The organism is Microbacterium sp. SLBN-111 (assembly GCF_049739645.1).
In the GTDB taxonomy this organism is placed as follows: domain Bacteria; phylum Actinomycetota; class Actinomycetes; order Actinomycetales; family Microbacteriaceae; genus Microbacterium.
Genome location: NZ_JBMGQH010000001.1, coordinates 2220714 through 2277833, shown reverse-complemented (window position 1 = coordinate 2277833; position 57120 = coordinate 2220714). Strand labels below are relative to the sequence as shown.

At 70.6% G+C, this 57120-nt stretch carries 52 protein-coding genes, 1 tRNA gene and 1 pseudogene (2 of these 54 running past the window's edge); 13 read left to right on the top strand and 41 right to left on the bottom strand.

The genetic code is table 11. The features are described from left to right. Positions 1–436: the 3' portion of a hypothetical protein gene (locus RKD05_RS10515; RefSeq protein ID WP_424709897.1), read on the top strand. 524 nt of this gene lie to the left of the window's left edge; only the last 436 of its 960 coding nucleotides appear in the window; its start codon lies off the left edge, out of view; the stop codon is at positions 434–436. Positions 437–622: 186 nt separating this feature from the next. Here the strand turns inward: RKD05_RS10515 and nusG are convergent, their stop codons facing one another. The 6 genes from nusG to gabT all read right to left on the bottom strand — a co-directional run bounded on the left by nusG (position 623) and on the right by gabT (position 6732). Next, positions 623–1741, bottom strand: coding sequence for a transcription termination/antitermination protein NusG (gene nusG / locus RKD05_RS10510; protein WP_424709895.1), 1119 nt, complete (start codon positions 1739–1741; stop codon positions 623–625). 61 nt (positions 1742–1802) lie between these two features. Then, entirely contained in the window at positions 1803–2078 is a 276-nt protein-coding gene (gene secE / locus RKD05_RS10505) for a preprotein translocase subunit SecE (protein WP_022880015.1), read from the bottom strand. Positions 2079–2121: 43 nt separating this feature from the next. Next, positions 2122–2194: transfer RNA gene (locus RKD05_RS10500), tRNA-Trp, on the bottom strand. A gap of 172 nt (positions 2195–2366) precedes the next feature. Then, positions 2367–3728 (bottom strand): NAD-dependent succinate-semialdehyde dehydrogenase, encoded by a 1362-nt coding sequence (locus RKD05_RS10495; protein WP_424709894.1) that lies wholly within the window; start codon positions 3726–3728, stop codon positions 2367–2369. Between the two features lie 81 nt (positions 3729–3809). Continuing rightward, on the bottom strand, positions 3810–5270 hold the full coding sequence (locus RKD05_RS10490) for a flavin monoamine oxidase family protein (protein WP_424709892.1): 1461 nt from the start codon (positions 5268–5270) through the stop codon (positions 3810–3812). Between the two features lie 103 nt (positions 5271–5373). After that, positions 5374–6732 (bottom strand): 4-aminobutyrate--2-oxoglutarate transaminase, encoded by a 1359-nt coding sequence (gene gabT / locus RKD05_RS10485; protein ID WP_424709890.1) that lies wholly within the window; start codon positions 6730–6732, stop codon positions 5374–5376. A 42-nt stretch (positions 6733–6774) separates the two neighbouring features. Here gabT and RKD05_RS10480 point away from each other — a divergent pair, with 42 nt between their 5' ends. Beyond that, complete coding sequence (locus tag RKD05_RS10480) at positions 6775–8349, top strand: PucR family transcriptional regulator (RefSeq protein ID WP_424709888.1); 1575 nt, start codon at positions 6775–6777, stop codon at positions 8347–8349. A gap of 16 nt (positions 8350–8365) precedes the next feature. Here the strand turns inward: RKD05_RS10480 and RKD05_RS10475 are convergent, their stop codons facing one another. From RKD05_RS10475 to RKD05_RS10440, 8 genes are all read right to left on the bottom strand, one after another. Further along, positions 8366–9493, bottom strand: a complete 1128-nt coding sequence (locus RKD05_RS10475; protein ID WP_424709886.1) for a LacI family DNA-binding transcriptional regulator — start codon at positions 9491–9493, stop codon at positions 8366–8368. Continuing rightward, positions 9490–11370, bottom strand: a complete 1881-nt coding sequence (locus tag RKD05_RS10470; protein ID WP_424709885.1) for a glycoside hydrolase family 3 protein — start codon at positions 11368–11370, stop codon at positions 9490–9492. The genes RKD05_RS10475 and RKD05_RS10470 overlap by 4 nt, the downstream gene beginning before the upstream one ends. A gap of 91 nt (positions 11371–11461) precedes the next feature. Beyond that, positions 11462–12361, bottom strand: coding sequence for a carbohydrate ABC transporter permease (locus RKD05_RS10465; protein ID WP_424709883.1), 900 nt, complete (start codon positions 12359–12361; stop codon positions 11462–11464). Between the two features lie 8 nt (positions 12362–12369). Continuing rightward, the gene (locus RKD05_RS10460; RefSeq protein ID WP_424709882.1) at positions 12370–13317 is read right to left on the bottom strand and encodes a carbohydrate ABC transporter permease; all 948 of its coding nucleotides are present in this window, start codon (positions 13315–13317) and stop codon (positions 12370–12372) included. A gap of 4 nt (positions 13318–13321) precedes the next feature. Continuing rightward, positions 13322–14584, bottom strand: a complete 1263-nt coding sequence (locus tag RKD05_RS10455) for a sugar ABC transporter substrate-binding protein (protein ID WP_424709881.1) — start codon at positions 14582–14584, stop codon at positions 13322–13324. A gap of 225 nt (positions 14585–14809) precedes the next feature. Then, positions 14810–15415 (bottom strand): TetR/AcrR family transcriptional regulator, encoded by a 606-nt coding sequence (locus tag RKD05_RS10450; protein ID WP_424709880.1) that lies wholly within the window; start codon positions 15413–15415, stop codon positions 14810–14812. A gap of 66 nt (positions 15416–15481) precedes the next feature. Continuing rightward, positions 15482–17080, bottom strand: a complete 1599-nt coding sequence (locus RKD05_RS10445; protein ID WP_424709879.1) for a glucoamylase family protein — start codon at positions 17078–17080, stop codon at positions 15482–15484. A gap of 207 nt (positions 17081–17287) precedes the next feature. Beyond that, on the bottom strand, positions 17288–18763 hold the full coding sequence (locus tag RKD05_RS10440; RefSeq protein WP_424709878.1) for a helix-turn-helix domain-containing protein: 1476 nt from the start codon (positions 18761–18763) through the stop codon (positions 17288–17290). A 127-nt stretch (positions 18764–18890) separates the two neighbouring features. Between RKD05_RS10440 and aceA the strand changes: the two genes are divergently transcribed. Together aceA and aceB are read left to right on the top strand one after the other, a co-directional pair. Further along, a complete protein-coding gene (gene aceA / locus RKD05_RS10435) occupies positions 18891–20207 on the top strand; it encodes an isocitrate lyase (RefSeq protein ID WP_026095706.1) in 1317 nt (438 codons plus the stop codon). A 94-nt stretch (positions 20208–20301) separates the two neighbouring features. Next, positions 20302–21960: a malate synthase A gene (gene aceB, locus RKD05_RS10430; RefSeq protein WP_424709877.1), complete on the top strand. Its 1659-nt coding sequence runs from the start codon at positions 20302–20304 to the stop codon at positions 21958–21960. Between the two features lie 57 nt (positions 21961–22017). Here aceB and RKD05_RS10425 read toward each other — a convergent pair whose 3' ends face one another. Then, positions 22018–22809 carry a DeoR/GlpR family DNA-binding transcription regulator gene (locus tag RKD05_RS10425; protein WP_424709876.1) on the bottom strand — a complete coding sequence of 264 codons (792 nt, stop codon included), beginning with the start codon at positions 22807–22809 and terminating at the stop codon, positions 22018–22020. Positions 22810–22886: 77 nt separating this feature from the next. On the opposite strand from RKD05_RS10425, the gene RKD05_RS10420 reads away from it, so the two are divergent. Genes RKD05_RS10420 through RKD05_RS10410 form a run of 3 tightly spaced genes read left to right on the top strand, consistent with a single transcriptional unit; the run spans position 22887 to position 25514 of the window. After that, complete coding sequence (locus RKD05_RS10420; RefSeq protein ID WP_424709874.1) at positions 22887–23540, top strand: bifunctional 4-hydroxy-2-oxoglutarate aldolase/2-dehydro-3-deoxy-phosphogluconate aldolase; 654 nt, start codon at positions 22887–22889, stop codon at positions 23538–23540. A gap of 53 nt (positions 23541–23593) precedes the next feature. Beyond that, positions 23594–24886 (top strand): MFS transporter, encoded by a 1293-nt coding sequence (locus RKD05_RS10415; protein WP_424709872.1) that lies wholly within the window; start codon positions 23594–23596, stop codon positions 24884–24886. Between the two features lie 49 nt (positions 24887–24935). Then, positions 24936–25514, top strand: coding sequence for an AAA family ATPase (locus RKD05_RS10410; protein ID WP_424709870.1), 579 nt, complete (start codon positions 24936–24938; stop codon positions 25512–25514). A gap of 18 nt (positions 25515–25532) precedes the next feature. Here RKD05_RS10410 and RKD05_RS10405 read toward each other — a convergent pair whose 3' ends face one another. From RKD05_RS10405 to RKD05_RS10370, 8 genes are all read right to left on the bottom strand, one after another. Beyond that, positions 25533–26882: an AMP-binding protein gene (locus RKD05_RS10405; protein ID WP_424709869.1), complete on the bottom strand. Its 1350-nt coding sequence runs from the start codon at positions 26880–26882 to the stop codon at positions 25533–25535. Next, the gene (locus tag RKD05_RS10400) at positions 26875–27483 is read right to left on the bottom strand and encodes a phosphohydrolase (RefSeq protein WP_424709868.1); all 609 of its coding nucleotides are present in this window, start codon (positions 27481–27483) and stop codon (positions 26875–26877) included. Before RKD05_RS10400 ends, RKD05_RS10405 begins: the two co-directional genes overlap by 8 nt. After that, positions 27476–27823 (bottom strand): hypothetical protein, encoded by a 348-nt coding sequence (locus RKD05_RS10395; RefSeq protein ID WP_424709867.1) that lies wholly within the window; start codon positions 27821–27823, stop codon positions 27476–27478. Before RKD05_RS10395 ends, RKD05_RS10400 begins: the two co-directional genes overlap by 8 nt. 1455 nt (positions 27824–29278) lie before the next feature. Continuing rightward, positions 29279–29929 carry a potassium transporter Kef gene (locus RKD05_RS10390; RefSeq protein WP_424709865.1) on the bottom strand — a complete coding sequence of 217 codons (651 nt, stop codon included), beginning with the start codon at positions 29927–29929 and terminating at the stop codon, positions 29279–29281. Next, positions 29926–31497: an ATPase gene (locus RKD05_RS10385; protein WP_424709863.1), complete on the bottom strand. Its 1572-nt coding sequence runs from the start codon at positions 31495–31497 to the stop codon at positions 29926–29928. The genes RKD05_RS10390 and RKD05_RS10385 overlap by 4 nt, the downstream gene beginning before the upstream one ends. 9 nt (positions 31498–31506) lie before the next feature. After that, positions 31507–32577, bottom strand: coding sequence for an AAA family ATPase (locus RKD05_RS10380; RefSeq protein WP_424709862.1), 1071 nt, complete (start codon positions 32575–32577; stop codon positions 31507–31509). Next, the gene (pnuC, locus tag RKD05_RS10375; protein ID WP_424709860.1) at positions 32570–33178 is read right to left on the bottom strand and encodes a nicotinamide riboside transporter PnuC; all 609 of its coding nucleotides are present in this window, start codon (positions 33176–33178) and stop codon (positions 32570–32572) included. The genes RKD05_RS10380 and pnuC overlap by 8 nt, the downstream gene beginning before the upstream one ends. Positions 33179–33242: 64 nt before the next feature. Next, positions 33243–34538 (bottom strand): chloride channel protein, encoded by a 1296-nt coding sequence (locus RKD05_RS10370; RefSeq protein WP_424709858.1) that lies wholly within the window; start codon positions 34536–34538, stop codon positions 33243–33245. 55 nt (positions 34539–34593) lie between these two features. On the opposite strand from RKD05_RS10370, the gene RKD05_RS10365 reads away from it, so the two are divergent. From RKD05_RS10365 to RKD05_RS10355, 3 genes are all read left to right on the top strand, one after another. Continuing rightward, positions 34594–34917, top strand: coding sequence for a hypothetical protein (locus RKD05_RS10365; protein ID WP_424709857.1), 324 nt, complete (start codon positions 34594–34596; stop codon positions 34915–34917). 75 nt (positions 34918–34992) lie between these two features. After that, positions 34993–36192 (top strand): pyridoxal phosphate-dependent aminotransferase, encoded by a 1200-nt coding sequence (locus RKD05_RS10360; protein WP_424709856.1) that lies wholly within the window; start codon positions 34993–34995, stop codon positions 36190–36192. A gap of 793 nt (positions 36193–36985) precedes the next feature. Continuing rightward, positions 36986–37219, top strand: coding sequence for an endonuclease domain-containing protein (locus tag RKD05_RS10355; protein ID WP_424709854.1), 234 nt, complete (start codon positions 36986–36988; stop codon positions 37217–37219). Between the two features lie 86 nt (positions 37220–37305). On the opposite strand, the gene RKD05_RS10350 is transcribed toward RKD05_RS10355, so the two are convergent. Genes RKD05_RS10350 through RKD05_RS10335 form a run of 4 tightly spaced genes read right to left on the bottom strand, consistent with a single transcriptional unit; the run spans position 37306 to position 40122 of the window. Then, the gene (locus RKD05_RS10350; RefSeq protein WP_424709853.1) at positions 37306–38442 is read right to left on the bottom strand and encodes a UDP-N-acetylmuramate dehydrogenase; all 1137 of its coding nucleotides are present in this window, start codon (positions 38440–38442) and stop codon (positions 37306–37308) included. Further along, positions 38442–38846, bottom strand: coding sequence for a MaoC/PaaZ C-terminal domain-containing protein (locus RKD05_RS10345; protein WP_424709851.1), 405 nt, complete (start codon positions 38844–38846; stop codon positions 38442–38444). Before RKD05_RS10345 ends, RKD05_RS10350 begins: the two co-directional genes overlap by 1 nt. Further along, positions 38843–39292, bottom strand: a complete 450-nt coding sequence (locus tag RKD05_RS10340) for an FAS1-like dehydratase domain-containing protein (protein ID WP_424709850.1) — start codon at positions 39290–39292, stop codon at positions 38843–38845. Before RKD05_RS10340 ends, RKD05_RS10345 begins: the two co-directional genes overlap by 4 nt. A gap of 32 nt (positions 39293–39324) precedes the next feature. Further along, positions 39325–40122, bottom strand: coding sequence for a sulfite exporter TauE/SafE family protein (locus tag RKD05_RS10335; protein ID WP_424709848.1), 798 nt, complete (start codon positions 40120–40122; stop codon positions 39325–39327). Positions 40123–40431: 309 nt separating this feature from the next. Here RKD05_RS10335 and RKD05_RS10330 point away from each other — a divergent pair. Next, a pseudogene (locus RKD05_RS10330) lies at positions 40432–41082 on the top strand (NADPH-dependent F420 reductase); the annotation flags it as partial. Positions 41083–41284: 202 nt separating this feature from the next. On the opposite strand, the gene RKD05_RS10325 reads toward RKD05_RS10330, so the two are convergent. The 7 genes from RKD05_RS10325 to RKD05_RS10295 all read right to left on the bottom strand — a co-directional run bounded on the left by RKD05_RS10325 (position 41285) and on the right by RKD05_RS10295 (position 47532). Continuing rightward, complete coding sequence (locus tag RKD05_RS10325; RefSeq protein ID WP_424709846.1) at positions 41285–42754, bottom strand: hypothetical protein; 1470 nt, start codon at positions 42752–42754, stop codon at positions 41285–41287. Between the two features lie 96 nt (positions 42755–42850). Further along, positions 42851–44011: a cystathionine gamma-synthase gene (locus tag RKD05_RS10320; protein WP_424709844.1), complete on the bottom strand. Its 1161-nt coding sequence runs from the start codon at positions 44009–44011 to the stop codon at positions 42851–42853. Further along, a complete protein-coding gene (locus RKD05_RS10315) occupies positions 44008–45096 on the bottom strand; it encodes a pyridoxal-phosphate dependent enzyme (RefSeq protein ID WP_424709843.1) in 1089 nt (362 codons plus the stop codon). Before RKD05_RS10315 ends, RKD05_RS10320 begins: the two co-directional genes overlap by 4 nt. Before the next feature lie 61 nt (positions 45097–45157). Further along, a complete protein-coding gene (locus RKD05_RS10310) occupies positions 45158–46006 on the bottom strand; it encodes an SDR family oxidoreductase (RefSeq protein WP_424709842.1) in 849 nt (282 codons plus the stop codon). A gap of 83 nt (positions 46007–46089) precedes the next feature. Further along, positions 46090–46407 carry a hypothetical protein gene (locus RKD05_RS10305; RefSeq protein ID WP_424709840.1) on the bottom strand — a complete coding sequence of 106 codons (318 nt, stop codon included), beginning with the start codon at positions 46405–46407 and terminating at the stop codon, positions 46090–46092. Then, a complete protein-coding gene (locus RKD05_RS10300) occupies positions 46407–46985 on the bottom strand; it encodes an Asp23/Gls24 family envelope stress response protein (protein WP_424709839.1) in 579 nt (192 codons plus the stop codon). Before RKD05_RS10300 ends, RKD05_RS10305 begins: the two co-directional genes overlap by 1 nt. A 4-nt stretch (positions 46986–46989) precedes the next feature. Further along, a complete protein-coding gene (locus RKD05_RS10295) occupies positions 46990–47532 on the bottom strand; it encodes an RNA polymerase sigma factor (protein ID WP_063256667.1) in 543 nt (180 codons plus the stop codon). A 227-nt stretch (positions 47533–47759) separates the two neighbouring features. On the opposite strand from RKD05_RS10295, the gene RKD05_RS10290 reads away from it, so the two are divergent. Further along, on the top strand, positions 47760–48602 hold the full coding sequence (locus tag RKD05_RS10290; RefSeq protein ID WP_424709838.1) for an NAD-dependent epimerase/dehydratase family protein: 843 nt from the start codon (positions 47760–47762) through the stop codon (positions 48600–48602). Between the two features lie 81 nt (positions 48603–48683). Continuing rightward, positions 48684–48971: a hypothetical protein gene (locus RKD05_RS10285; protein WP_424709836.1), complete on the top strand. Its 288-nt coding sequence runs from the start codon at positions 48684–48686 to the stop codon at positions 48969–48971. Between the two features lie 362 nt (positions 48972–49333). On the opposite strand, the gene RKD05_RS10280 is transcribed toward RKD05_RS10285, so the two are convergent. The 7 genes from RKD05_RS10280 to RKD05_RS10250 form a co-directional block, all read right to left on the bottom strand. Further along, entirely contained in the window at positions 49334–50371 is a 1038-nt protein-coding gene (locus RKD05_RS10280) for a sensor histidine kinase (RefSeq protein WP_424709835.1), read from the bottom strand. Then, a complete protein-coding gene (locus tag RKD05_RS10275; RefSeq protein ID WP_424709833.1) occupies positions 50368–51042 on the bottom strand; it encodes a response regulator transcription factor in 675 nt (224 codons plus the stop codon). The genes RKD05_RS10280 and RKD05_RS10275 overlap by 4 nt, the downstream gene beginning before the upstream one ends. Before the next feature lie 109 nt (positions 51043–51151). Beyond that, positions 51152–51844, bottom strand: coding sequence for a hypothetical protein (locus RKD05_RS10270; RefSeq protein ID WP_424709831.1), 693 nt, complete (start codon positions 51842–51844; stop codon positions 51152–51154). A gap of 195 nt (positions 51845–52039) precedes the next feature. After that, positions 52040–53326 (bottom strand): PucR family transcriptional regulator, encoded by a 1287-nt coding sequence (locus tag RKD05_RS10265; protein WP_424709829.1) that lies wholly within the window; start codon positions 53324–53326, stop codon positions 52040–52042. After that, positions 53323–54768, bottom strand: coding sequence for a phytoene desaturase family protein (locus RKD05_RS10260; protein ID WP_424709828.1), 1446 nt, complete (start codon positions 54766–54768; stop codon positions 53323–53325). Before RKD05_RS10260 ends, RKD05_RS10265 begins: the two co-directional genes overlap by 4 nt. After that, on the bottom strand, positions 54765–56591 hold the full coding sequence (locus RKD05_RS10255) for a DUF3556 domain-containing protein (protein ID WP_424709827.1): 1827 nt from the start codon (positions 56589–56591) through the stop codon (positions 54765–54767). Before RKD05_RS10255 ends, RKD05_RS10260 begins: the two co-directional genes overlap by 4 nt. A gap of 42 nt (positions 56592–56633) precedes the next feature. Beyond that, positions 56634–57120: the 3' end of a class I adenylate-forming enzyme family protein gene (locus RKD05_RS10250; protein ID WP_424709825.1), read on the bottom strand. 956 nt of this gene lie beyond the right edge of the window; 487 of the gene's 1443 nt are visible here — the last part of the coding sequence; its start codon lies beyond the right edge, outside the window; the stop codon is at positions 56634–56636.

Below are 57120 nucleotides of genomic sequence, written 5' to 3'. Positions count from 1 at the left end.
GAATGGGCGGAATCGGCTGGAGTGGGTCATCGAACGCATTGATGCCCGAGCCGAGTCGGTGGTCGAATCAGTCAGCAGGGCTGTCGCCGAGTGGTGCGGATTTCCACAGCCGGACCTCCAGAGGGAGCATCGCGTGGCAGGGCGTCTGTACCGATCGGACTTCTGCTGGCCGGAACACAATGTCATCGGCGAGGCGGACGGGTGGTCGAAGTACGACCCCGCCGACGCGCGCCTCGCCGCGGAGGCCGTTCGCAACGAGAAGCGACGCGAGGACGCGCTGCGCCGCGCCGGATGGCGTGTCGCGCGATGGGACTACTCGGGCGCACTCCGCGTCGACGGCCTACGCGAAGGGCTCAGTCGGGCCGGCCTTCCCACGGTGACTCGCCCCAACACCGCCGCGCTGCGGAGCGTCGGCGTCAACCGTCGTTCGCTCTGATCCCGGGAAGCGGCGCACCGTAAACGCTCGGGCTCGGCAGAAACGCTCGGACGGGGCGTTTCCGTCGAGTCGGAGCGTTTATGCATCGGGTGGCACGGCTGGCGCGGGCCCCCGGGCCCACCGCACCAACGGCGAACGCCCCGCCGGCGGGAGCCGGGCGGGGCGTTCGGGACGACGCGGAGCGCGTCAGAGCATCTTGGTGACCTGGTCGAACGACAGCTCGACCGGGGTCTCGCGCTCGAAGAGCGACACGAGCACCGTGAGCTTGCCGCTCTCGGGCTTGATCTCGCTGATCGTGCCGGGCAGGCCCGCGAACGAGCCCTCCTTGATCGTGATGGTCTCGCCGGTCTCGAAGTCGACCTCGGCGGGGATGACGCGCTGCGCGACGGGAGCACCCTTCGCGGCGCCGCCCTTGGCCGGAGCGGACTCCTTGACCTCGACCAGGCTCTTCAGCATGTTGAACGCCTCGTCGAAGCGCAGCGGCGTGGGGTTGTGGGCGTTGCCCACGAAGCCGGTGACGCCGGGCGTGTGACGCACGACCGACCAGGTGTCTTCGTTGAGGTCCATGCGCACGAGCACGTAGCCCGGGATGCGCACGCGCGTGACCATCTTGCGCTGGCCGTTCTTGATCTCGACGACGTCCTCCATCGGGACCTCGACCTGGTAGATGTCGTCCTCGACCTCGAGCGTGGACTTGCGCTGCTCGATGTTGGCCTTCACCTTGCGCTCGAAGCCGGCGTAGGAGTGGATGACGTACCACTTGCCGGGGAGCGACCGGAGCTCGGCGCGGAAGGCCTCGTACGGGTCGAGGTCTTCGTCGTCGACGGCGTCCTCGTCCTCCGCCGCGTCGGCGGGAGAGACGGATGCCTCGACCTCGTCGACCACACCGGCGGCGGCGGAGACCTCCTCGACGAAGTCCTCGTCGAGAACGGGCGCGTCGGGCTCGCCGTTGATGTCGGGACCGTCGTAGGGGGTGACCTCGTCGGCGAGTTCGGCGGCCTCTTCGGCGGCTTCCTCGGCGAGGGAGTCGTTGAGCACCTCGGCGGCGGCCTCGGCCTCGCTGGCCTCGTCGATCTCGAGTGCGTCGTTCACGATGGCGTCGGCCTCCGGGTCGGTGATGTCGATGTCGTCGAGCTCGTCGTCGTCATCGTCCTCGTCGTCGACGATGTGGATGGCGCTGTGCTCGGCCGCGTCGGAGGCGCGCTCCTGGGATGCCAGGACGTCGCCCTCCTGCGCCTCGTCGTCCTCGCTGGACTGCTCGGCCGTGGGCGCCCAATCGGCGTCGTCGACATATCTTTCAGACACTGGTGATCTCTTCCGTTCTGGGGCGGCCGCTCGTGGGGCCGCGCGTCCGCCGAAGCGCCGGTCAGGCGCCGGCGGCGCCGGGGATGCCGAACACGGCGGTAGTCAGCCACACGAACAGCACGTCGAGGCCGTACACGAGAGCCATCATCACGACGACGAACCCGAGGACCACGGCCGTGAACTTGACCAGTTCCTGCCGCGTGGGCGTGACGACCTTGCGCAGTTCCGCGATGACCTGACGGATGAAAAGAGCGATCCGCGCGAAGAAGTTGAGCTTCTTCTCGCGGGGCGCGCCGCGTTCTGCGACGATCTCGCCCCTCGCCTCGTCCTGCGTCATCGAACCACCTAGGTCGTTTCTCGTTGCCAGCGTGCGCTGTGCGCAGGGCGGACAGGAATCGAACCTGCAACCTGCGGTTTTGGAGACCGCTGCTCTGCCAATTGAGCTACCGCCCTAAGGCCCGCGGAGGGCCCGGGATGCGAAACCGACACACTTTCGCCAGGAATCTCTCGGGGAGGGATGCCGCCTGTGCGCGGGGCACGGCGAAAGAATGCAGATTTCGACTGCACTCCCCAGTCTATGCCATGTCCCCCGACGTGGCGAACCGCGCCGGGGGACGGGCAGGACTCAGGCCGTGCGGATCAGCTTCTTGTTCACGAACTCATCGGCCGCGAGGAGCCCCATCTCACGCGCCGTGCCGCTGCGCTTCACGCCGCCGAACGGCAGCTCCGGCGAGTCGGCGAGCACGAGGTTCACGTAGACCATCCCGGCCTCGATCCGCTCCGCGATGCGCTCGGCCTGAGCGGCATCCGTCGTGAAGACGTACGAGCCGAGACCGAAGCCGGTGTCGTTCGCGATCGCCACGGCCTCGTCCTCCCCCGACACGCGGTAGACCGTGGCGACGGGGCCGAAGAACTCCTCGCCATAGGCATCCATGTCGCTCGTCACGCCCGTGAGGACCGTGCCGGGGTAGAAGGCGCCGTCACGCGTCCCGCCGACCTCGAGCGTGGCGCCCTGCGCGACCGCGCGCTGCACCTGCTGATCGAGGCGCTCGGCCGCCGCGAGGGACGAGAGCGGCCCGAGCACGGTGTCCTCGGCGAACGGGTCGCCGACCTTCGCCTCGCCGAGCGCCGCGCTGAACTTCGCCAGGAACGCGTCGTAGAGGTCGTCGACCACCAGGAAGCGCTTGGCACCGTTGCAGGACTGGCCGTTGTTGTCCAGGCGTGCGTCGACCGCGGCCTGCACGGCCGCGTCGAGGTCGTCCGTGGACAGGAGGATGAACGGGTCGGATCCGCCGAGCTCCAGCGCGACCTTCTTCAGGTTGCGGCCGGCGACCTCGGCGACGGCGGCACCGGCGCGCTCCGAGCCGGTCACCGAGACGCCCTGCACGCGCGGGTCGGCGATGATCGCGGCAGCCTGGTCGTTGGTGACGCGGATGTTGACGTACGCCCCCTCGGGGAGCCCGGCGTCGCGGTAGATGAGCTGCAGGGCCTCCGCGGACTCGGGGCACTGCGGCGCGTGCTTGAGGAGGATGCTGTTGCCCACCGCGAGGTTCGGGGCGGCGAAACGGGCGACCTGGTAGTACGGGAAGTTCCACGGCATGATGCCCAGCAGCGGGCCGAGGGCCGAGCGTCGGATGACCGCGGTGCCCTCGCCGAGAATGTCGATCGGGGTATCGCCCGTGATCTTGTCGATGTTGTCGGCGTAGTACTCCGTGATGTCGGCCGCGAAGTCGACTTCGCCGAGCGCCGCCTCGAGCGGCTTGCCCATCTCCCGCACGATGATCGCGGCGAGGTCGTCGCGGCGCTCGCGGTGCAGCTGGGCCACGCGGCGCAGGGCCTCGGCGCGCTGCGCCGGTGCGGTCCGCGACCAGACGCGGAAGCCGTCGTGCGCGGCGGCGAGGGCGGCCTCGACGCCCGCGTCGGACAGGGTGTCGTACTCGGCGAGGGTCTCCCCCGTGGCGGGGTTGACGACGGCGTAGTCACTCATGTGGGGCTCCCGTGGTGGTGTCGTGGTCGAAGGGTATGACGCGACGGCCGCGCCCGAGAAGGGACGCGGCCGTCGCAGCGCTCATCCGCGTGCGCGTTCGAGGATCTCGTCGGCCGCGCGGTGGCCCTGACGGATCGCGCCGTCGACGTGCTGGTATCCGGCACCGGCCATGTCGCTGCACGCGAGGTGGATCGGACCGACGGGCTCGCGCAGGTCGGCGCCGTAGCGCTGGAGGCCGCCGAGGTCGAAGCTCGCGGCGTAGGCGCCGCGCGTCCACTCCTCGGTGCCCCAGTCGCTCTCGTAGTAGACGATCGGGTTCTTCGCCTCGGGCCCGTAGTAGTGCGACAGCGACTCGAGGATGCGCTCCTTGCGCTCCTCGGCGCTCAGCCGGAAGAGGTCGTCGGCATTCTGGTCGGACACGAATCCGACCAGCGTCCCGCGCTCGTCGCCGTGGTTGGTGTTGTCGTAGGCCTCGTGCGACAGCTCGTAGGGGCTGAACGCGGTGCCGGAGAGCCCCTGCTCGCGCCAGAACGGGCGGTCGTAGACCGCGTGGACCTTGATGACGAACCCCATCGAGATGTGCTGGTGCATCTGGTGCTGCTTGCGCGGCAGCGGCGGCTCGAACGAGATCCGGGGGTACAGCACCGGGGCGAGCGCGAGGATGGCGTAGCGGGCGCGGACCGTCACGTCGTCGGTGATCACGGTGACGCCCGAGGCGGAGGACTTCGCGGCCTCGACCCGTGCCGTGAGCGCGCGCAGGTCGTCGACCCGGCTCCCCGTCGCGGAATCCGCGGGCCGGTCCGCCGCCACGGCGTCGGGGCCCCAGATGATGCGGCGCACCGGCTGGTTCAGCAGGACGTCGTCGCCGAGCCGCTCGGCGAGCAGCTCGGGCACCTGCTGCAGACCGCCGACGACGCGCTTGTCGAGGATGAAGTCGGCGTCGACGAGGTGCGAATACGATCCCGCGGATGCCGCCATCAACAGCGACTGCAGGAGCGAGAACGTGTGCGTGGGCTTCGTGAGCATCGCCGAGCCGGTGGCGAAGGCGAGGTTGCGGACGGCCTCATCATCGTCGGTCTGCTGGCGGAGCCACGCGTCCCACGAGATCTTGTCCCACTCGGCGGCGTTCGGGTGCTCCCACGGCTTGTCCGGGTCGATCTCGGCCACCATGGCATCCAGGCGCGCGGTGATCTCGTCGATGACGCGCTCGGTCTCGGGTGCGACCGGGAACATCTCCCCCGTGAAGCGCTTGGCGACGCCGTCGGGTCCGACGTAGACGCTGTCGCCCTCGCGGTACCGGCTGTAGGTCGACAGGCCCAGGTCGGCGACGGTGTCGATGAGCGCCTGCTGATCCGGCGACACCCACTGGCCGCCGAGTTCGAGCATGGCGCCGTCGATCACGTCGGTCCACAGCCGCCCGCCGACGCGGTCGCGCGCCTCGAGCACGACGACCGACAGTCCGGCCTTGCGCAGGTCGTTCGCGGCGGTCAGTCCCGCGGCTCCGGCCCCGATGACGACGACGTCACGCGTGATCTCGCTCATGGAAGCTTTCCTTCTGTCTCGGTGACCGGTGTCGGTGACCCGGATGGTGCGGACGAGGGGGCGGAGCGTTCGGGTCGCCTGCCGCCCCCTCGAGTCGTGCTGCTCAGTGACGCGCGAGCGCGCCCGCGACGACGTCCAGGCCCTCGTGGAGCAGGTCGTCGCCGATCGACAGCGGCGGGAGGAACCGGATGACGTTCCCGTAGGTCCCGCACGTGAGCACGATCACGCCCTCGGCGATGGCGGCCTTGGCCACGGCCGAAGTGAGAGCGGCATCCGGAGCCCCCGTCGCCGGGTCGACGAACTCGGCGGCGATCATCGCGCCGTGACCGCGGACGTCGCCGATGCGCGGGTCGTTCTGCTGCAGCGCGGTGAGGCGAGACAGGAGGATCTCGCCGATCTCCCGCGCCCGCTCGATCAGTCCGTCGTTCTCGAACGCGTCGATGGATGCCAGAGCCGCGGCGCACGCGATCGGGTTGCCGCCGTAGGTTCCGCCGAGGCCGCCGGTGTGGGTGGCATCCATCATCTCGGCGCGACCGGTCACGGCCGCGAGCGGAAGACCGCCGGCGATGCCCTTCGCGGTGGTGACGAGGTCGGGGACGATGCCGAAGATCTCGGACGCGAACATCGCTCCGGTGCGGGCGAAGCCGGACTGCACCTCGTCGGCGATGAACACGACGCCGTTCGCGTGGCACCACTCGACCAGCGCCGGGAGGAAGCCGTCGGCGGGGACGATGAAGCCGCCCTCGCCCTGGATGGGTTCGATGATGACGGCGGCGAGGTTCTCGGCACCGACCTGCTTCTCCATGACGGAGATGGCCTTGGCCGCCGCTTCGGGGCCGGACAGGCCGTCGCGGTACGGGTAGGACAGCGGCGCGCGGTACACCTCGGCGGCGAACGGACCGAAACCGCTCTTGTACGGCATGTGCTTCGCCGTCAGCGCCATCGTGAGGTTGGTGCGGCCGTGGTAGGCGTGATCGAACGCGACGACGGCGTGACGGCCGGTGTGCTTGCGCGCGATCTTGATCGCGTTCTCGACCGCTTCGGCGCCGGAGTTGAACAGTGCGCTCTTCTTGGCGTGGTCGCCGGGGGTGAGGCGGTTGAGGGCCTCCGCCACCGAGACGTACGAGTCGTAGGGCGACACCATGAAGCACGTGTGGGTGAAGGCGGCGACCTGCTCCTGCACAGCGGCGACGACGGCCGGGTGAGAGTTGCCGACCGTGGTCACGGCGATGCCGGAACCGAGGTCGATGAGCGAGTTGCCGTCGGCATCCACGACCACTCCCCCGCCCGCCGCGACGGCGTGGATGGGGACCGTGTGGCCGACACCGGCCGAGACCGCGGCGGCCTTGCGGTCGAGCAGCTCCTGCGAGCGAGGGCCGGGGATGCTGGTGACCAGGCGGCGCTCCTGCGGGAGCGAGGGTCCGCCGACGGGGGGCGCGGTGACGGTGTGCGGTGCGGTCATGTCCGCGAGCGTAGGGAAGGCGGCCGCGACCCGATACCCTCCGTGCTGTACATTTCCCCTACCCAGCTGTACGAACCGTACAGCGGATTCCGCGGGAGCCCCATGGATGCCACCGACACCCCCACCCTCGGCGCGCTGCTGCGTCGCTCCGACCTGCACCTGCGCCTCGAGAACGGCACCCCCGACGACCTCGCGCGGCCGGTGCGGTGGGTGCACAGCAGCGACCTCGCCGACCCCACGCCGTTCCTCTCGGAGGGGCAGGTGCTCCTGACCACGGGCACGCAGTTCCAGGGGCCGGGCGCGACGTCCGCCGTCGACTACGTCCAGCGACTCACGGCGCGGGGCGTCGCGGGCCTCGGCTTCGGCACGGAGGTGGTGCGCGACGGCATCCCTCCCGAGCTCGCCACAGCCTGCCGTGACGCCGGTCTCCCGCTGTTCGAGGTGCCGTACCGCACCCCGTTCATCGCGGTCGCCCGCGCCAACGCCGAGGCGATCGCGGCCGAGGCGTACGCCCGCCGCACGTGGGCGCTGTCGGCGCAGCGCGCGATCGCCCTCGCGGCGCTGCGCCCCGACGGGCTCGGCGCGACGCTCGCGGAACTCGCGCGACAGCTGGGCACGTGGGTCGGACTTTACGACGCGGCCGGTGAACTCACCCGCGAGCACCCGAGCGGCGACCTGGATGCCGCGACCTCGGCGTCGCTCGGCACCGAAGTGACCACGGTCCTCCGCCGGGGCGCGCGGGCGGCCTCGGCGCTGCGGATCGCGGACCGTCCGTTCACACTGCAGACCCTGGGCCGCGGCGGACACCTGCGCGGCGTCATCGCGATCGCGGCCGGCGAGCTCGACCAGGAGGGTCGCGGCGTCGTCACCGCCGTCATCGCGATGGCCGGCCTCGCGTTCGAGCAGCACCAGGGACTCGGTCGGGCCCGCGGCGCGTTGCGGGCGGGGCTCGTGCAGTCGCTCCTCACCGACGACCCGACGCTCGCGCGACGCATCGCGCGCGACGCGTGGGGTCCGCTGCCGACCGCGCCGATCGTGGTCGCCCTCACCGACGCCGCGGCCACGCGCAGCGGCGGTCTCGCGGAACTCCTCGAGCTGCGGGCGGAGGAGCGCCGCGGCGCGGTGTTCTTCGGCCGCGCGGACGACGGCGTCGTGATCGTGGTCCCGGCCGACGAACGGCAGGCGATCCAGGAGGCGGCGGAGCGCTTCGGCGCACGGATCGGGGTGTCCGAACCCACCGGGTACGACCGCTTCGCCGCCGCGGTGGAGCAGGCGCGCGTCGCCCGGGATCGCGGGCGCGATGCCGTGACGACCTTCGGCGAGGTCGCGGCATCCGGAGTCCTGTCGGCGCTCGGACCCGACGCCCCGACGCTCGCGGCCGCCGAGCTCGCACCCCTCACCTCCCACGACGCGAACGAGGGGTCGCGTCTCGTCGAGACGCTCCGCGCGTGGCTCGACCACGACTGCTCGCACGAGCTCACCGCGCAGGCGCTCGGCGTCCACCGCCACACCGTGCGCACGCGCCTGGCCCTGGCCGAGCGGTTGCTGGATCGCGATCTGTCGTCGTTCGCCACGCGCGCCGAGCTGTGGGCGGCGCTCAGGGTGCAGCCGGCCTGAGTCCTGGCATCCGCGATCAGCAGCCGCAGCTGCGGCGCACCACCAGCCGCGGCTCGAACACCACGTCGAACGGACGGTCGGCGGGACCGGCGACACCGGCGAGGATGCGCGCGGCCGCGCGGCCCATCGCCTCCATGGGCTGCCGGACGGTGGTGAGCGGCGGCGAGCTCAACCGCGCCGCGAGCGTGCCGTCGAAACCCGTGACCACGACGTCATGCGGCACCCGCAGTCCCTCCGCGGCGAGCGCGTCCACCACCGCGAACGCGTGCTGGTCGGTCGCGCACACGAGGGCCCGTGGCATCCGTCCCTCCGCGATGAGGGCGCGCAGCTGCGCGACGAGCTCGTCCTCCCCTCGCACCGTCGCATCCACGACCTCGGGCCGCAGCGCCATGCCGAGGTCGTCCGCGGCGGCGCGCAGGCCGCTCAGGCGCTCGACCGTGTCGGACGCTTCGGGTCGCCCGACGAAGGCGAGGTCCCGGATGCCATGCTCCCCCACCAGGTGTTCTGCTAGCGCGCGCATGCCCGCGGCGTTGTCGACGCGGACGCGGTGGTGCTGATCGCCGTCCGGCGCGGCGCTGAAGAGCACGATCGGGATCGTCGGGGCGTAGCGGGCCAGGGCGGGAGCCGTCTGCGGCGAGGGGAAGATCGCCAGCCCGTCGACGCGGCCCGCGGTATCGGCGACCGAGACGTCGGTGCCGGCCCCGCTGCTGAGCATCACGGGGCGCCCGAGCGCCCAGCACTCCAGTTCGAATCCGCGCTGCACTTCGTCGACGTACAGCGGGAACGCGCGCGGGTCGGAGAGCACGTCGTCGTCCGTCTGGTTCCACGGGATGACACCGTCGGCATCCAGGCGCGGAGTCGCCAGACCCGTGAGCGGCTGCGCTTGCGCGAGGGGGTCCGCCCGCTCGAGCAGCAGGTCGAACGCGTGCAGGCCGAGCGTGCCGGTGCGCCCGTGGGCGAGGCCGCGAGCTGCGGCGCTCGGGGCGTACCCCAGCCTCCGCGCGGCCGCGAGGACGCGTTCGCGGGTCGCGTCACTGAGCTTGTCGGGACGGCGGAACGCGAACGACACCGACGCGATGGAGACGTTCGCCTCCTGCGCCACGTCGTACACGGTGGGTCGGCGTGTCGCGTCCGCTTCGCTCATCGGTGCGCGTACCCCCTCATCGGCTCCGGCTCGTTCCCCGCACCCGCCAGGTCCAGGCCGAAGTGGACCGGGAAGACGGGGTCGCCGGTGTCCGACGGTACATCCTCGCGGGACGCGCGGACGGCATCCATCGATCGGGGGATCTCGATCGGCAGCCGCCCCCGGGGAGCAATTCGACCGGTGAGCGCGTCGAGCACGGCGCGCGCGGAGCTGCCGTAGTCGGCGACGATCGCGGCGGCGTGGTCGACGAACGGGGTCAGGATCGCCGGGCGATCGAGGTTCACCACGAGCACGAGCGGGCAGGATGCCGCGATCTGCTGCAATCGGTACACGAGGCCCGGCGCGAACTCGAGGGAGCCCTGGTGGAACCACGCCTCGAGGAAGAGGTCGTCGCGCGGGTCGAACGGCGCCCCGATGCGGACGAGCGCGAGATCGGCCTCGGCGGGGTCGGACACCACTCGACCGAGCTCCGCGACGTCGTCGGCGCGGAAGCCCTCGACGTACACGGCGCCGGCCGGACGAAGCGGCAGCACGTCGCCCTCGTTCACCAGTACCGTGAGCGAGCGCGCCTGCGCCCGCTCGCCCAGCTCACGGAACTCCGCGTTTCCGACGATGCGGTCGGCGGCGTCCACGTCCACGTAGGGGTCGTCGAACAGTCCGAGCTGGAACTTGACCCGCAGAAGGCGCCGGACGGACGCGTCGATACGCTCATCCGGGACGCGGCCGGAGCGCACGAGGTCCACGAGCATCTCGACGCACTCCTCTCCGCCGAACTGGTCGGCGCCGGCATCCAGGATCTTCTCCATGCGCTCGACGGCCGAGAGGTGCTCGACGCCCCACGCGCGCGCGGGCAGCACCTGGTCTCCCACGTGGTTGTCGTTGACGAGCTCCCAGTCGGTGACCACGACGCCGTCGTAGCCGAGCGTCTCGCGCAGCAGACCCGTGACGATCTGCTTGTTGTAGCCGAAGCCGACCTCTTCGATGGGCTGACCGTCGACCTCGAGCCCGACCGGCATGCCGTAGTACGGCATCATTCCGGCGGTGCCGCGGCGGATCGCCTCGCGGAACGGTTCGAGGTGGTAGTCGAACATGCCGCCGGGATACACCTGCTCGCGACCGTAGGGGAAGTGCGCGTCCTCGCCATCCAGTTGCGGACCGCCGCCCGGGAAGTGCTTGGTCGTGCACGCGACGCTGTCGGGTCCGAGTTCGTCGCCCTGGAAGCCCTGCAGGTAAGCCGCGGTGAACTCCGTCACGCGCGCGGCATCCTGACCGAGGGTCTGCGCCTGGCGCCCCCACCGCGGCTCGGTGGCGAGGTCGATCTGCGGGTGCAGCGCGGCGCGGATGCCGACGGCGACGTACTCGCGCCGCGCGACCTCGGCGAACTCGCGCACGGTCTCGACGTCGTCGAGGGCCGCGAGCCCCAGCCCCTCGGGCCACTGGGAGAAGGGACCCGCCGAGAACGCGACACCGGTGTTCTCGACGAACGCGTGACGCGGATCCGTGCTGATCGTCACCGGGATGCCGTGCGGCGTCTGCTCCGCGAGGGCCTGGAGGTGGTTGTTCCAGGTCGCCGCCTGGCGTGCGGTGCGGATGGCGTGCACGTTGAAGTGATTCATGTTCTTGTGCACCACGACCGTCGTGGTCGGGGACTTCGAGATCCTGCCCGCGACTTCGAGGAGGTCACCCTCCTCCCCCACCTCGATAACCGTCTGGAACATCAGACCGCACTTCTCCTCGAGGCTGAGCCGCCCGAGGAGATCCTCCGTGCGCTCGTCGACACCGAGGGTCGGGTTCTCATACGGGTCCATCACTCCGTTGCCGTTCAGGTCGCGGAAGCGCGTGCCGTCGGGCGCGGTGAGGAATCGGGGGGAGGTCATGGGAGTCCTTTCGAGGGCTCGAGCTTCGTGAGCGGGGCCGGGCCGGGCCGGCGGCGGGGCGCGGGGCGGGGGCGCCCGGCCCGGGCTCGGATCACTTCAGGCCGGTGGAGGCGATGCCCTGGATGAAGTAGCGCTGCAGGAAAACGAACAGCAGGATGATCGGCGCGATCACGAGCACCGAACCCGCCAGCAGCAGGCCGTAGTTCGTGGCGCTCTGCCCGGTCGAGTAGAGCGACAGCGCGACAGGCAGGGTGTACTTCGCCTCGGTCTGCGCCGCGACGAGCGGCCACAGGAAGTTGTTCCACGAGGCGAGGAAGGTCAGGATGCCGAGCGTCGCCAGCGGCGGGCCGCACAGCGGCATGACGATGCGAGCGAAGATCCGCAGTTCCCCGGCGCCGTCGATGCGGGCGGCCTCCAGGAGCGGATCCGGGATGCCGAGCATGAACTGCCGCATGAGGAAAACGCCGAGCGGAGTCGTGACGAACGGCAGGATCAACGCCGCGTAGCTGTCGACGAGGCCGAGCGACGACACCATCACGAACAGCGGGACGAAGGTGACGACGCCCGGGACCATGAGCGTCACCATGACGACCAGGAACAGCGCCTTCTTGCCGGGGAAGTCCATCTTCGCCAGCGCGTAGCCGACCATCGAGCAGAACACGAGGTTGCCGGCGACGGTGAACAGCGCCACGACGATGCTGTTGCCGAAGAACTGTCCGAAGTTCAGCTGTCCGAACCAGGCGCCGAAGTTCTCCCACGTGAAATCCTGCGGCCACCAGGTCGGCGGGCGCTGCAGGATCTCGCGCTGCGTCTTGACCGAGCCCAGCAGCATCCAGACGAAGGGCAGGATCCATACGATCAGGCCGACGACGAGGACGCCGTAGGTCAGCGCGCGACCGGGGGTGATGCGGTTCTCCGCGCGGCGACGACGGCGCGGCGGCTCGACAGTCTCGACGACGGCGGCCGGAGCCGCGGGGGACGTGAGTGTCATGGCATCCCTCAATCCTTCGAGCGCAGCACGCGGAACTGCACGAGGCTGAGCAGCGCGATCGCCAGGAACAGCAGGTAGCTCGCGGCCGAGGCCGTGCCGTACTGCCCGAATCCGAACTGCTTGAACGTGTAATAGGCCACCGAGAGGGTGGAGTTGAGCGGGCCGCCCTGGGTCATCACGAACGCTTCCTCGAAGAACTGCAGGAACCCGACCGAGATGAGCACGGCGCCCAGCAGCAGCGTCGGGCGCAGCAGCGGGAGCGTGATGGAGGTCAGGCGCCGCCACGACGAGGCGCCGTCCATGAGGGCGGCCTCCTTCACGTCGGTGGGGATCGCCTGGAGTCCGGCGAGGAAGATCACCATGAGGGTGCCGACGTTCCGCCACACCGCCATCGCGATGAGCGACGGCAGGGCGGTGCGGGTGTCGTTGAGCCAGTCCGGACCCTGGATGCCGATGATCGCGAGCGCCGAGTTGAGCAGGCCCTCGGGCTGCAGGATGTAGCGCCACACGACCGCGACCGCGACGATGCTCGTCACGACCGGGGCGTAGAAGCCCACGCGCAGCACCGAGATGAAGCGTCCCGTGCTCGCGTTGAGGGCGAGGGCGAGGGCGAGGGCGATCGCCATCGTGACCGGGATGCCGACGACGACGAACGTCGCGGTCACGCCCAGCGAGGTGAGGAACACCGGGTCGCCGAGCACCGAGAGGTACTGCTCGAGCCCGACGAAGTTCACCGCGAACGGCGAACGGATGTCGCGCGCCGTGAAGTCGGTGAACGACATCGCGAAGGACCCCACGATCGGCACGACCATGAAGATCGCGAAGACCGCGACGAACGGCAGGGCGAAGCCCCACGCGACCCATGCCTGGCGCCGGCGGCGGCTCGACGCCCCGCCGGCGCGGGCGCGACCCGGGGCCGGAGCCCGTCCGGTCGCGCCCACGACTGCCTGCGTCATGATCTCAGCCCAGACCCAGCTGGTCGGCGGTGGCCTGGAGCTCCTTCAGGCCGTCGGCCGGCGACTGCTGGCCGAGACGGATCTTCTCGAGCATCGCGTCACCGGCTGCGGCGACCTGCACCCACGTCGTGACGGCGGGCACGGACTGGGCCGTTTCGAGCTGCGTACCGAAGGCGGCGAGGGTCGTCGACGAGGCCAGGGCGTCGGACTTCCAGGCATCCTGAACGGCCGGGAGGTCACCGGTCGCCTCGTACCAGGCGGCCTGCGTCTCGGGCTCGGTGAGCCACTGCACGAGCTTCCACGCGCTGGCGGCGTTCTTCGAGTTGTCGAACACGGCGAGGTTCGCGCCGCCGCTGAACGAGGTGGACGACTCCTTCGCGGGCAGGACGGCTGTCGAGATCTTGTCGCCGAAGCCCTCGCCGCCGAGGTCGTTGAGCAGACCGATGAACGCCGGCCCGTCGATGAACATCGGCGTGCTGCCGGAGACGAAGTCCGCCTCCTGGGCGCCGGCCGAGCGGTCGGCGGCGGGGTTGGCGATGCCGTCGGTGTAGAAGCTCTGGTAGTAGTCGAGCGCCTCGACGGTCTCCGGGGTGTCCAGGGTCCATTTCGACCCGTTCTCCAGCTCGGCGCCGTTGGACCACGGCATCCACAGGTTCCCCTGGAAGGAGTCGTTGCCCGAAGGGAGACGGATGCCGTAGTCGGCGCCGCCCTTCGACTTCATGTCGGCGGCCATCTGCTTCAGCTCGTCCCACGTGGTGGGCGCCTGGTTCCATCCGGCCTTCGCCGCGATGTCGGTGCGGTAGTAGAGCACGCGGGTGTCGACGTACCACGGCACGCCGGTCGCACGGTCGTCGATCTTCGTCGAGTCGATCGCCCCGGGGAAGATGCCGTCGGTGGAGAGGTCGGTGGGCACGGTCTGCAGCGCGTCGCCGAAGTCGGCCATCCACGTGGAGCCGACCATGGCGAGGTCGGGGGTGTTGCCGCCGGCGATCGCCGTCTGGAACTTGCTGTACGCGGCATCCCACGGCACGGGGGTGACGTCGACGGTGACGCCGGGGTTGGCCTCCTCGAACGTCTTCACGAACTCGGGCAGCGCTTCGCCCTCGGCTCCCATCGCCCACATCGTGAGCGTGCCCTCGGCCTTGGCGTCGCCGATCGTCGAGGCTTCAGCGGCCCCGGGGCCGGAATCGGAGGTGCGTCCGCACCCGGTCAGCGCGATCGCGGCCGCCGCGACGACGGCGACGGCGCTCCATCGGGTCTTTCTCATCGTGTTCCTCCTCGAACGGGCGCCCCTCATCGGGCGCGGTGTCCCGGCTAGTTTAAGCGCATAACCTTCCGCAGGGCAACCGGCCCGGTCGGTCGAGCGCCCACGATCCGGCCCACCGCTCACGACGCGGTCGCCCGGAACGGGCGCGCTCGGCCGGATCGTGGGCGCTCGACGGCAGCGGGGACCGCAGGCGGCCGGACCCCGGCCAACCCCGGCCGCGAGGCGTCAGGCCGGCGGCTCGAGGTATCCGCGCACGAACTCGGCGAAGTGCGCGGGCATGTCGACCGACGGGTCGAGGAGCCACTGCTGCTGCAGCCCGTCCATCACGGCGCTGAGCAGCCGCGCGGCTCGCTGCGGGTCGATGTCGGCACGCACCTCGCCCGCGGCCTGGCCCGCGCGCAGCAGGTCCGCGGCGCGCGCCGCACCGTCGCGGTAGCGGGCGGCGAAGTCGGCGTGCGCGGGATGGTCGGGGTCGCTCGCCTCGGCCACGACCACCGTGTAGAGCGACGTGAGGCCGCGCGTCGTGGCGTTGTACGCGACGACCTTCCCCATCTGCTCGACCAGCGTGTGTTCGCGAGGGTCTCCCGCGGCCGCGCGCACGTGCGCGTCCCGCTGGCGCAGCACCTCGGCGAAGAGCTCCTCCTTGGAGGCGAAGTGGTGCAGCAGCCCCGCGGGGGTGAGCCCCACCCGCTTGGCGACCTCGCGCAGCGAGCCGCTCGTCACCCCCGACCGCCCGAAGACGAGCACCGCTTCGTCGACGATCCGTTGGCGTCGCTGCTGGCCCTTCGGATAGCTGCCGCGCGTGGCGCGTGGCATCCCTTCGTCCGTCATCCGTCCCCTCCCGCGCGCACCGATGCCCGGTCCCGCGAGGGTACCGGGCATCGGTCGGGCAGACGGTCAGGGTCGACGCGTTCCCCAGGACGAGCCGAACACCTGCTGCTCCATCGCCGGGCGCAGCCGCTGTTCCATCTCGTCGTCGACGAAGTAGTCCTTGAGGGTGTCGCCGGTCAGAGCATTGCCGATCGCGGCCATGATCATGGACTGATCGAGCGAGAGATACCGCTTCGCGACGGTGTCGCTCTTGACCGCGACCGCGTCGTAGAAGCCGCCGGGGCCGTAGGCGCCGAGCTTCTTCTCGATGCCGCGGAGGTTCTTCAGCACGCCCGGGCGGTCGTACGGCAGGGCGAGGAAGGCCGCATGCGGGGTCACGACGCCGTCGCCGAAGGCGGGGTCGGGATTCGTCCCGGTGGTGCAGCCGGGGCGGTCGATGTCGACATCGGTCTTCTCGGCATCCGAGGTGTATCCATCCGAGCGGATGCCGGCGATGTCGACGCCGTACTCGCTGTAGCCGCCGAACGGGTTGCTGGCGGGCGAGAAGCCCCAGTAGCCGTAGCCCGCCTCGTCGAGGCCGTGGCGCTTCTGGATCTCCACCGTGATCGGGTGGTTCAGCGCCCAGGACCGGGGCCCCCACTGCGTCTCGGGGACGAGGAGGTCGGGCATGAGCGACTCGAACATGCTGCCTCCCCAGCTCGGCACGAAGGACATCCCGTCGTAGGAGTAGACGCCTTCGTACACGTCGACCCCGTCGTACGAACGGGTCTCGCCGGTGGGCAGCTGCTCTTGCCACGCCCAGCCGCAGCCCGCGGGCATCGTGCGGTGCGTGCCGTACAGCGCGGTCGCCGGGATGCCACCCTGGGCGATGCCGAGGTAGGTGGCGATGCGGCTCTCGCTCACGGTCGTGTCGTAGTGATGGCACGTGTAGAACGCCTGATCACCGCTGCCGTTGTACATGGGAGCCTCGACCGCGCACCCGTCTCCGGGCGGCTCCTCCCAGAAACCGCCGCGGTTGGTTCCGGCGGGCAGCCCGGGGGCGCCGGCGGTGTCGAAGAACGCCGAGAAGTCCATCGACTCGTACAGAGCGTCGGCGCGGTCGGCGAGTGTGGGCTCGGCCTCGCGCACGATCCGCAGGGCGGCGGCGAGCCAGCCGTTGTCGACGGTGCTGAGGAACGGATGGATGACATCACCCGACGTCGGGAAGATCTCCAGCTTCGCGCCGGTCGCGGGTGAATACCAGTTGTAATACATGCCGCTGCCGTCGTTGCGCTCCATGTGCTCGAGGGTCGAGACGGTCGCGGTCAGCCTCTGGCGGGCCTCGTCGGCGCCGATGATGCCGAGGTCGCGCGCGGTCACGGTCGACCACAGATAGCCGCCGATGTTCGTCGGAGAGGTGTATCCGGATGCCGTCGTGGCATCCAGGTCTCCCCCGATGTTGTCGTCGGGGAGTCCGGTGTCGGCGTGCGCCATCGCGGCCATCGACACCCAGGTGTCCTGGGCGTAGCGGAGCAGTTCGCGTGCGCCGGGGCCGCTCCCGACGCCGATCGGCGCCGGAGCGTGCGGCGGCGGTCCGGGCGGGGCGGCGGCCGCGGGCGCGGCGGCGACGAGACCGCCCACGACGAGTCCAACGATCGCGGTGGATGCCAAGCGGGTGTGCTTCATGACGTGCTCTCCTCATCGAAAGCGCTCCGGGGGGACGGAGCTCGGTTCCAGAAACCTTACAGGTGTGCGGTTTTTTCGCAACCGCCGTCGCCTCCGGCACGCGCGCGCACGCCGAGCGCTCACGATCGAGCCGAGCGCCCACGCTATGGGCGACCCAAACGTGGGCGCTCGACCGGATCGTGCGATCTCGACGGCCGACACCCGCCGTCACTTCGGGGCGTGGGCCTCCAGGAACTCGTACACCTCGGTCGTGTCGACGCCGGGGAACGCCCCGGTCGGCAGCGTCGCGAGCAGGGTCCGGGGCGTGCGGACGTTGGGCCAGGCGTTGTCGCGCCACGACGCCTCGAGGTCCGCGGGGGGACGACGGCAGCACACCTCGACCGCGTGCCGCGACACGCCGCGGTTGGGGGTGTCTCGCCCGCGGAACCACTTGGTGTCGTCGAACCGCACGCCCACGCTCACCGAGTGCGCGCCCTCGCTCGACTGCTCGACGCGGGCGGTGCACCAGTACGTGCCGTTGCCGGTGTCGGTGTACTGGTAGTAGGGGTTGAAGCGGTCGTCCTCGTCGAAGACGACGCGGCTCGTCCAGCGGCGGCAGCACATCTGCCCCTCGATCGACCCCAGCCGATCCGTCGGGAAGTTCACGTCGTCGTTCTCGTACGCCTTCGTGATCGTCCCCGACTCGTGCACCTTCAGGAAGTGCACCGGGATGCCGAGATGCACCGTCGCGAGATTCGTGAAGCGGTGCGCGGCGGTCTCGTACGACACCGAGTACGTGTCGCGGAGGTCCTCGATGCTGAGGACGCGGCGGGCCTTGGCCTCCGTGAGCGCGGCCACCGCGTGCGCCTCGGGGATGAGGAGGGCACCGGTGAGGTAGTTCGTCTCGACGCGCTGGCGGAGGAACTCGCCGTAGCTCTTGGGCTCGGTGTGCCCGAGCATGCGGCTCGACAGCGCCTGCAGCACCGACGCCCGCGGGTCGCCCTTCGCCACCCGCGTCGACAGGTAGAGCCGGCCGTTCTTCACGTCGGCGATGCTGCGCGTCGTCTGCGGCAGGTCGGGCACGTAGTGCAGCGAGAAGCCCAGGTACGCGGCGATGTCGCTCGCGGCGCGCTGCGTGAGCGGACCGTCGGGATGGTCGACGGCGGCCCGGATCTCGGATGCCGTGCGCTCGAGTTCCGGGAAGTGGTTGTCCTGCGTGCGCATGAGACGGCGGAGTGCGACGTTCGCCCGCCGCGCCTCCTCGGGGGTGGCGGATCGCTCGTCGCGGAGCCGCTCGATCTCGGCCTGCAGCGCGAGCATCGCGGCGAGCGCCTCATCGGGGACGGTCTTGCCGACGCGGAACGGCGTGATGCCGAGGGCCTGGAACGTCGACCCGCGCATGGCGCGCTCGACCGCGACCTCGAGGGAGGCGCGCGCGTCGAGGGGCTCGGCATCCAGGAGCGCGTCCAGACCGGTGCCGAGCGCGCGGGCGATCGCCTGCAGGAGCGTGAGCTTCGCCTCGCGCCGGCCGGTCTCGATCATCGACATCTGGCTGGGCGCGCGGCCGACCGCGGCGGCGAGCTCGTCGAGCGTCATGCCGCGCGCCGTGCGCAGCTGCCGGATGCGTTTGCCGATCGTGAGCGTGTCCACGCCCTCATCGTCGGATGCCGCGGCGGGGGCGGTGAGGGAGACTCCGGTGTCCATGTCGGGATGATCTCACCGAAACGGAAGAACGGCAAAACTTCACAGCAGGTTTCTTGGTTCGAGTGGTGATTCTTCGCGGACAGTGGTCTCCACGGGCACCGATGCCCGGCACCCGAAGGAGGACGACATGACGATCCAGGCCACCCCCGCCCAGCCGCCCCTGCGCCCCGGCGACCAGACCGAGACCGCCGATGAGATCCGCGCCGCGTGGGAGAACGACCCGCGGTGGGACGGCATCGAGCGCACCTACACGGCCGAGGACGTCGTCCGGCTCCGCGGCAGCGTCCGCGAGGAATCCACGCTCGCCCGCCGCGGTGCGGAGAACCTCTGGAACCTCCTCCACACCGAGGAGTACATCCGGGCCCTCGGCGCCTACACCGGCGGCCAGGCCGTGCAGCAGGTGCGCGCCGGGCTCAAGGCCATCTACCTCTCCGGCTGGCAGGTCGCCGCGGACGGCAACCTCGCGGGTCAGACCTACCCCGACCAGAGCCTCTACCCCGCGAACTCGGTGCCCGCCGTGGTCCGCCGCATCAACAACGCCCTGCTCCGGCAGGACCAGATCGAGCGCGCCGAGGGTGAGATCACGCAGGACTGGCTCGCGCCGATCGTCGCCGACGCCGAGGCCGGCTTCGGCGGCCCGCTCAACGCCTACGAACTCGCGCAGTCGCTGATTCAGGCGGGGGCGGCCGGCATCCACTGGGAGGACCAGCTCGCGAGCGAGAAGAAGTGCGGCCACCTCGGCGGCAAGGTGCTCGTTCCCACCCAGCAGCACATCCGGACGCTCAACGCCGCCCGGCTCGCCGCCGACGTCGCGGGCGTCCCGACGGTGATCATCGCCCGCACCGACGCGCTCGCCGCCGACCTGCTCACGAGCGACGTCGACCCGCGCGACGCGGAGTTCCTCACCGGCGAGCGCACCAGCGAAGGCTTCTACCGGGTGCGTCCGGGACTGGATGCCGTCATCTCGCGCGGCCTCGCCTTCGCCCCCTACGCCGACCTGATCTGGGTCGAGACGGGAGAGCCCGACATCGAGCTCGCCCGCGCCTTCGCCGAGGCGATCCACGCCCGCTACCCGGGCAAGCTCCTCGCCTACAACTGCTCGCCGAGCTTCAACTGGAAGCGTCACCTCGACGACGCGCAGATCGCCACGTTCCAGGCCGATCTGGCCGCCATGGGATACGCGTTCCAGTTCATCACCCTCGCGGGCTTCCACGCCGTGAACCACTCGATGTTCGACCTCGCCCGCGGCTACGCCGAACGCGCCATGAGCGCGTACGTCGAGCTGCAGGAGGCCGAGTTCGCCGCCGAAGCGAACGGGTACACCGCCACGCGCCACCAGCGCGAGGCGGGCACCGGATACTTCGACGTCGTCTCGACCGCGCTCAACCCCGACAGCGCCACGCTCGCCCTCGCCGGCTCCACCGAGACCGCGCAGTTCCACTGACACTTTTCCGCCTCTCGAGTGTCCAAGACACGCGGATGCCACGACCTTCCGTCCGCGTGTCTTGGACACCGAGGCAGACACGAAAGCCACGATCATGACCCTCATCGAACCCCCGCCCACCACCGACCGAGGCGGCCCCGAGCCGACGGCATCCACCCCCGCTCCGCACCTGCGGATCGAGCGCCCGCTCGAGGGCCGCGACCGGGAGATCCTCACGCCCGCCGCCCTCGCCTTCCTGACCGAGCTGCACGACCGCTTCGGCCGTCGGCGCCACGACCGGCTCGCCGCGCGCGAACGCCGCCGCTTCGAGATCGGCAACGGCGACGACCCGCACTTCCGGTCCGAGACGGCGCACATCCGCGAAGACCCGTCGTGGCGCGTCGCCGGCGCCGGTCCCGGCCTCGAGGACCGCCGCGTCGAGATCACGGGCCCGACCGACCCGAAGATGACGATCAACGCGCTGAACTCCGGCGCGCGGGTGTGGCTGGCCGACCAGGAGGATGCCACCTCCCCCACGTGGCGCAACGTCATCGGCGGCCAGCTCTCGCTGTTCGACGCGATCCGCGGGCAGCTGAGCTACACGAGCCCCGAGGGCAAGGAGTACCGCGTCACCGCCGAGCGCACGCCCACGATCGTGATGCGCCCGCGCGGCTGGCACCTGCCCGAGAAGCACATCACCGTCATCGATCGCGCGGGCCGCGAGCTGCCGGCATCCGGTTCTCTCGTGGACTACGGGCTGTACGTCTTCCACAACGCGCACGCGCTCATCGCGGCGGGACGCGGGCCGTACTTCTACCTGCCGAAGATCGAGTCCGCCGACGAGGCGCGGCTGTGGGACGACGTGTTCTCGTTCACCGAGGAGCGACTGGGTCTCGCCCACGGCACGATCCGCGCGACCGTGCTCATCGAGACGCTCCCCGCGGCGTTCGAGATGGAGGAGATCCTCTTCGCCCTCCGCGACCACTGCGCGGGTCTCAACGCCGGCCGGTGGGACTACATCTTCTCGATCATCAAGACCTACCGCGGGCGCGGGGCGCGGTTCGTGCTCCCCGACCGGAGCGAGGTCACGATGACGGTGCCGTTCATGCGGGCGTACACCGAACTGCTCGTGCGCACGTGCCACAAACGCGGCGCCTACGCGATCGGCGGTATGAGCGCGTTCATCCCCAACCGTCGCAAGCCCGAGGTGACCGAGGCCGCGTTCGAGAAGGTCGCCGCCGACAAGCGGCGCGAGGCCGGTGACGGCTTCGACGGCACGTGGGTGGCCCACCCCGACCTGATCCCGGTGGCCCGCGCGGAGTTCGACGCCGTGCTCGGCGACCGCGAGAACCAGATCGACCGGCTGCGCGAGGACGTCGAGGTGCGCCCCGAGCAGCTGCTCGACCTGCGGATCGGTCTGCCGATCACCGCGGGCGGCGTGCGTGGCAACGTCTCGGTGGCGATCCGCTACATCGAGGCGTGGCTGCGCGGACTCGGGGCCGTCGCGATCGACGACCTCATGGAGGACGCCGCGACCGCCGAGATCTCGCGCTCGCAGATCTGGCAGTGGATCCACCAGGACCGCTCCACCGCCGACGGCACGCGCATCACGCGCGAGTACGTCGAGGGGCTGCTGGGCGACGTGCTCGCCGAGACGACCCGCTTCGAGGGCGACCGTTTCGACGACGCCGCCGAGGTGTTCCGCGAGGTGGCGCTGCGCGAGGAGTTCCCCGCGTTCCTCACGCTGCCGGCGTACGCGAAGTACCTCGACTGACCCACCGACGCGAAGGGCCGGGGCTGCGATGCCCCGGCCCTTCGTGTGTGTCCGGACTCAGTCGTCGGCGGTCCACAGCTCGACGCCCAGCTCCGCGATCGCGTCCGCGACGCCCTCGGGGAGACCGCGGTCGCTCACGATCACGTCGAGCGCATCGAGCGGGACGACCCGGAACCGCTCGGCCGTGCCATACTTCGTGCTGTCCGCGACGAGCGCGCACGACCCGCTGGCATCCATCACCGCGCGCTTGAGCACGACCTTGTCGAGTTCGGGCGTGGTCAGGCCGTGCGCGACGTCCCAGGTGCCCGTGCTGAGAAGGGCGAGATCGAGGGTCATCGCCGCCACGGTCGCTGCCGCGAGCGCTCCGCTGGACGAGCCGCTCGCGGCATCCACGACCCCTCCCGTGTGGATGACCTCGATGGACGGGTGCGCGAAGAGCGAGGACACCGTGAAGAAGTCGTTGGTCACGACCGTCAGCCCCCGCCGCGCGGTCAGGTGGGGCACGATCGCCTGACACGTGGTCCCCGCGTCGATGAACAGCGTCATCCCGTCGCTGACGAGGTCGGCGGCGCGCCGGGCCACCGCCTCCTTCCGCGGAAGCTCGAGCACCGCGCGTGACCCGCGTTCGCGGGGAGGCTCGACGCCGACGCGCTCGCGCAACCGCACGCCACCCTGCACGGCGTCGACCAGGCCCTCCTCCTCGAGGACGGCGATGTCGCGGCGCACCGTCATGTGCGAGACACCGAGCAGCGACGCGAGATGGCGGATGCTGAGCGCACCCGAGCCGCGCAGCAGTCGCATGAGTTCGCGCTGGCGTTGTTCGGGGATCAGGGGCGGCGAGGTGGTCATCGGTTCGAGCCTACGTGTGTGCAGGACTGAGACGCCATGTTCTCGTTCTGTGAACTTCCGTGATACTGTGTGCCACGATGTTAAAGAAGCATGAAGTCCTCTCGGCCGTCGTCGACACCGGCGTCGTCCTCATCGTTCGCCTCGACGACCCCGATGAGGCGCTCGCCGTGTCGCGCGCCGCCGTCGCCGGCGGCATCCGCGCCCTCGAGATCACCCTCTCCGTCCCGCGGGCACTCGAGGTGGTCCGCACGCTCGCCGACGAGTTCGACGGCGAACCCGTGGCGGTCGGAGTGGGGACCGTGCTGGATGCCGAGATGGCCGTGGCATCCGTCCAGGCCGGCGCACGCATGCTCGTCAGCCCGAACCTCAACCCCGACATGATCCGGGCCGCCAACCGCTACCAGGCCCTCACGATCAGCGGCGCGTTCACCCCGACCGAGATCGTCGCGACCATGGAGGCCGGAGCCGACATCGTCAAGCTCTTCCCGACCGAGATCGCCGGACCCGATTACCTGCGCACGGTCATGGCGCCTCTCGCGCACGCCCCGATCCTCCCCGCCGGCGGCGCCACGCGCGAGAACGTCGGCCGCTGGTTCGACGCCGGAGCCCTCGCCGTCGGCGTCGGGAGCGCGATCACGAAGGCCGCGCGCACGACCGGCGACATCACCGATGTCACCCGAGCAGCGGCGGACTTCCTCGCCGCCGTGGCGAGCGCCCGCACGCCGCACTGACCCCCGCGGCGGACCGTGACGTCCGCCGTCACCCGAACACGAAGGAGTGGACCATGAGCGAGACGACGGTGGAAGCACCGGTGCTCACACGCGATGAGAAGAAGACGGTCAGGATCCGCTGGTTCCTGGTGGGCTTTCTCATCCTCGGCGGGGTGGTGAACTACCTCGACCGCTCGACACTGAGCGTGGCGAACACCACGATCGCGGGGGAATTCGGCCTCGACCCGCTCGCGATGGGCCTGCTCCTCTCGGCATTCTCCTGGCCCTACGCCATCGCCAACCTCCCGGCCGGCTACCTCGTCGACAAGTTCGGCCCGAAGAAGATGTTCGCCTTCGCCGCGGGCGCCTGGTCGCTCGTGTCGATCGTGACCGCCGCCGCGAACTCGTTCGGCCTGCTGTACGCCTGCCGCGTCGCCCTCGGCATCGCCGAGTCGCCGTTCTTCACCTCGGCGCTGAAGGTCAACGAGCGTTGGTTCAACAAGTCCGAGCGCGCGCTTCCGGTCTCGCTCGTCAACACGGGTTCGCAGATCGCCAACGCGATCGCCCCGCCCCTCCTGACGTTCCTGCTGCTGACGATGAGCTGGCGAGGGATGTTCATCATCGTCGGCGCCTTCGGCATCGTCGTCGCCCTCGTCTGGCTGCGCATCTACCGCGACCCGACGCTCAAGGAGCAGGCGCTCATCAAGGGTGCCGAGGCCGAGGCGCGCGTAGCGGCGACGGCCGAGAAGGTGGGCTGGGGCCGGCTCCTGCGCCAGGCCAACACCTGGTTCATGGTGATCGGCGCATTCGGCATCTTCTACACGGTGTGGGTGTACCTCACGTGGCTCCCCAGCTACCTCCAGACCGCCCGCGGCTTCAGCCTGTCCCAGAGCGGATGGCTCGCGTCGCTCCCCTTCCTGTGCGGCATCGTCGGCGTGATCTTCGGCGGATGGCTGTCCAACCGCCTCGTCCGACGGGGCGTGAACACCGTCCGCGCCCGCAAGATCCCGATCGTGGGTGGGGCGATCCTCGCGGCCGCCGCCGTGCTCCCCGTCGCCTACGTCGACAGCACGCCGCTCGCCGTCGTCCTGCTCTCCCTCGGGTACTTCGCCTCGCAGGTGCCGATCGGATGCCTCTGGACCCTCGCCTCGGACGTCGCCCCGTCCAACCAGGTCGCGTCGCTGGGCGCCATCCAGAACTTCGGTGGCTTCATCGGAGCGGCCGTGGCCCCCGTCGTGACCGGCGCGATCCTCGCCTCCACGGGAGGCAACTACACGACGGTGTTCCTCATCGGCGGGATCCTGCTGCTGGTCGGAGCCCTCTCGTACGGCCTGTTCGTCAAGGACCGCTCGATCGCGGCATCCTGATCATCGAGGGGAGGGCGTTTCCCGCGTCCTCCCCTCCCCGGGAGCACTCATGACCGCACGACTCTTCTTCGTGATCGGACCCGCCGGCAGCGGCAAGTCCACGGTGAGCACGATGATCGCCCGCCGCATCCGCGCCGCCTACCTCGACAAGGACTCCGTCGCGACCGCCTTCACGGAGGCGCTCCTCGAAGCCGCCGGCAGCGACAGGAACGAACGCGACAACAACCCGTACTACCAGGACGTCGTCATGGGCCTGGAGTACGCGACGCTGCTGCGACTCGCCGGGGACAACCTGCGCCTGGGCAACGACGTCGTCCTCGACGCCCCGTTCGTGCGCTACTTCCCCGAGGCGGACTACCTCGAGCGGGCCGCCGCCGCGCACGCGTGGCCGACCGACATGACGATCGTCGTGGTGCACGTCACCGTCGACGGCGGCCTCGTGCGCGAGCGGGTCGGCTCGCGCGGCTACGGCCGTGACGCGTGGAAGCTGGCCCACTGGGACGAGTTCTGGGCGACGGCGCAGGCGGCCGACTGCCGCTGGCGCGGCGCACACCACGTGCTGTTCGACAACAGCGCCGCCGGTGCCGACCCGGCCGCCGTGGACGAAGCCCTCGCCGCATTCGTCTGAGCACGCGGCCGCGGCGGATCAGGACGCCGCGGACCGGAAGCGGCGCGGCTTGCCCTCCCCCAGCTCGACGAGACGATCGACCCGCTCGATCTCCAGGGGCTGCCCGAGCATCGCGGTGAGCGCGTGGGCGATCGCGGCGGCATCCCCTCCCGCGATCCGCACCGCGACGCTCCCGTCGGAGCCCTGCTCCACGGTCCAGCCCAGTGCCCCGTGGCTCTGCAGCTGCTGCGTCAGGTCGACCGAGGGCACGCGCGTGCCGGCCGCCGTGACGAAATCGACGTGCTCGCGCCCCTCGAGGTCGGCGATCCCGACCCCGCCGTCGGGCAGCGTGACGAGGCGCCCGAAATCGCCCGTCCGGTAGCGGACGAGCGGGAGCAGCGGGTTCTCGCCCGCGGTGACCGTGATCTCGCCGCGCTCCCCCTCCGGCACCGGCCGCCCGGCGGGATCGAGCACCTCGACGAGCACGCGGCGATCGAGGACGCGGAAAGGCCCGTCGTCGGTGCGGGCGGCGATCGGACGCGTCTCGTGCAGGCCGTACACGTCGATCACGGGGCACGCGAACGCGGCCTCCAGCGCGGCGCGGAGCGGAGCCGACAGCTCCATCGCGCCGGAGAAGAGCGCGAGCGGCCGGACGACATCCCGCAGGTCGTCGTCGAGCAGCTCGGCGAGGCTCGTCGGGTTCCCCGTGATCACCTGCGGATCGGCGTCGCGCAGGAACGTCCGCCGGTGGGACGCCTCCCGCCACGCCCCGGCGTCCAGGTTCACGCGGGCCATCGCGCGCTGCGCGAAGCCGCTCACGATCGAGACGTACGTGAACGCCTGCCGCTGCTGCAGGACCCACAGGAGCGCGAGCCGTTCGCCGTCCGGATGCCACTCGGCCCCGGCCGCGCGCGCGAGCCGGACCAGCAGATGGAAGCCCCGCGCGACCTCCTCGACGTCGTCGGGGATCACCAGCGCCGCCCCGGTGGACCCGGAGCTCGTGCCGTGCAGCATCCGATCCAGATCGGCATCCAGGGGCACGAAGGCCGAGACGTCGGCGACGAGATCGGCGCGCGAGACGGTCGGGAAGTCGGACAGGGATGCCAGGCTCCCCCGGCCGCGATAGAACGGCAGTCGACGCGCGGTGTCGAGGTGCGCCTCGAGCCAGCCGTCGAGCGGGAGGGGGTCGCGCGTGCGGGCCACGGCGGCGGCGTCGAGCCGGTCGCCCGTCGCGTGCACCCACCGAGGGGCGGCGGGGTGTGTGCGCCACCGCTCGAGACGCCGTGCGCCGGCGGCATCCAGGGTCGGCCAGCGTTCCGCGTCGGTGAGGACCGCCGACGACCCGGGCGCGTACTCGCCGAGGGCGAGCGGGTCGTCCGGGTCACTCACTGGAGTACCTCGCCGAGGCCTCGCGCGACCGCGCCTCGGCGAGACGGCGCGCGATCTCCTCGCGGTGCCGGTGGGCGGCGTACGCGTCGGCGAGCGCGGCGCTCCGGCGGAGGGAATCGCGCGCGTCGAGGAGGGCGCGCGCGGTATCGGCGTCCTCCCCGGCGGGGAGGAACCCCGCCCAGAGCAGGACGGTGCGGGCCGCTTCCTCGCGGCGTTCGGCGTCGGAGAGCCAGTCGAGCGGGTCCGTGACAGCGGCCAGACGAAGGGCGAGGGCGTCGACGGCGCGAAGGGCCATGCCCGTGGACAGGGGCGGGTCGAACGGGGCGACGAGGTCTTCGCTCGCGAGCACCCACAGCCCGATGGCCGCGGCGAGACGCACCCGCGGATCCTCGGCGTGGGCGACCGCGGCCGGTGCGCGCCCGGCGACGTCTCCCGCGAGCGCGGCGACCGACACGCCCTCGTCGAGGAACGGGCGCGGCACGCTCGACAGCCGGGCGCCGATCTCGTCGACCGACGGACCGGGGCGCGCGGCCGCCCACGCGGCGTCCTCGGTCGGGGCGAGCGCCGCCCAGGCCCGCAGCAGGTCGTCGGACTCAGCCACCCAGCACCTCCGCCAGTCGCGCGCAGACCGCCGGGGCGTCGTCCATGCGCTCGATGTAGAGCACGTCGTAGTCGGCCGCGCGGGCGAGCTCCGCGACCCGGTGCTGCCGGTCGAGCACGACGAGCGTCGCCGTCGTGAGGGTCGTGCGCACGCGCGCGGCGACGTCGGCGCGCTCGGGATCGCCGTCGCCGAAGAGGGACGTGAGCCCGTCGTCCGAGAGCACGACGAGGTGGCGGCGGTCGGCGGCATCCGGGATCGACAGCCCCGCGTAGCGGCGCTCGAGGAGGTCGAGGGGGAAGGTCGTCCCGCCGCGGTAGGAGAAGGCCAGCTCGGTGACCACGCGCGTGGGGTCGCGGGTGAAGTCCTCGGGCCCCCGCGACCTGCCCGGGACCGGAGAAGCTCGTCACGCGCACGCGCCCTCCGCCGCGGAGCACTGACAGCGCGAGGATCGTGCCCGCGAGCACGGCGGGCGAGCCATACCGCGGGTGCGGCATGGATCCGGAGCTGTCGATGTACAGGTCGACCGCGAGTCCCGTGCGCGTCGGCGGCGGATCGTCGACGAGGAAGGAGCGGCGCCGTGTCGTCACGCCGGGCACGACCACCCCCGCCGTCTGCAGGCTCGCGGGCCAGTCGAGGTCGGCGAGGTCGTCGCCGACCTCCCATGTCTCGAGGGGGCCGGGGAGATCAGGAACGGCCGGCTTCGGCGCCCGCTGCGTGAACGGACGGATCCACCGGCTGGCCTCGACGCGGTACCACGCGGCCAGGACGTCGTCCGGATTCGTGTCCTGATACAGCTCGAGCGTGCGCGAGACGCCGAGGGTCTGTCCCCTTCCGTCGCTCGGGCCGCTCGCGTCGCCGGGACGTGACGGCAGGGCGCCCTTCAGCCGCCGGTCGGCGAACACGCGACCGAGCTCGCCCGCGGACGCCGGGGTCATGTCAGCGGCGCACGCGATCGGGACGCCCGCCATCTCGTCGTCGGCGCGGGGATCGACGAGATACGGCGCGACGATGACTCCGAACCGCAGCGCGCCCGACACGGCATCCCCCGCGAAGGTCCGCACGAGCGCGGCGAGCGAGTCGGCATCCAGGGCGGGACGAGTGAGCGTCGCGGCCGCCAGTTCGTCGGCGACCCGCTGTGCCTCGCGACGGCGCTCGCGCAGCTTCCGTTCGGCCTCGCGGTGCTTCTCCGGGATCTGCTCGATCGGGACCTCGGGCTCCGGCGCAGGGGGCGCGGCCAGCGGCGGCGGCGCCGGATCGCAGAGGGTGCCCGCCGCGAGGTTCCACAGCAGCTCGTACGTGCGGAGATAGACCCACCACAGCCGGCTGGGCGAGTCGCGCGACGCGCGGTACAGCGCGCGCGACAGGCGCACGATCCCCGGCTCGCCGGGTCCGTCCCGGCGGCGCTGGAGGACCGCGACCCGGGAGTTCACGAGGAGGTCGGTCCACAGGTTCGACAGCAGCGACAGATCCGCATCGCGGATCGCATACGCTCCCGCCGCCTGCATCGCCCGGGCCAGCTGATGGCGGATCTTCAGCGCGTCCAGGCGCGTGCTCGGCGCGAGGACGTGGTGGCCGAGCTCGTGCGCGAACACGCTCTCCCACTCGTCGGCACCGCCGAGGGCCGTGACCATGTCGGGGTCCACGGTGATCGACGGCGGGAAGCTGAACCACGCCGGCGCCCCCTGCGCCGCGCCCGCACCCGGGTCGAGGACGGCGTCGTGCATGCGGACGCCCCACAGCTCCTGCGCGGACTCCCAGGCGGTGCGCGTCGCCCCCTCGAGCGCGGTCGGCGCGCTCATGCCGCGTCCGCCACGTGGATCCAGGCGAGGTAGGAGTCCGGGAAGGTGACGAGGGATGCCGGTCCCCCGAGGCCCTCCTCCGGCTCGTCGACGCTGCGGAGCGGGGTCAGCCGCGACCCCCACACGTCGGCGTCGATCCGCCACCACCGCTCGCCGGTGCGCACCGCGAAGGCACCCTCCGGGCCGAGGGGACGGCCGTCCGTCGGGGGCTGCGTCCAGGCTCCGCCGAGACCCGCGAAGCCGCCCACCGCGCAGACGTACCCGCGCTGCTCGGCGCGGCCCGGCCACCAGAACCGGTCGGTGCGCTGATGCTCGAGGAAGGACGCCAGGTCCGTGGCATCCATTCCGAGCGTGGCGGCGATCGCGTCCGCGGCCGCGGGCATCGCCGCGGCGATCCGCGACAGCGCGTCCTCGCGGAGCCCCAGGACCCCCGCTCGCCAGCCCGCCACTCCCGCGAGATGCACGGGGTCGAGGGCGGCGGATCCGGCCGCCGCCTGCCCCGCGCCGAACGCGGCGCGGAACCGGTCGGCGGAGCCCCCGGCCGCGGCCACGTTCCGGGCGGCGAGCTCGAGGTCGAGGCCGTCCACGGGCTCCGGCGTTCCGACCGGGACCGTGCGGTCCGCGAGGTGTCCGGGGCGGCGGATCATGGCCGCCGCTCGACCCAGCGGACGTACGCGGTGTACCGCTGGTGCAGGTACTTCAGTGCCATGAGGTCGTCGAAGTCGCGCCCGTAGAGCTTGCCGGTGCCCGCTGTGGTGCGCAGCAGCGACTCGATGGCCGTGATGCGGCGCCCTGCTTCGAGCGCGGTCACGCCGTCGAGTCCGGCATCCGCCTGCGCGAGGAGCGCCCCCACCGGGTCGTCGCTCCCGCGGCCGAGGGCGTCGTACTGTCGGCACGACTCGGCAAACAGGTCGGTGAGCCAGCTCAGCACGTCGGTGCTCAGCTCGCGCTCGGCGCCGACGTCGAAGCGCGGGTGCGTGGGGTTCGGCAGGAGTTTCCCGCGCAGGACGAAGGGCAGGACGGCGGCGACGTCTGCGACCGACACCGCCTCCCGACCGCGGAACCACGCGATCGCCTTGGCATAGACGACGAGGGTCTGCAGCGCCCGCACCGACAGGCCGTTGAGCGTCTGCGCACCGGGGTCGCTCATGAGGTCGGCACCGGAGTTCGCTTCGATGGCCTCGGCGACCCGGCCCCCGCCCGTGGTCACGGTGTCCTTCGTGCGGTACTCGAACCGGCGACCGCCGCCCTGCACGAACTCGAAGTGGCTGAGGAAGAACTCCAGCCGCCGCCGCACGTCGGCGGGGACGGGAACCGCGCGGATCGCCGCGCGCATCGCGGTCTGCTCGTCGGCCGCGAACACGAGCTCGGACGGGACGTGCTCCTCGGGCTTCTCGCCCGCCTCCACGCGGGCGACCAGCTCGTCGAAGAAGCGGCTGTTGAAGCCCGCCGCCGGCACCGTGACGTCCATGCGGTCGCGCAGTGCCTGGATCACCGGGAACGTGCCGCCGCCCGCATCGTCGTTCGCGGTGAAGAACCAGCTCTCGACACCGCTCGCGGGTGCGGTGCGGCGCATCTGGTCGTGGCTCTCGACGTACCCCTCCGCCACCATCGTCAGCAGCGCGGACTGCGTCTTGGTCGGGATGCGGTTGTACTCGTCGACGATCTTCACCGGCCGTGTGAGCCACTCGCGCCACGCGATGCCGATGTCCGAGAGCCGCTCGGCGCTCATGAGGTCGCGCGGGAGCGGGATGCCGACGAGGTCGCTGATCGTGAGCTGCGGCTGGCCCTGCTGCACACCGCGGCGCACGTCGTCGGGGCTCGACCCCGCGAGCACCCCCATGAGCACCGCGACGGTGGTCTTCCCGCGTCCCGGCCCGCCGATGAGAAGGCACTTGCCGCCGACGGCGAAGGTCAACAGCGGCAGCAGCACGTTGGAGGAGTAAGACGGCTCACTCGGCAGGGTGAGCTCGGCCCCGGCATCCCCCAGGGTGAACGACAGCGCCGGGCCGGACGAGAACTCGACGTCGTAGTAGGGCGAGATGACGGCCCGGTTGACGATCCAGTAGTACGTCTGGCGCAGCTTCTCGTCGAGCGGGAGCGCGGCGTCGTCGGCCTGGGCCCGGAACAGGTCGGTCGCGGTGAGCGGGGTGACCCCGTCCTCCGGATGCGGCGTGGTGGGGGCTTCCGAGAGCTTGTGCCAGCGGTCCGACATCGCGCCAGCCTAACCCGCGGCCCGGCGCCGGAGAGCCTCTTGCTCGGCGAGGGGCCGACCCTCTAGAGGAGCCTCGAACGCGGTCCAGCGGGCGACGGCGGTGCGCACCGCGGGCAGCGCGGCGGCGAGCCTCTCCGCCACCGACCCGCGCACCTCGAGCCACGGCACGGGTTGCGCCGCGAGCACCGCACGAAAGCGGTCCTGCATGTCGGCGCGGATGTGCTCGCCGTCGCGCATGCCATCCTGCACGAACGGGATCTCGTCGCCGGTCAGCACGTACAGGGCCGGGCGGTGCGCCGCCGCGCGCGCGTGGATGCGGTCGGCGACCGTGCCCACGTACCGCTCGTGCCACAGCGCCGTGGCCAGCACGTCCGTGTCGCACACGAGTACCGGGACGGGCACCCGCCGCAGCGCATCGCGCTCCCACTCCATCTGCCGGTCGACGATGAGATCGAACTCGTCGCTCCGCCACGGTGCGTCGAGGCCGCCCTCGCGCGTCACGCTGATCTCGCGGCCGTACTCGGGAACCCACAGCGTCCCCAACTCGGCGGCGAGCGCCTCGGCGAGCGTCGTCGATCCGGTGGACTCCGCGCCGAGCACGACGACGCGCGCGGCGAGGTCCGCTCGTGTCGCGGGCGACAGCTCCGACCAGTGACCGGCGAGATCACGGCGGATGGCGGTGCCCGACACCGGGTTCACGACCCGACCCGGGTCGACCTGCACCCACTCGGCATCCAGTCTCCGGGCGAGTTCCGCGCCGTAGTCGTCGGACGTGAACACCGCGTCGACGGGTTCGTCGAGGAGCCCGCGGATCGTCGCGGTGTGCGCGTCCCACGCGGTCTCGGAACCGAAGTCGACGGGGGTGTCGTCGACGAGATCGACCACGCGCACGGTCGGGTGCCCCTCGCGGATCCACGCGGCGCGCCGTTCGAGCGGAATGGATTCGATGGATGCCGCGATGACCTCGACCGTGACCCTCTCGCACGCCCGCACGGCGGAGCGGATCAGGTGCGCGTGCCCGGCGTGCAGCGGATAGAACTTCCCCACCACCACCCCGTGGCGGAACCGCCGCTCAGACACGCGCGTCCGCGGGCGCCGAGGTCGTCGTTCCCTCGCGCAGCACGCGATGCCAGCCGCGCCATCCGCCGATGCACAGCACGACGAACAGGGCGTAGAGGGCGGCGATGATCCACAGCCCGGTCGCGATCGACAGGGCCACGAAGGCGATGTCGACGGCGATCCACACCGCCCAGTTCTCTATCCACTTGCGGTTCAGCATGTACTGCGCGACCAGGCTCGCCGCCGTCGTCCCGGCGTCGGCGAGCGCGACCTGCGAGTCGGTGAACGTCGCCAGAAGCCACGTGAGGACGGCCATGCCGACGACCCCCGCGGCGATCAGCCACGGCACGGCCCGCCGGGGCGTCCGTGCGACGTAGTCGCGGTCGTGCTCGACACCGCGCGTCCACCGGACCCAGCCGTGGACGCCGAGCGCGAGGTAGACGAGCTGCAGGCCCGCCGACGCGTACAGTCCCGCCGGGACGAACACGACGAGGAAGACGACGTTGTTGGCGATGCCGATGGGGTAGGTCCAGACGTTCCGTCGGGCGGCGAGGAGCACGCACGCGGCCCCCGTCGCGAACCCGAGGATCTGCATCCATTCGGTCAGGATCCACTCGATCACCCGTCGAGCCTACGTGGACGGGCACCAGGCCCCGCCGGGCTTGCGCGCGGCACCCGGTCCCGCGCTACTCGCGCCCGGGGTCGCGCGGGGCGAAGCGGCGCAGGCTCGCGCGCGAGGTCAGTCGCGCGGCGGCGAGCGATCCGGCGACGGCGAGGAAGATCGGCAGCAGCAGGTCGAAGCCGGTGCCGGTGAACTCGATCACGAGCACGATCGCGGTGAACGGCGCGCGCATGTTCGAGGCGAGGAACGCCGCCGCGGCCACGATCGCGAGCGCCGTGGCATCCGCTCCCGGCCACACGAACGCCCAGCCCGCGGCGGCCGCGGCGCCCAGGCTCGCGCCGATCGCGACCGATGGCTGCAGCGTGCCGCCGACCGCGCCCGAACCGAGCGACACCACGGTCGCGACGTATTTCAGCGCGGCGAGGGCGAGCAGCAGCAGCGCGGGCTGGCTGAGGTCGAAGCCGGCGGTCGCGAGCGCGCGGCCGTTGCCGAGGATCAACGGGAACACGGCCCCGAGCGCACCGACGGCGGCGAAGGTCAGCGGCAGCGCGACGAGGAGCTTCCACCCCGTCGGACGCACCTTCGCCAGGAGCGACGTCACGGCCCCGAAGCTCGTGGCGCCCCACCCCATGAGCGGTCCGATCAGGATCGCCGCCACGATGAGCGACGCGTTCACGTCGAGGGATGCCACGTGGTACAGCGAGTCGTCCCCGACCAGCGGCCGCGCGACGAGGGTCGCGATCGCGCTCACGGCGAGCGCGACGACCGCGGCGCCGACGCTGAACTGCGCGAGGAGGATCTCGATCGCGAAGAGCGCTCCGCCGAGCGGAACGTTGTACACCGCGGCGAGACCCGCGCCCGCGGCGGCGGCGATGAGGATGCGGCCCCAGCGGGCGTCGAGGCGGAACCACCGCACGATCTTCGACCCGGCCATCGCGGAGAGTTCGCGCGGCGCGACCTCCTTGCCGATCGAGGCGCCGAGGGCGACCGAGGTGACCTGGATCACGGTGTCGGCGAGCGTCTCCCACCAGGGCATGTGCGCGCCCGCGACGCCCTGCTCGACCGTCGCGATCTTGCGACCGAAACGGCGCAGCAGGTACCAGCCGAGCGCCGCGACGACACCCGCGCCGCCCACCGTCGCGATGGGCAGCCACCACACCGACGGGTACGCCAGGCCGTCGAGGAACGGGCCTTCGTCATGGCCCCACACGAGGTGCTCGATCGTGTGCACGATCCAGACGAGCAGCAGCACGGCGAGTCCGGTGCTCACCCCGACGATCGCGGTCGCGAACCCGATCCGGAGCAGTGTGCCGAGCCCCCGACGATGCACGCGCGTCCGATCCGGGGCCCCTACTGTCACGACGCCACGCTAACGCACCGGCGACAGCCCGCCCGCCACGCGCTACCGTGACCGCATGGCGTCTGTCTCCCCGGCGGGTCGTCGCGCGAGCGACGGCTTCGGCATCGTCGCGATCATCCTCGCGGCGTTCATCCTGCTGCCCGCGCTCATGATCTTCCTCATCGGGCTCGCTCCGGGCATGAACGCGATCTGGTGGCTCGGCATCGTGCTGCTCCCGATCATGGCGTTCCTCGGGGTGGTCATCGTGATCGTGGGGACGATCGGCATCGTCCTGCGAGTGCGGGCGGGCCGCCGGCCCACCCTCTCGATCATCGGTGCGGCCCTCGGCATCCTTCTCGTCCTGCCCGTGCTCTGGGTGCTGTTCTCCACGACCGTCTGACACGGCGGCGCTCCCCCACCCCGCGAGACGCCCCGAGCCTCCGGCATCCCGGGCGCGCCGAGTAGGCTCGGTGCCGTGACCGACCGTGCTCCGCTCTCCCGCAAGCTCTCCGCCATCGCCGAATCCGCGACCCTGAAGGTCGACGCCAAGGCCAAGGCCCTCAAGGCCGCCGGCCGTCCCGTCATCTCCTATGCCGCCGGCGAGCCCGACTTCGCGACCCCGCAGTTCGTCGTGGATGCCGCGGCCGAAGCGCTGCACAACCCCGCGAACTTCCGCTACACCCCCGCCGCCGGGCTCCCGGTGCTGCGCGAGGCCATCGCCGCCAAGACGCTGCGGGACTCGGGCCTCGAGGTCGCGCCGTCGCAGATCATCGTGACCAACGGCGGCAAGCAGGCCGTCTACCAGGCGTTCCAGACCGTGGTGAACCCCGGCGACGAGGTGCTGCTCCCCGCGCCGTACTGGACGACCTACCCCGAGGCGATCGCCCTCGCCGACGGCGTGCCCGTCGAGGTGTTCGCCGGTGCCGACCAGGACTACAAGGTCACCGTCGCGCAGCTCGAGGCCGCCCGCACCGACAAGACCACCGTCCTGGTGTTCGTCTCGCCCTCGAACCCCACCGGCTCGGTCTACACGCCCGAAGAGACGGCGGAGATCGGCCGCTGGGCCCTCGAGCACGGCATCTGGGTCATCACCGACGAGATCTACCAGAACCTCACGTACGAGGGGGCCCGCGCGGTGTCGATCGTCGAGGCCGTGCCCGAGCTCGCCGGGCAGACGATCCTCGTCAACGGCGTCGCGAAGACGTACGCGATGACCGGATGGCGCGTCGGCTGGATGATCGGACCGGCGGATGCCATGAAGCTCGCCGCCAACCTGCAGTCGCACCTGTCCAGCAACGTCAACAACATCGCGCAGATCGCCGCCGCGGCAGCGCTGAACGGACCGCAGGACGAGGCCGAGCAGTTCCGCGAGGCGTTCGACCGACGCCGCCGCCTGATCGTGGCGGAGCTGGCGAAGATCGACGGCGTCGAGGTGCCGAACCCGCTCGGCGCGTTCTACGTGTACCCCGACGTCCGCGGCCTGCTGAACCGAGAGTGGGACGGCGTCACCCCGACGACCTCGCTCGAGCTCGCCGACCTGATCCTGGAGAAGGCCGAGGTGGCGGTCGTCCCCGGCGAGGCCTTCGGCCCGAGCGGCTACCTCCGCCTGTCCTACGCCCTCGGCGACGCCGAGCTCCTGGAGGGCGTCCAGCGCCTTCAGCGCCTGTTCTCCTAGGTGCGTTCTTTCTCGCGTGAGTCGCCAGAATTTGTCGCCTGTGTTTCCACTGAGACAACGAATCCTGGCGACTCACGCGGGTGGGCCCCCCTCCACAGGTGGATAACTGCAGAGGGCCATGCGGCTGGCGCGGCATGATCGGCGGATGCAACGATCACACCTCCCCACCGGGCCCACCTCTGCATTCACCGTTGCCGAGGGACGGGCGCACGGACTGTCCCCGAGCAGCCTTCGCTCGGTGAGGTGGGATGCCCCGTACTCGGGGACTCGGCTCGAATCGGATGCCACTGACCTCCAGCGTCTGAGCGTCTTGGTGCGTGCTCTGCCGGACCATGCGTTCGTGTGCGGACCCACTGCGGCAGTCCTACTGGGGCTCCCTCTCCCCGCGTCGCTCGGCCGAGCCGCGAGAGAGTCCCCGAGCATCGGCGTGCCGAGCGGATGCAATCGCATTCGCCGCCCGGGCGTCACCGGCCGCACGCTCGCTGTCGAAGCATCTGACATCGTCGAAGTCGAAGGAATCCGCTGCAGTTCGCCGTTACGGACGTGGGCCGAGCTCGCGGAGGTGCTCGATGTCGGCGCCCTGACCGCGATCTCGGACAGATTGCTATCGCGCCGCGATCCACTCGCGTCGCGCGCGGACCTCGAGCGGATGCACAGACGATTCCTCGGCGGCCGAGGATCACGTCGGCGCCGGCTCGCCGTCGATTTCGCCGACGACCGGGCAGAGTCACCGAGGGAGAGCGAGCTTCGTGTCCTTCTCATTCAAGCCGGACTCCCCACCCCCGAGTGCAACGTGGAGATCTTCGACGGCCACCGCTTCGTCGCGCGCGTCGACCTGCTCTACCGCGACGCGCGCCTCATCATCGAGTACGACGGCGACTACCACCGCGACCCGCAGCAATGGAGCCGCGACCAGTCGCGTCGTGCGGAGCTGGAGTCGCTCGGCTACCGCGTCACGGTGGTCACGGCCCGCGACTTCGACGCCCCCGAGGCGCTGCTGATGCGCATCCGCCGCCTGCTCGCGTGATCGCACGCGTGAGTTGCCAAGATCTGTCGCCTCCGCCCCGCCGCGAGCGACAAATCTTGGCGACTCACGCGCGAAGCGACTGCACGCTACAGCTCGACGTTCACCAGCACCGGCTCGGGCTGCAGCAGCAGGCCGAACTCGGACTGGACACGGTTCTGCACGAAGCGGGCGAGCTCGGCGATCTCGGCCGCCGTCGCGCGGCCGCGGTTGGTGAGCGCGAGCGTGTGCTTGGTCGAGAGCCCGGCGCGCGAGCGCGGGAACCGGAAGCCGCGCGACAGCCCCGCGTGCTCGATGAGCCACGCCGCGCTCACCTTCACCTCGCGGCGCTCCGTCACCGGAGTCGGCACGACGCCGTCGAACGCGGCGAGCGGGATCACGGTCACCGGGTCGATCGCGGGCGACAGCGGCCAGCGCGGGCATTCGGCGGGAAGCGTCCGCGCGAACGCCTCCGAGACGATCGCGTTCTGGAAGAACGACCCGGCGCTCCACGTGTCGGGATCCTCGGGGTCGAGCACCATACCCTTGCGCGCGCGGGTCGCCAGCACGTGCTCGCGGATCCAGCGCAGCGACACCGCCGCGTCGGCATCCAGTCCCAGGGCTCCGCGCAGCTGGCCGCCCGCGATCGGACGGTCGCCATCACCGACGCGATGGAGTTCGAGCGTGACCGAGACGATCACGGCCGGGCGCTCGGGGACCGAGCCGTAGTGCTGCTTCAGCACGGAGGTGCGGAAGCCGAGACCGAGATCGGATGCCGGGACGGTCGAGACCTCACCCGTGGACTCGTCGAGGAGCTCCACCTCGACCAGCGTCTGCACGACCTCCTGGCCGTACGCTCCGATGTTCTGCACCGGAGCGGCGCCGACCGTCCCCGGGATGCCCGACATCGCCTCGATGCCGGCGAGCCCGCGGGCCACCGTCTCGGCGACGAGCGCATCCCAGTCGTGGCCGGCCTGCACCCGCAGCCGCACCGTGTCGGGGCGGGAACCGGGCAGCTCCTCGATGCCGGACGTGCGCACGAGCACCACCGTGCCCTCGAACGGCTCGTCGCCGACGAAGAGGTTCGAGCCGCCGCCGACGACGAGCCACGGCTCGCCCGCGCCCCACAGGTCGCGGAGCACCGAAACCAGCTCGTCGGGCGTGCGGGCCTCGATCGTCCGCTCGGGCAGACCGCCGGTGCGGAGGGTCGTCAGCTCGGAGAGCGGGACGGGGGTGATGTCGGGCATCAGGCCAGCCGCACGCGCACCTGCGCCTTGCCGAGGACCGTGGTCCCCGCGTGCGTCACGGTGAGATCGATGCGGGCGGCCTCGTCGTCGACCGCGCCGACCTTGGCGCTGACGTTCAGGTCGGCTCCCTCGACGGGGTCGACGACAACGGGCCGCGTGAAACGCACGCCGTACTCGAGGATGCGGCCGGTGTCACCGAGCACCTCGGCGAGCGTGCCGACCGCGATGCCCATCGTGAGCATCCCGTGGGCGAGGACGCCCGGCAGCCCGACCTCGGCGGCGACGTCGTCGCGGTAGTGGATGGGGTTGAAGTCGCCGGAGGCCCCGGCGTACCGCACGAGCGACTCGCGCGTGAGGTGCACGGAACGTTCGGCGACGACGTCTCCAACGGTGAACGCGGTCATGCGTCGGCCTCCCCCGCCAGCAGGACGCTGGTCGTCGTCACGACATGGGCGCCGTCGGCATCCACGATCTCCGCCTCGCTCGTGATCATCGCGTTGGCCCCGAGGGTCCGGATGCCGGTCACCGACAACGTCGCGGTGAGCTCGTCGCCGGCCACGATCGGCCGGGAGTACCGGAAGCGCTGCTCGGCGTGGACCAGCCGCGACAGCTCGATGCCCGACTCGGGGTCGCCGAGCAGTTGCTGGAACGTGAGGTCCTGCACGACCATCGCGAACGTCGGCGGCGCGACGACGTCGGTGTAGCCGAGCGCGCGGGCCGCGTCGGGGTCGGAGTGCTGCGGGGCGTCGGCGAAGACGGCGCGGGCGAACTCGCGCACCTTCTCCCGTCCGACGAGATACGGCGCGGTCGACGGGAAGACTCGTCCGACCAGTTCGGGGTTCACGGGCACCGGGTCAGTCTACCGACCGCTCCTCCGCCGCCTCAGCGCTGGTGGCGACCGCGCACGGCCTTCACGGCCATCTGCGTGGCGATGAAGACGAGGAAGATCGAGAAGAGGACGTTGCCGACGAACGGGTCGACGAGCTTCGCGAGCGAGGCGCCGAGAGCGGTCGTGGTGCACGCCGCGATGCCGACGCACGCGGCCGCGCGGAGGTCGACGTTCGAGCGGCGGAGGTTCCCCACGGTCCCCGAGATGGCGGTGGGGATCATCATGAGGAGCGAGGTTCCGCGGGCGATCAGGTCGCTCGTCCCGAACAGCAGCAGGAGCGCCGGGACGACGATGATCCCGCCGCCGACGCCCAGCAGACCCGCGAGGATCCCGGTGACCACGCCGAGCGCGAGGAGGCTCGGCCCGGTGACCCAGGTCAGGGCGAGCTCGGCATCCCGGGAGGGGATGACGAAGTACAGGCTGACGATCACCGCGACGAGGAACGCGACGAACGACCAGCGCAGCGCGGTCTGCGAGAGCTTCGGGAGGAGCCACGTGCCGATCTGCGCGCCACCCACCGCACCCGCGGCGAGGATCAGCGCGGGGATCCACGCGACGTGACCGTCGATCGCATAGGTGATGACACCGACGGATGCCGTGGGCACGATCGCCGCGAGCGAGGTCCCGGCCGCGAAGCGCTGGTCGAACCCGAGCAGCAGCACGAGCAGCGGCACGATCACCGTGCCGCCGCCGACCCCGAACAGGCCGGACATGAGACCGGCGAGGAGCCCGACGCCGATGCAGACGGCGTAGAAGCGGACGGAGCGGGGCGTGCGGGTGCGTTCGATCACGGGGCGGGGGTCCTTGCGACGGGGGTGGGCGGGCCGGCGCCCGCCGACGGACCAGTCTTCCACCTCGGCTGCCCGAAAAAGAAAGCGGCCCCCGGTGGTCCGAAGCCGCGTCCACCGGGGGCCGTCGCCCTCACAGGTCAAGCGGAACGGTGACCCGAACACCGGTCTGCGACCACGATCGCGAGGGTGCGACAGGAGAGAAGTTATCCCCCATGCGCCTACCGTAGCTGCCGGTTGACACAAATATCTAGGGATGCTAACTAACTAACTGACTTTTCCTATTTTCGGAGGAATGCCGACCACGCCCTCGCCGTTCGATCGAGCATGACCACTGTGGGAATCATCGGAGCAGGAAACATCGGCCAGGCGCTCGCGCGGGGCTTCGTGGAGCACGGATACGACGTCGTGATCGCGAATTCCCGTGGTCCCGAGACGCTCGCGGATTTCGTCGCCGAACTCGGCGACCATGCCCGCGCGGCGACGGCGCAGGAGGCGGCCGAGGCCGGCGACATCGCGGTCGTGACTGTCCCGCTCAAGGCGTACCGCGACGTCCCCGTCGAGGCGCTCCGCGGCAAGACCGTCCTCGACACGAACAACTACTACTGGGAGCGCGACGGGCACATCGCCGAGCTCGACGAGAAGCGCACGACCACCGCGCAGATGCTGCAGGAGCACCTGCCGGAGAGCACCGTCGTGAAGGCGTTCAACCACATCGGTGCGGCCGAGATCCTCACGACGGGATCGCCGGCCGGCACGCCGAACCGTCGGGCTCTCGCGACGGCGAGTGACTCCGACGAGGGAATCGCGCTCATCACCGGCATCTACGACACGTTCGGCTTCGACACCGTCAACATCGGACCACTCGCCGACAGCTGGCGCATCGAGCGCGACACCCCGGGGTACGGCATCCGCCAGAACCGCGAAGAGCTCGAGCAGAACCTCGCCGCCGCCGAGCGCTGACCCGCGCCCCGGCGCCCGCAGCGCCCTTGCCCCCCCCCCCCCCCCCCCCCGCGATAAACGGCATCCGCCCGAAGAAACGCCTCGACAGGCCGTTTCTTCGGGCGGATTGCGTTTATCGCGATGGATGCCAGCAACCCGGCCAGCACGGTTCCACGCGACATGCACGTCAGCGAGGTCCGCGACGACTTGCGCTGCCGAAGTGTCAGGTGAGCATCGCCGTGAGGGCGGCGATAAACGTCTCTTCAACACCGTCCGGACTGCTGGCAGACATCTTTCGCAGGAAATGTCCAAAATGGTTATAAACCGCCATGGACCCGCCGGCGATCCCAGGCGAGTCCGAGCTGATACCTGCTTCGTACGCCCCAAGCCCGACACCGGCTCGATCAAGAAGCTCGTTGCTCGGGATGTACGCGGGCACCTCGTTCGAATAGCCGTTGAACCAGAGTTTGGCCGCTCCACCGTTGCGGACGCGAAAATACACGGCGTAACCGGAAACGACCTCGCCGCCAGCGAAAACGATCTGAAGTCCGGGCGATCCCGAGAACTTCCACACCTGCAGAGGTAGCTCGACGGCCATATCGAAGGTGCGGTTACGTGCGGCGGCGGCCATCTTGCCAGCATGACGATGCTCCCAGGTATTAAGGGGAGCGGTAGCGATGAAGCGCTGGTCATACGCTTGGGCGACTGCGGCGATGTTCTGTGTCGTGTTGGTCACGTCCAAGGGGAGCGAGATGCGCTGGTAGTCCGTCCGGATGCCACCGGATAGCGCTCGACCCGCAGTGGTGATCGCGGAGCGGACCGTCTTGCCGAGGCCGTCACCAAGAGAATCGGAGGCTTCAAACGGCGACGGACCCGAGGGCACCGTGGGGTTCTGGTCGCCAGCGGGTCCGAGAAGGAACTGGGCGAAGGTCTGCGGACTGATCTCTTCGATCCGCTTGATGGCTTCGGCGGGGTAATCCGGGTCAAACATCGTCTGAACTCCCGCCGCTACAGGGTGGGAGCCATAGCCGAAGAGAACCGCTCGCGGCGTCCCGCTGCTCGTGCGCGCCACGAGGATAGGAACATCACGCTCCTCGTAAGGGAGGCCAGCGCGATTAGACGAGAAATCAGCGCTGGCGACGCGATAGTCCAGCGTGCATGAGGTTTTCGTAGCGCTCAAGGTGTTACTGACGAGCTGAATGATCTTGGCGGTGAGCTGCGTACTGTACGTCTTGATCTTCTGAATCTCGGAAGACGTCGAGTTGTAGGAGATGTAAGGATCGAGCTTCTCGATCAAAGCCGGACCATTGTGCGTGTGAGTGGCAGTGAGCACGAAGTCTGAGCTCGCCACCCCCAGTTGCACAACCCCGGCCCGAATATCCCGATGCATCGTGGGCCCGAAAGCCAGAACATCAGCCGTGACGATGACGTTAGGGACGCCCTGGTCCCAAATGACGGTGCACCGGGCCATAAGGGGCTCATTGACGCCCGTGCTGACGCGCCCCGACGCATGCTCGCCTGACGCACCGTAGCCACCCATGGGAAAGCTCGATGTTGGTGTGATGTCGACCTTCCGCGTCGACACCTGATACGTCGTTGCGGCCGTCGCGGAGCCCGTGGTCCCGGCGATCGTCGACGCTGTCGCCAGCGTACCGGCCGCACCGAGAAGGAACCCCCGCCTACTCGTCTCCATAGCCGCACTGTAGCTCAGAACAGGTCCGATCACCCTCACCCGAGCGAACCCCGCGAACTTCACCGCGCGGGGCGCCCACGGCTCCCCGGCGCGGCGTCAGAGCGCGGCGAGCGCCCGGTCGACGTCGGCCACGAGGTCCTCGGCCGACTCGATGCCCACGGACAGGCGCACGATCGTGTCGGGGACCGCGAGCTCCGTGCCGCGCACGGAGGCGTGGGTCATGGCATCCGGGTAGTTCACGAGCGACTCGACGCCGCCGAGCGACTCGGCGAGCGTGAACAGCCGCGTCGACTCGGCGAAGCGGCGCGCGGTGGCGCCGTCGGCGAGCTCGAGCGACACGATGCCGCCGAACGCGCTCATCTGCGCGGCCGCGAGCGCGTGCCCCGGGTGCGACGGAAGCCCCGGGTAGTAGACCTTCGCGGCGCGGTCGTGCCCGGCGAGGTGCTCGGCGACGGCCTGCGCGTTGGCGCTGTGGCGCTCCATCCGGATGCCGAGCGTCTTGATGCCGCGGGTGGTGAGGTACGCGTCGAACGGTCCCGAGATGGCCCCGGCCGCGAACTGGAGGAACTGCGTCTTCTCGGCGAGGTCGGCGTCGGCGAACGCGAGCGCGCCGCCCACGACGTCGGAGTGACCGCCGAGGTACTTCGTGGCCGAGTGCACGACGACGTCGGCGCCGAGCGCGATCGGGCGCTGCAGCGCCGGGGAGGCGAACGTGTTGTCCACGACGACGATCGCGCCGGCCGCGTGGCCGAGTCGGGCGAGCCCGGCGATGTCGGTGATCCGCAGCATCGGGTTGCTGGGCGTCTCGACCCAGACCATGCGCGGCGCGCGCTGCTCGATCGCTGCAGCCACGGCATCCAGGTCGCTCATGTCGACCACGCGGAGCTTCACGCCCCACGGGCCCAGCACCCGCGCGAGCAGGCGATAGGTGCCGCCGTACACGTCGTTGCCGAGCAGCACCTCGTCGCCCGGGACGAGGGCCGCGCGCAGCAGCGCGTCCTCGGCGGCGAGGCCGGACGCGAACGACAACGCGCGGGCGCCGCCCTCGAGCGCGGCGATCTGTGTCTCGAGCGCCGTGCGCGTGGGGTTGCCGCTGCGGCCGTACTCGTAGCCGCCGCGGAGGCCGCCGATGCCGTCCTGCGCGTAGGTCGTGGAGAGGTGCACGGGAGGGATCACCGCGCCGGTCGTGGGGTCGAAGGCCTGGCCTGCGTGAACGGCGAGGCTGTCGAAGCCGCGGGCGGCGTCGTGGGTGCTCATGCGGAGTGCTCCTGGGTGTTCGATGCGGGGAGAACGGATGCCACGGGCTCGACGTCGTAGCCGCGCGCGGTCATCCACTGGTCGTCGAAGATCTTGCTGAGGTAGCCGCGGCCGTGGTCGGGCAGGAGGACCACGACGACCGCGTCGGCGGGGAGATCGCGCGCGACGCGCAGCGCCCCGACGACGGCCATGCCGCTCGAGCCGCCGACGAGCAGTCCCTCCTCGCGGGCGAGGCGGCGCGTCATCGCGAAGGATTCGGCATCCGACACGCGCTCGTACGCGTCGACCACGGTCGGGTCGAAGGCGGGCGGCCAGAAGTCCTCGCCGACGCCCTCGACGTCGTAGCCGTGGATGTCGTCGCCGGAGTAGATGGAGCCGACCGGGTCGACGCCGACGATGCGCACCGACGAGCCGGCGACCTCGCGCAGGTAGCGCCCGGTGCCGCTGATCGTGCCGCCGGTCCCGACGCCCGTGACGAAGTGCGTGAGCGTGCCCTCGGTGTCGCGCCAGATCTCGGGCCCCGTGGTCTCGTAGTGGCTGCGCGGACCGTTGAGATTGGCGTACTGGTTGGGCTTGAAAGCGCCGGGGATCTCGCGCACCAGGCGGTCGGAGACGCTGTAGTACGAGTTCGGGTCGTCGGGCTCGACATTCGTCGGCGTGACGACGACCTCGGCGCCGTACGCACGGAGCACGGCGCGCTTGTCCTCGGCGACCTTGTCGGGCACGACGAACACGCAGCGGTACCCGCGCTGTTGCGCGACGAGCGCGAGACCGACGCCGGTGTTGCCGCTGGTCGGCTCGACGATCGTGCCGCCCGGACGGAGCAAGCCGTCACGCTCGGCGGCGTCGATGATGTTGGCCGCGATGCGGTCCTTGGCGGAGCCGCCGGGGTTGAAATACTCGATCTTCGCGAGGACCGTGGCGGCGATGCCGTCGGTCACGCGGTTCAGACGGACGAGGGGGGTGTTGCCGACGAGGTCGGCGACGCTCTGGGCGTAACGCACGATGGAGTCCTGGGGGTCGATGCGCCCGGGGGCGCGGCTGACGGGGTCGTCGAGAAAGAACGCGGGGGCGTTCAGCGACAACAGCGACAGGTCAGCACGCGGTCAGCATACCCGACGATCCGGACGCTCGCGGACCCCGGGCTCACGCGACGGCGCCGAGGAACTCGTCGAAGCTCTGCGCCGGGCGCCCGGTGACGGCCTCGACGTCGCCCGAGATGACGGCCATGTCGCCGCTCGCGATCGCCGTGTACGTGGTCACCCATGCCTCCACCTGCCACGGCGGGGCGCCGTAGACCGCGCGTGAGGCGTAGGCCTCGTCGAGCGTCTCGTCGACGTAGCGCACCGGGTGTCCCCGCACGGCCGAGATCTTCTGCGCCACCTCTTCCATCGACAGCGCCTCGGGTCCGGTCAGGTCGTACGTCCGGTCGGCGTGGGCGGCCGGGTCGAGGAGCACCGCGACGGCCGTGGCCGCGACGTCCGACCGCGACACGAGCGAGCAGCGCCCGTCGCCCGCGGGGCCGCGGATGACGCCGTCGTCGCCGGCGAAGAGCTCCATCATGTCCATGTAGAAGTTGTCGCGGAGGAACGTCCACGACATCCCCGAGGCGCGGATGACGTCCTCGGTCACGGCGTGATCGCGCCCGAGCGTGAACACCGCGTCGGGCGCGGCACCGAGGAACGACGTGTACACGATCGAGTGCACGCCCGCGCGGGCGGCGGCATCCACGAAGGTCCGATGGTGGTCCACCCGATCGGCGGACTCGGATGCCGAGACCATGAACAGCGTCTCGACCCCCGTCAGCGCGGCGACCGCGGCATCCGCGTCCGAATACCCGGCGACGTGGACCTCGGCCCCCTCGAGCTCGGGGGCGCGCGACGCGTCTCGCACGAGGAGGCGCTGCGGGATGCCGCGCGCGGCGAGGTCACGCGCGACGCGCCCTCCGACGGCACCGGTGGAACCGGTCACGGCGATCACGGGCTGCGCGGTCATGCATCCTCCGAGGGGCGAGAGTCGGTCCTCTCAGCGTATTGCGCCCCACACCCCCCGAGGCCGCGGGGTGACCGCGAGAATGCTCAGGATCGCGGAGCGACCAGCCGGGCGACCCGCACCCGCACCGTATCCGTCGGGGCGCCCGCTCCGGCCTGGCGCACCGCCTCGGCGACGGCGGATGCCACGGCGGCACCGTCGTCGTCGGTCGAGACGCCGATGCAAACGGTGACGTCGCGCGCCCCCGCCTTCTCATCGACGGCCGCGAGTGATCCCTCGACCTCGGCCATGCGCTCGTAGGCGCGGGCCACGACCGGGCGCGCGGAGTACGACTCGCGGACACCGGCGACCGCGGTCACGGCCAGATCGATGCGCGGGGCCAGTTCGGCTGCGGTCTCGGTCATCACTCGTCCTCCCCATCGACGTGCACGTCACCCACGGTGACGTCCACGCGTCCGACCCTCAAGTCCCCGTGCCGCTCGATCGCGGCGCGGATGCCGTCTCGCATCCGGTCCACCGTGGTCTGCATGGGGTAGCCGAACAGCACGCTCACGGTGACCCGCACGTCGAGCGGGGCCGTGGGCTCGGGCTGGTCGATGCGCACGCGCCCGACGAGGACCCCCTCGACCTCGTCGCCGACGGTGCGGATGAGCTCGTAGAGCGCGCCCTCCGTCACGACCAGCTGCGTTCCGTCCTCGGTCCGGGCGAGCGGGATGTCGCGACCCGCGCGGAACTCGCGCATCACTTCGCGCATGATCTCGTCGTACCAGGACTCCGCGAGCGGTTCCGCGGCCTGCTCGTCGACGATCTCGCGCGAGAGTCGTGCCATTCGTTCCATGGATGCCATCAGGGCCTGGCATTCGGCATTGCGCTCGATCGCGGGGATCCGGGGGGTGCGCCCTCGATCGAGATACGCGGAGAGATCCTCGAGCGAGTATCCCGAGCCGCCCACGTCGTCGGTCTGGTCGACGTCCTCACTCATGCGATCACCTCCACTCCTGCATGCGTTCCAACACGGTCTTGCGCGCCCGGGCAAGCCGGCCGCGGACCGTGGCCGCGGTCTCGCCGACCTCGGTCGCGATCTCGTCGTAGCTGTGGCCGCCGACCTCGCGGAGCACCCACACGACGCGCAGTTCTTCGGGGAGATCGGCCAGGACCTTCTTCAACGCGTCCATCTGCGACGATGCCACAACCGAGCGCTCGGGGTCATCCCCGACCGAGACCATCTCCTCGTCGATCTGCTCCGAGATCTTGCGCGACCGCATCCGATCCGTCACTTTGCGGGACACGATCGTGGTGAGCCAGCTGCGGACCTTCTCGGGATCGGCGAGGTCCGGGAGCCGCCGCCACGCCGTGATCAGGGCCTCCTGCACGCAGTCGTCGGCATCCGCACGCGAACCGGTCAACTTCGTCGCGAACGCGACGAGGAACGGGGCGTGCCGCCGCACGAGGATGCCGAAGGCGATCTGATCACCGTCAGCCGCGCGCGACGCGAGGAACGCGTCGGTCGCGGAGGACAAAGAGGTCATGCCAGTTCCTGTCAGCAGTGGCCGGGGCGAGATCGTGACGGTTCACGAACCCGGCTCGTCCCCAAAGCGAAGCACTTCGACCTAGCCGCGAATCGGCGCTTGACGAAAAGACCTTCTCACGGCTAGATCCCCGGCCGACGCGAGCCGGCGGACTTTCACCCCCGAACCGCCCCGCCGCCCCCGAGCGCCGGTAACGTCGAGCGCACACCCCCGACCGAAGGACGCCCATGCGCATCGCCCTCACCGGATCATCCGGCAAACTCGGCACCGTCGTGGCGCGCGAACTGCGCGCCGCCGGACACGAGGTCATCGGCCTCGACGTGCGCGGCGAGCGCGGCCCGGGGTTCGTGCAGGTCGAGCTCACCGACTACGGGCAGGTCATCGACGCGCTCGCGGGCGTCAACGACCAGCACGACGGCGTGGACGCGCTCGTGCACCTCGGCGCGATCCCGGCTCCCGGCATCCGCTCCGACGTGGCGACCTTCCACAACAACATGGTCAGCACGTTCAACGTGTTCTGGGCGGCCGTGCGACTCGGCATCCACCGCATCGTCTACGCCTCGAGCGAGACGGTGCTGGGTCTGCCGTTCGACATCGACCCGCCGTACATCCCCGTGGACGAGGAGTACGCGCCGCGCCCCGAGTCGGTGTACTCGCTCGTGAAGGTGCTCGAGGAGCACCTGGCGACGGAGCTCGTTCGCTGGCATCCGGAGCTGTCGATCACGGCGCTGCGCTTCTCGAACGTGATGGTCCCCGAGGACTACGCCGAGTTCCCGTTCGACGCCGACGCCCGGACCCGCAAGTGGAACCTGTGGGGGTACATCGACGCGCGCGACGGCGCGCAGGCGGTGCAGCGGGCGCTCGAGAACGCTCCGGCCGGCTTCGACCGCTTCATCATCGCCGCCGCCGACACCGTGATGACGCGGCCCAACGCGGAGCTGGCCGCCGAGGTGTTCCCCGACGTCGAGGCGCGGGGCGACCTGAGCGGCACCGACACACTGCTCTCGATCGAGAAGGCGCGACGCCTTCTCGGGTACGAGCCGCAGCACTCCTGGCGCGACCACCGCTGACGCGCAGCCGACCCCCTGGCGCGATGTCGGGGGCTGAGCGTACGGTGATCCCACTCGGCCGGAGAAAGGTTCCGGCGCACCGTGACGCAGTGGCATCCGATCCTCGCCGCCGTCGAGGGCCCCACCGGCACGTGGCGCATGATCGACCCGCACGGGCACGAGTACGGACGTGTGGAGATCCGCCGCGCTTCCCCCGGTGATCGCGTCGTGTACAAGGCCGTGCACGGGGACGAGGTCATCGGCTGGGCGACGACGCTGCGACTCGCGTGCTTCAAGGTGCACATGGCGTTCCTGTCGTCGCTACGACCCGGCGGCGGACCCGCGGCGGACTGGGGAGAACTCACCGGGAACGGGCGTCGGGCGGAGTGAGCGGATGCGAGATTTCGCCGAAATTTCGATTCCGACAGTTTTATATGTTCTTCCGGCCGATCGTTCATCTTTCCGCCACCTTTCATTTCGCGGCGGACTCCTATTGATGCCACGATGGGCGCGGGAGGAAATGAATGGCACGCGCACGAACCATCACACATGGATACCGGCTCGCGACCGGGTGGGAAAAGATCGACAGGCGCCCCCTGACGCCGAAGACCGTAGAGGAGTTGCGCTCCCACGGCTACACGATGGTGAAGGCGAGGCGCGGCCTCATGAACTCCCGAGAGTTTTCGCTCTACCAGCCGCTTCCACCGCGGTGACGAAAATACTCTGCACGAAAAAGAATCTCGCTGCAGAAGTTAGTCACGCGAAATATAATGCTTTCGCCGACTCCTCCTGAATTGTCGACGGAGATCGACGGCGGGAAGACGCAGTGTCATCGTCGTCCCCGCCTCCGACGTCGCCGCGACGCGGGCCGAGCCCCCGTATCGCGAGACGGCGTCCTGCACCAGAGACAGCCCGATACCGAAGCCGCTGCGGGACGATCCCCCGCCGTCGACGACGTTCGCCGAACGGGCGAAGCGCTCGAACACCCGATCCGGGGCGATTCCCTGGATGCCGGGACCTTCGTCGGCGACATCGATGCGCACATCACGGCCCTCACGTCGAACGATCACGAGCACCATCCCGCCCGGGGGCGAATGCTTGACCGCGTTGTCGACGAGAGCGATCACCGCACGCTGCAGGCTCGCCTCCGGCATGGCCGCGAAGAGGTCGCGATCATGGGGTCCGCTGACGAGGTCCACCCCGCGATGACGCGCCAGGATGGCCATGGTCGACACCGCGGATTCGACGACACCTACGACCGATGCGGGTTCGATCGCCGTCCCGGTGGGGATCTCGATCGACTCCAGGAGATCACCCACGACACCGATCAGCGTGCGGGAATCCGCGCGGAGCCGACCGACCACCTCCGCGTTGGGGTCCGCGGGGTCGAGGGAGCGCTCGAGCAGTTGGAGTCTGGCATCCAGGATCGCGAGTGGCGTGCGCAATTCGTGGGACGCGTCGGCGACGAACTCGCGCTGACGCCGGAGGGCGTCGACGAGCGGTCGCACGGCTCTGCGGGTGACGAGCCACCCGAGGACCCCCGCGGACGCGATCGCGCACGCGCCGATCGCGACGGCGCCGAGGAGGATGTCGATGCCGTCGACATCGACGAGGGTCGTGTGCCGACCCGGGTGCAGCAGGTCGGTCAGACGCACCTGGGTCAGCACCACGGAGAACGCCGCGACGATCACGGCCAGCACCAGCACCGAGACGGCCACCGTGATCGTGAGCGCCACGCGCCGGGCGGCGGCGCGGACGAGACGCGTGTCGGCGTCGGCGGCGCGGGTCACAACAGTCCCAGCCGGTAGCCGCGTCCGCGCACGGTCTGCACGATGGCGGGATCGGTCTTCTTGCGGAGGTAGTGCACGTACGTGTCCACCGCGCCGGGGGTGTCGTCGGGCGAGAAGACCTCGCGCAGGATGTCGTCGCGCGAGAAGGTCCGTTCGGGGTGGACGGCCAGGAGCCGCAGCAGCGCGTTCTCGCGTTCCGTGAGGATGATGCGGCCGTCGTACGGCGAGTACACGGCGCGCGACTCCGGGTAGAACTCCCACTCCCCCACGCGCACGAACGGCCCCTCGCCGTTGCTGACCCGGCGGATCGCCCGCAGCCGCGCGAAGAGCTCGTCGAACTCGAACGGTTTGACGAGGTAGTCGTTCGCGCCGGCATCCAGGCCCCGCACCCTGTCCTGCACGGTGCCGAGCGCCGTGAGGATGAGCATCGGGGTGCGGGATCCGGCCCGGCGCAGGGTCTCCACGATCGTGAGCCCGTCGACGGTGGGCAGGCGCCGGTCCACGACGATGACGTCGAACGTCCGGGAATCGGCGAGATCGAGCGCCTCGCCGCCGTCCGCGACGAGGGTCACGTCGTACACCTCGTCGAGGACCGTGGCCATGACTGGTCCGAGCTGCTCGTCGTCCTCGATCAGCAGCAGCCGGGGGCGGCCGGCGGCGGGTGTGCTCATGTCCTCTGCTCTCCCCGGTCCGACGGGCGACGACGGGTCGCGTCACCCGGAATCGATCCGGATGCCACGAGCATGCGCCCGCGGCTCTAAGAAAGCACTGATCTCTGCCTCAGGCCAGGGGCAACGGCATCCCGTCGGCGCGATCCGCGCGACGTGCGACACGCGGAGCCGCCTGCATGATCGCGACGAGGACGACCATCACCGCCGTCAGGGCGAGCGACACCCACCCGGTTCCGACTCCGACACCGCCCTCGCTGGCGGGCTTGCCGAGCCAGTCCGCCACCGACGCGCCCAGCGGTCGCGTCAGGACGTAGGCGAACCAGAACGCGAACACCCCGGTCCACCACGCCATCCGCCATCCGATCACGGGAACCGTGATGAGGACGGCGAACAGGACGATCGAAGGGAGGTAGCCGAGGTCGAACGTCACGGCCGTCAGATCCCCCACGGCCGTGCCGAGAGCGAACGTCGCGACCACGGCTGCCCAGTAGTACAGCTCGCGTCGGGTCGTGGTGACCTCGTGCACGGAGAGCGTGCCCTCGCTCCGCCGCCAGAACACGAAGACCGCCGCGAGCACAACCGCGTACAGCGCCGTCGACGCGAGGTACGGCAGGCCGATCACGACGTGCGCGACGTCGGCCGCCATGGTCCCGAAGACGCCCACCGCCGCGACCGCCAGCCAGTAGGCGACCGGGACATAGCGACGGCGCGTCAGCTGCCACGCGAGCGCGACGACGAACAAGACGAACCCGAGCAGCACAGCGACGACGGGGTCGAGCGCGCGGATCGAGAAGTCGGACACCGCCTCCCCCCAGCGCAGTGGAGGCGGCCTTGGCGATCCAGAACAGCGGCGAGGGATCTGGGACGCGGGACGGTCGGGCGTTCGAGGTCATGCCGCGATGATCGCGGGACGGTTCTCAGACGCCTCTAAGACGGGGCACCGGCAGAGGCACCCCTCCGGATGCGCTGACGCGTCCGCGCGGGCGGCGGGTGGCCCTCAGCTCTCGACGGGCAGGTCGTCGTAGACGCGGAGGGCCAGCGCGATCTGGAGCCCGTCCGAGGAGTGCGACGCGCGGTCCTTCCAGAACCGGTCGACGCGCTGGCGCACCGTGTTGCGATGGATGCCAAGGACCTCCGCGGTGCGCACGGCATTCTCGCCGCACGAGAAATACACGGCGAGCGTCTCGCGGACCAGCCGGGCCTGCTCCCCCGGGACGGCATAGGGCCCCAGGACGTCGAGCACCCAGCGGCGCGTGCTCGCGGCATCCTTGGTCAACAGATCCACGAGCGCGACCTGCGGGTCCGTGTACGTCACGACCGTGGAACCGCGGTAGCGCGGCGAGGTCAGAGCCACGAGACGTGCGGCGACGGCCTGTTCATGGGAGCGGCGGAACCCCGCGACGTCGCCGGCGATCGTGCCGAGCGCGAGGCGCAGCCCGGGAACGGTCTGTACGAGCGCCGCGGTGTCGGCGAGCGACTGCTCCGTGAGGATCGGCGAACCGATCCATGCCCACGCCGTGGAGCGGTCGACCGCGGTGACCAACGGGGGCACGGGCGAGCGCAGTGCTCCGCCGATCCGGCGGAGCGCGTGGTCGGTCTCCCGCTGTCGCTCGGGGTCGCTGTCGTCGACGTCCGACCAGGCGACGAGCGCGAGGTGGCTCTGCGCGAGCGAGTATCCGGTCTCGGACGCGAACCCCCGGACGGGAAGCGCGTCGCCGCGCAGGACCTTGAGGACGACCGCCGCGTTGAGGGTGGCACGGGTGTTCCACCACCGTCGGCGTTCTTCGTCGTGCACCGTCGACACGAACTGCAGGATCCAGTCGATGTAGCGGTGGACGGCGTCCGCGATGCCGCGCACGACCTCGATCTTCATCCCCTCGGGGATGTCGAGCCTCTCGACCTCGGCGATCCCCAGGCGGAGGAACATGCTCTGTCCGAGGTAGTAGGCGCGGGTGAGAGACGACAGCGGCACGTCCCGCTGCGCGAGCCGGGCGGCGTACTCCACGGCGGCGGTCGTGGGCTGGAGGCTGTCGACATCGATGTCGTTGGTCAGGATGTGGCAGATCGTCGTGACGTTGCCCTCAATGCTCCCATGCAGCATCTCGACCAGTTGGGGGTCCCCGCCGAGGTCGTCGATGCGGGAGGCGAGGAGGTCTCGCATCTCGGCGACGATCTCGGGCATGCGCAGGTCGAGGTGGCGCGCCACGAGCGCGAGCAGGGCTCGCGTGTCGAGGTCACCGCCGCGGTCCTCGACGCCGTCGGGAGGATCAGCACGAAAGGTCACGATCGGTGGACGCCTGCGTCTTCCCGGATCTCGAGGGATGCCACGGACTGCAGCGCGCGTCGGGCCGCGTTGACTCCGCACAATCCGTGCACGCCGGGCCCCGGCGGAGTGGCCGCCGAGCAGAGGTAGTAACCGGGCACCCCCGTATCGTACGGCTGCGCGGAGAGGCGCGGCCCGAGCGTGAACTGCCGCGGCGTCTTCGCCCCGGTCAGGATGTCGCCCCCGACGAAGTTGGGGTTCTCGCGGCTCAGGTCGGTGGCGGTGAGGACGCGGGTGGCCACGACGCGTTCGGTGAATCCCGGCGCGAACCGCTCGAACTGAGCCACGATCGCATCGGTCGCGTCCCCGGTGTAGCCGGCCGGCACGTGGGCGTACGCGTAGACCGGGTGCACGTCGCCGACCGACCGCTGCGGGTCCGCGACGTGCTGCTGACCGACCAGGACGAAGGGGCGCGCCGGCATCCGACCGCGAGACGTCTCCCGCTCGACGGCGACGATCTCACGGGCCGAACCACCGAGGTGGACCGTCCCCGCGCGACCGACCTCCGGCGAGCGCCACGGCACTCCGCCCGCAACGGCGAACTCGACCTTGAAGGCCGCCGGGCCGGCGCGGAAGCGCCGGAAGGCCTTTCCGTCCCGCGCCGGGAGGCTCTCCCCCAGGATCTCCGCGACGGCGTGCGGGTGCACGTCGAGCAGCGCGATGTCGTGGGGCGGAAGCTCCCGGCGGGAGCGGATGCGCGTGCCGGTCTCGAACGTGACCCCCTGCTCGCGCAGGCGAGCGATCACGGCATCCGTCAGGGCTCCCGTCCCCCCGGCGATGACCGGCCAGCCGACCGCGTGACCGGCGGTGATGATGCCGGCACCGATGCCGGTCACGAGCGGCAGGTCCAAGCGCTGGAACGCGTGCGCCGCCACACCGAGGAAGAGGGCGCGGGTCCGCTCCTGGGAGAAGACGCGGGCCACCCAGGTCGGCGGGGGCGCCGCGACCGCACCGAATCGCGCGAGCAGGAACGGATGACGAGGGATGCCGAGGAGCGGACGGAAGATGTCCTCCGACAGCGCCGCGAACCTCGCCGACGGCACGCCGAAGAGAGCGCGCCAGCGCCACCCGTCGCGGCCCAGTCCCTCCGCCGTCTCCGCGATGGACCGGCGGAGGAGGACGGCGTCGCCGTCGTCGAGCGGATGGGCGCAGTCGATCTCCGGCAGCGCCCACTCCACCCCCGGCAGATCGAGGTCGCGAAGGTAGGGCGATGCGGCGGCCATCGGGTGGACCGCGGCGCAGTGGTCCTGGATCAGTCCCGCCAGGAGGGGCACACTGTTGCGCGCCCCTCCGCCGAGTTCGTCCGCGGCTTCGATGACGTGGACCGTCACCCCGGCCGCGACGAGCGTCGCGGCAGCGGCGAGCCCGTTGGGTCCGCTGCCGACGACGACGGCACGGGTCATCTCGCTACCCGCTCGCTCCGCTTCCGGGGCAGACGCAGGCTGTTGGTGACGTCGGGGACCGGCTCGGAGCCCTCCCGCTTCCAGCGCACCTCGACCGGGATCGGACCGTCCGGCAGCCAGGGCTGGGCGGCGACGGCGTCGGCGACGCGCCACCGGCCGCGTTCGATCACCCCGAGGGCCGCGTCGATCACCTTGTACTCCTGGAACGCCGAGTGGATGGGCTGAGACTCTACCCACACCACGACGAATTCACCGGGCGCGAAGTGGCAGCGCGTCTGCAGGGCGCGGATGAGTCTCTCGTCGTGCAGATGCCCGTCGCCGAAATTGAAGCCGATCACCGAGTTGCAGGCGAACTCCCCCTCGCGGACGGTCCGCGACTCGATGTCCGGCAGTGACCGGTAGAGGACCGAGAACAGCCCGCGTCCCTGGCTGTGCATCGATCGCCAGGCGATGGTCTGCTGCATCGTGATCTCGGCGACCTCGGCGGGATAGCCCATCTGCTGCAGCTGCTCGACCTGGTTCTTGGTCGGTCGGACGACGGCATCCAATTTCTTCTCCGCACCGGGCGTGAACGTCCACAGCGCCGAAGCCCAGTTGCCGGCGTACTGCCGCATCGAGGGCAGGAACGAGACCTTGTCGGGCCGCAGGTTGCCGAGCACGGGGAAGAACGCCAGCGCCGCGACCAGGCCGGCGAGCAGCCAGGGGCTGCTGATGTCGCCGACGCCGTATCCCGCACTCGCTGGGAATCCGAGGAAGAGGAAGATCGCCGCGTAGGAGAAGAGCGTGTTCCATTCGAGCGGCACGGCGAGGGGGAAGGTCGAAATGATGAAAAGGTGGAAACCGACCATCACCACCACGGCCGCGAGCGTCACCCAGAAATTCTGTGAGAACAGCAGCACGAGCGGCGCGGCGATCTCGACGGTCATTCCCATGACGTGAGCCAGGAAATGCGCCACCCGGGACGGGCGGATGTCGTTCGGGAAATCGCGGTAGAGCGAGCGCTTGAGCCACCGGGGCGGCCAGAACGGCGTATTGCTGAGCATGGGCGGGATGACATTGACGAAATGGCGCCCGAACTTCGAGACACCGGCACCCACCCAGACGACGACGATCAGCAGCTTCAGCGCGATGATCATGTCGGTGAACGACAGCACGGCGAAGAACACCAGCGCCGGCAGGTACTGCTCGATGCGGGAGGCGACCGCGATCGTCTTGTCGCGCACCCCCGCCAGCACGAGGAACACGATCGCGGCGATCACGGCCGGGGTCTGCACGAGACCGCTCGTATTCCCCGGGAGGACCGCAGCGAGCGCGGGCGTCACGGTCCCGGGCAGCACCAGAGCGACGGCCAACGAGGCGATGAGCCCGAGGTAGAGCACGACGTCGAGGATCGTGCGCGTGTCGCCCGCGGTGCCCGGCACCCACTCCCACGGACGCAGACGGATCGTGCCCGGTCGCGCCCAGAACAGGATGCCACCGGTCATCGGCTTGAACTTCCCGGCGATCGGCCCCCACGACCCGGCCACTCCGATCGTCTCGAGCAGCATCGTCCAGATGATGGCCTTCTGATACACGATCGGCTGATTCCACCATTGGTCGACCTGCCAGAACCAGCCGACGCCGCTGGTCGCGGTGATGATCACGGCTCCCACGAACAGCCAGAGAAACAGGATCTTCGCGACATAGGTGGCCGCGATGATCCGCGGCGAGCCGAATCCGTATTCGACCCAGTGCAGCGCGAGCGCTCGGACACGCTCACGCAGCGGTTGGTGCAGGAAGGTCGACGTGTCGACCGGGGGGAAATCTCCGGTGGTGAATCCCATGTTCAGCTCCTTCGGTGACGGGAATTCGTGGTCGGGAATTGCTCAGGCGGTGGGGGGGAGGGCGCGACGCATGGCGGGCTTGTCGACCTTGCCGACCGGGTTGCGCAGAAGGTCCGACACGATGTGGATCTCGGTGGGGACCTTGATCTTCGTCAGCCCGCGTCCGCAGTGGTCGCGCAGATCGGCTTCGGATGCCGTCACCCCGGGGTGGAGGACCACGTGCGCGATCGGCACCTCGCCGTACACGGGGTGGGGACGGCCGATCACGGCGGCCTCCAGCACGGCGGGGTGCGTGGCGAGGTACGCCTCGATCTCCTTGGGGTAGAGGTTCTCCCCACCGCGGATGATCATGTCCTTGCTGCGGTCGACCAGCGTCAGGTACGCGTCCTCGTCGAGGAATCCGATATCGCCGGTGCGCAACCACCCGCCGCGCATGACCTCGGCCGTGGCATCCGGTCGTCCGAGATATCCGCGCATGACCGTCGGGCCCAGGACCGCGACCTCGCCGCGCACGCCGGGGGCGGCGACG

Excerpts from the sequence above, each read along its gene's own strand:
- secE (WP_022880015.1), bottom strand. The coding sequence starts at position 2,078 with ATGACGCAGGACGAGGCGAGGGGCGAGATCGTCGCAGAACGCGGCGCG.
- RKD05_RS10495 (WP_424709894.1), bottom strand. The coding sequence starts at position 3,728 with ATGAGTGACTACGCCGTCGTCAACCCCGCCACGGGGGAGACCCTCGCC.
- RKD05_RS10490 (WP_424709892.1), bottom strand. The coding sequence starts at position 5,270 with ATGAGCGAGATCACGCGTGACGTCGTCGTCATCGGGGCCGGAGCCGCG.
- gabT (WP_424709890.1), bottom strand. The coding sequence starts at position 6,732 with ATGACCGCACCGCACACCGTCACCGCGCCCCCCGTCGGCGGACCCTCG.
- RKD05_RS10475 (WP_424709886.1), bottom strand. The coding sequence starts at position 9,493 with ATGAGCGAAGCGGACGCGACACGCCGACCCACCGTGTACGACGTGGCG.
- RKD05_RS10470 (WP_424709885.1), bottom strand. The coding sequence starts at position 11,370 with ATGACCTCCCCCCGATTCCTCACCGCGCCCGACGGCACGCGCTTCCGC.
- RKD05_RS10465 (WP_424709883.1), bottom strand. The coding sequence starts at position 12,361 with ATGACACTCACGTCCCCCGCGGCTCCGGCCGCCGTCGTCGAGACTGTC.
- RKD05_RS10460 (WP_424709882.1), bottom strand. The coding sequence starts at position 13,317 with ATGACGCAGGCAGTCGTGGGCGCGACCGGACGGGCTCCGGCCCCGGGT.
- RKD05_RS10455 (WP_424709881.1), bottom strand. The coding sequence starts at position 14,584 with ATGAGAAAGACCCGATGGAGCGCCGTCGCCGTCGTCGCGGCGGCCGCG.
- RKD05_RS10450 (WP_424709880.1), bottom strand. The coding sequence starts at position 15,415 with ATGACGGACGAAGGGATGCCACGCGCCACGCGCGGCAGCTATCCGAAG.
- RKD05_RS10445 (WP_424709879.1), bottom strand. The coding sequence starts at position 17,080 with ATGAAGCACACCCGCTTGGCATCCACCGCGATCGTTGGACTCGTCGTG.
- RKD05_RS10440 (WP_424709878.1), bottom strand. The coding sequence starts at position 18,763 with ATGGACACCGGAGTCTCCCTCACCGCCCCCGCCGCGGCATCCGACGAT.
- aceA (WP_026095706.1), top strand. The coding sequence starts at position 18,891 with ATGACGATCCAGGCCACCCCCGCCCAGCCGCCCCTGCGCCCCGGCGAC.
- aceB (WP_424709877.1), top strand. The coding sequence starts at position 20,302 with ATGACCCTCATCGAACCCCCGCCCACCACCGACCGAGGCGGCCCCGAG.
- RKD05_RS10425 (WP_424709876.1), bottom strand. The coding sequence starts at position 22,809 with ATGACCACCTCGCCGCCCCTGATCCCCGAACAACGCCAGCGCGAACTC.
- RKD05_RS10420 (WP_424709874.1), top strand. The coding sequence starts at position 22,887 with ATGTTAAAGAAGCATGAAGTCCTCTCGGCCGTCGTCGACACCGGCGTC.
- RKD05_RS10415 (WP_424709872.1), top strand. The coding sequence starts at position 23,594 with ATGAGCGAGACGACGGTGGAAGCACCGGTGCTCACACGCGATGAGAAG.
- RKD05_RS10410 (WP_424709870.1), top strand. The coding sequence starts at position 24,936 with ATGACCGCACGACTCTTCTTCGTGATCGGACCCGCCGGCAGCGGCAAG.
- RKD05_RS10390 (WP_424709865.1), bottom strand. The coding sequence starts at position 29,929 with ATGATCCGCCGCCCCGGACACCTCGCGGACCGCACGGTCCCGGTCGGA.
- RKD05_RS10385 (WP_424709863.1), bottom strand. The coding sequence starts at position 31,497 with ATGTCGGACCGCTGGCACAAGCTCTCGGAAGCCCCCACCACGCCGCAT.
- RKD05_RS10365 (WP_424709857.1), top strand. The coding sequence starts at position 34,594 with ATGGCGTCTGTCTCCCCGGCGGGTCGTCGCGCGAGCGACGGCTTCGGC.
- RKD05_RS10350 (WP_424709853.1), bottom strand. The coding sequence starts at position 38,442 with ATGCCCGACATCACCCCCGTCCCGCTCTCCGAGCTGACGACCCTCCGC.
- RKD05_RS10345 (WP_424709851.1), bottom strand. The coding sequence starts at position 38,846 with ATGACCGCGTTCACCGTTGGAGACGTCGTCGCCGAACGTTCCGTGCAC.
- RKD05_RS10325 (WP_424709846.1), bottom strand. The coding sequence starts at position 42,754 with ATGGAGACGAGTAGGCGGGGGTTCCTTCTCGGTGCGGCCGGTACGCTG.
- RKD05_RS10320 (WP_424709844.1), bottom strand. The coding sequence starts at position 44,011 with ATGAGCACCCACGACGCCGCCCGCGGCTTCGACAGCCTCGCCGTTCAC.
- RKD05_RS10310 (WP_424709842.1), bottom strand. The coding sequence starts at position 46,006 with ATGACCGCGCAGCCCGTGATCGCCGTGACCGGTTCCACCGGTGCCGTC.
- RKD05_RS10305 (WP_424709840.1), bottom strand. The coding sequence starts at position 46,407 with ATGACCGAGACCGCAGCCGAACTGGCCCCGCGCATCGATCTGGCCGTG.
- RKD05_RS10300 (WP_424709839.1), bottom strand. The coding sequence starts at position 46,985 with ATGAGTGAGGACGTCGACCAGACCGACGACGTGGGCGGCTCGGGATAC.
- RKD05_RS10295 (WP_063256667.1), bottom strand. The coding sequence starts at position 47,532 with ATGACCTCTTTGTCCTCCGCGACCGACGCGTTCCTCGCGTCGCGCGCG.
- RKD05_RS10290 (WP_424709838.1), top strand. The coding sequence starts at position 47,760 with ATGCGCATCGCCCTCACCGGATCATCCGGCAAACTCGGCACCGTCGTG.
- RKD05_RS10275 (WP_424709833.1), bottom strand. The coding sequence starts at position 51,042 with ATGAGCACACCCGCCGCCGGCCGCCCCCGGCTGCTGCTGATCGAGGAC.
- RKD05_RS10260 (WP_424709828.1), bottom strand. The coding sequence starts at position 54,768 with ATGACCCGTGCCGTCGTCGTCGGCAGCGGACCCAACGGGCTCGCCGCT.
- RKD05_RS10255 (WP_424709827.1), bottom strand. The coding sequence starts at position 56,591 with ATGGGATTCACCACCGGAGATTTCCCCCCGGTCGACACGTCGACCTTC.